Origin of the sequence: Streptomyces spirodelae, assembly GCF_017676385.1 — a bacterium.
GTDB classification, from domain to species: domain Bacteria; phylum Actinomycetota; class Actinomycetes; order Streptomycetales; family Streptomycetaceae; genus Streptomyces; species Streptomyces spirodelae.
In genome coordinates this window covers 1-56,109 of record NZ_JAFFZN010000015.1, presented here as the reverse complement: position 1 = coordinate 56,109, position 56,109 = coordinate 1, and the positions used below count along the sequence as shown (strand labels likewise).

The following is a 56,109-nucleotide window of genomic DNA, read 5'->3' as shown; positions in this document are numbered from 1 at the left end:
TCGATGTGGCCCGCGAGGGTCTGATGGGGCTGCTGACGATCGACGAGATCCAGGCCAACGCGATCCTGGAGATGCAGCTGCGCCGGCTGGCCGCGTTGGAGCGGCAGAAGATCACCGCCGAGCACGACGAGCTCCAGGCGAAGATCAACGAGTACAACACGATCCTCGCCTCGCCCGAGAAGCAGCGGCAGATCATCGGCGAGGAGCTGCGCGCGATCGTCGACAAGTTCGGCGACGACCGGCGTAGCAAGCTGATCCCCTTCGAGGGCGACATGTCCATCGAGGACCTGATCGCCGAGGAGGACATCGTCGTCACGATCACCCGTGGCGGCTACGTCAAGCGCACCAAGACGGACGACTACCGCGCCCAGAAGCGCGGCGGCAAGGGCGTGCGCGGGACGAAGCTGAAGGAAGACGACATCGTCGACCACTTCTTCGTCTCCACCACCCACCACTGGCTGCTGTTCTTCACCAACAAGGGCCGTGTCTACCGGGCCAAGGCATACGAACTGCCCGACGCGGGACGGGACGCGCGGGGCCAGCACGTGGCCAACCTGCTGGCCTTCCAGCCGGATGAGCAGATCGCCGAGATCCTCGCCATCCGGGACTACGAGGCGGTGCCCTACCTGGTGCTGGCCACCAAGTCGGGGCTGGTCAAGAAGACCCCCCTCAAGGACTACGACTCGCCCCGCTCCGGCGGCGTCATCGCGATCAACCTCCGCGAGATGGAGGACGGCCGCGACGACGAACTGATCGGCGCCGAGTTGGTCTCTCCCGACGACGACCTGCTGCTGGTCAGCAAGAAGGCCCAGTCGATCCGCTTCACCGCGACCGACGAGGCGCTGCGTCCCATGGGGCGGGCCACCTCCGGTGTCAAGGGGATGAGTTTCCGCGAGGACGACGAACTGCTCTCGATGAATGTCGTGCGGGCGGGTACGTTCGTGTTCACGGCGACCGATGGCGGGTACGCGAAGCGGACCAACGTGGACGACTACCGGGTCCAGGGCCGCGGCGGCCTCGGCATCAAGGCCGCCAAGATCGTGGAGGACCGGGGATCACTGGTCGGTGCGCTGGTGGTCGAGGAGACGGACGAGATCCTCGCCATCACGCTCAGCGGCGGTGTGATCCGTACGCGGGTCAACGAGGTGCGGGAGACCGGCCGTGACACCATGGGCGTCCAACTGATCAACCTGGGCAAGAAGGACGCGGTTGTCGGCGTGGCACGGAACGCCGAAGCCGGTCGGGAGGCCGAGGAAGTGGAGGCCGCGGCGGGTACCCCTGACGTGGGGGAGCAGGACGCGCCCGACCCGGACGACGACTAGGACAACTAGGAGCAGGGCGTGAGTGGTGCTCAGCCGCAGCCGAAGGCTCAGCCGCAGCCGCAGGCGAAGCCCCCGTCCCCGGCCCAGCCGCAGACCGAGCAGCAGCCGCACCGGCCGCCGCAGGCGTATCCGTCCCCGGACGGGGACCGGCAGGCGGCTGCTGGCGGCCGGCCGGAGCAGCCGGGAGCGGGCACCGTACGCAAGCCCCGTACCGGGGCCCGCACGGTGCCGCGGACCCGTAAGGCCCGGCTGCGGGTGGCGAAGGCCGACCCGTGGTCGGTGATGAAGGTCAGCTTCCTGCTGTCCGTGGCGCTGGGGCTGTGCACCATCGTGGCGGTCGCCGTGCTGTGGATGGTGATGGACGCGATGGGCGTCTTCTCCACCCTCGGCGGCACCGTCAGCGAGGCCACCAGCGCCGAGGGCAACGGCGGCTTCGACCTGGAGACGTTCCTCTCGCTGCCCCGCGTCCTGCTCTTCACCTCGCTCATCGCCGTGATCAACGTCGTCCTGGCCACCGCGCTGGCCACCCTGGGCGCCTTCATCTACAACCTCTCGGCGGGCTTCGTCGGCGGGGTGGAGCTGACCTTGGCCGAGGACGAGTAGCCCGGCCCCCGGCCCGTACGGAACCGATTTGGGACCACGGCTGAAGTGCGCTAACCTTTCTGTGCAGCGCGCGGCTATAGCTCAGACGGTTAGAGCGCTTCCCTGATAAGGAAGAGGCCCCAGGTTCAAGTCCTGGTAGCCGCACCAGCACAAAGGCCCCCGGCCATCGAACCGGGGGCCTTTGTCGTCGTGCTCCGAGAGGACCCGGGGCCGACGGAGGAGTCGAGCCCGTTCAGCGGCCCAGCGCGGTGCGCAGGGTGATCCCGTAGCGGCTGCGCAGGCGCCGTACCTCCCAGACCGACAGGGCGGTCACCGTCAGCGGGCCGCCGAGAAGGAACGTGTACAGCACCTCGGGGGGCGCCGCCACATCGGGACCGTCGATCAACTGGAAGACGAACAGCGACCACACCAGCAGAGGGGACAGCAACGCGGGGAGCAGTTCGTGGACCTCCGCGGCGCGGAAGCAGGAATTGACGCACACATAGGCCGCGACGATGGTGTAGATGAGCGAGACGACCAGAAGCACCAGGGCGACAAACGCCCCGAGGAGGAGAACCAGCAGGCTCAGGACACGACAGATGATGCCTGAGCCGACGATCGAGGAGAAGAAGGCGATCAGGCCCGGCCCGTCGACCAGGTCGCCCTTGACGGTGGTGACGGACAGCCAGGTGATCGCCGGGCCCGTTGCGAGCGCGAGGACGGAGCTGATGGGTCCGCCCAGGCGCCGGGTGAAGTCGCGGCGCCGGTCGGGGGTGCTCGCGATGAGGAAGACCGCGATGCCGACGAAGCTGCCGACCAGCAGGATGCCGCAGGCGATGACGAGTTCGACGAGTTTGCCCAGGGCGAACTCTTCGCGGCCCTCGCTCAGGGGGTAGGCCATGACCAGCCACCCGGCGGCGACCATGCCCAGCAGCGTCCGCGAGCGCCGCATCCGGGCGATGGTGCTGTCGTGGAGGCGTCCGCGGAGGTCCTGACGGGTGGTGCCCAAGCCGACGCGGAAGGCCCGGTTCAGCCTGCCGATGGGCCCTGGGCGGTGCGGAACGGGTCCTGTGGGACGGTTGCCGAATCCACGGCCGGCCCTGCTCATCCGGTACTCCCCCGAGTGCTGCGCGTGCTTTGAGCGATGTCCGGGCACCGCCGCGAATGCCGCACACCCTAGCGCTGCGGCGCCCCGGACCTCTCGGCGGGCCGCATGCTCAAGTCACGTACCGGCGGCGAGGGTTCGTCCGGCACGCCCCCGGGCCAGGCCGATCACCCAGCGGTTCCCGATCAGCGCGGACGGTGAGAGCGCCGGGGCCACCCCGTGAGCCGACCCTCGTACGGCCCGGTCCCGGCGCTCCACCCGGATCCCCCGTTCCCGCAGCGGTTCCCCTCAGTCCGGGGTCCGGCCACTGGCGCGGCATCGACCGCCGGGCCCATCCGCCTCCGCCGTCCGTCGGAGGCCGGGCTCCTCCTCGGCCCCTGTCGGCCTCGGCTCCTGTCGACGTTTGTGCCCCTACGGGCCCTGGTACCGGTAGCGCGTCCTGACCGTCGGCGCCGACGAGCGCCTCCTCGGCGAGCGGAGTGCTGTGATGACCAGTCCCGATCCCGGGTCGCGGCCCGAGAACGAGCCTGAGCACGGGCAGGAGCCCGGGCGCGCCTCCGAGCACGAACCGAAGCGCGGGCCCGAGGGGGAGCCAGAGCCCGCGGCCGTGCGGGATCCCGAGCGGGAGAAGACGTCCGGCCGGCGGCCCGAGGGGCCACCGCACGCGCGCAGCGGCACCCTCGGTCAGACGCTCAAGCGCACCCTGACCGAGTTCAAGGAGGACAATCTCTCGGACTCGGCCGCCGCGCTCACCTACTACTCGGTACTTTCGATCTTCCCGGCGCTGATCGCGCTGATCTCGCTGGTCAGCCTGGTGATGAGCCGTGAGAAGATCATCGACACACTCAACGACCTGGTCAGTTCGATCGGCCCGGCATCCGCCGTGGACACGTTCAAGAAGCCGATCGAGTCCATGGGGTCCGGCTCCGGAACCCCCACCGTGATGCTGATCGTCGGCGTGCTGGGCGCACTGTGGACGGCCTCGGGATACGTGGGCGCCTTCATCCGCGCCTCGAACGTCGTCTACGAGGTGGAGGAGGGCCGCTCCGTCTTCCAGCTGCGCCCCGTGCAGCTCCTGGTGACGCTGATCGCGGTGCTGCTCCAGGCGCTGGTGCTGGTCGGGCTGGTGGTCAGCGGTCCGCTGGCGAAGAAGGCCGGGAACGCGCTCGGTCTGGGGGACGCGGCGGTGACGGCGTGGAACTGGGCCAAATGGCCGGTGATGGTGCTGGTCGTCATCCTGATCATCGCGGTGCTGTACTACGCCTCGCCCAATGCGCGGCTGCGCGGCTTCGCCTCGGTTCTGCCGGGCGCCGTACTGGCGCTGGTGGTCTGGCTGATCGCTTCGGTGGGGTTCGCGTTCTACGCGGCGAACTTCGGGTCGTACAACAAGACCTACGGGACGCTGGGCGGCGTCGTGGTCTTCCTGGTGTGGCTGTGGCTCACCAATCTGGCCATAGCCCTGGGCGCCGAGTTCAACTCCGAGCGGGAGCGGGCCCGGGAGCTGGCGGAGGGCGTGCCGGGCGCCGAGCGGGAGATCCAGCTGGAGGAGCGCTCCAGGACGAAGCGGAAGAAGCGCTCCCGGACCGCGTGAGGAAGCGGGTGACCGGGGCCCCGGCGGCGCGTCGGGGCGCCGTCGGGCCGACCCGGCTGTTCGGGGAGGCCGTTGGGTATCATCGGCCGCCAGAGAGGTCCCAATGTCTAAGAAGGACGAGGTAGCGCGGTGAAGAAGCTTTTCCTGGTCGCACTGGCCGCCATCGGCGGTCTCCTCGTGTACCGCCAGATCCAGGCGGACCGCGCCGAGCAGGATCTGTGGACGGAGGCGACCGACTCCGTGCCCGCAGGTTCGGGTGTGTAACCCCAGCGAACAGTGAACGTGAGGCCCCTGCCGCTTCTGGCGGTCGGGGCCTCCGTCGTATCCGGCCTTCTGCGCAGGGAAATTTGAGGCTGCCAGCTGTTTCTGTACCGTGACACTCACCCTCTTGTCGCTTGCTCTTGCAAAGCAATACGGTGCTCTCGCAAAGCTGCGGGAGATCCGATGGGCAAGGGGGACGAAGGACATGCGACCAGAGCGAAGCCGGCTCGCCCGGGGAGTGACCGGAGGAGCGCTGCTGGCCTTCCTCGCCGGGCCGCTCACCGGGGCCGCGGCCACCACTGCGGCGGCCGCCCAGGCAGCGCGGGCCGCGCAACCCGCGCCGGTCGCAAAAGCCGCGCCAGCCGCCCCAGCCGTCCCCGGCACAGCGGCGCTCGTCCGGAACTCGCTGGAGATCGTGCTGGACTCCTCCGGCTCCATGGCCGACAAGGACGGCTCCGGAAGGACCCGGATGCAGTCCGCACGCAAGGCGGTCGGCACGCTCGTCGACAGCCTGCCCGACGCCTACCCGACCGGGCTGCGTGTCTACGGCGCCGACAAGGCCGACAGCTGCACCGACACCCGGCTCGTCCAACCGGTCGGCGCCCTGGACCGGGCCGGCATCAAGAAGGCGGTGGCCCAGGTGCGGCCCAGGGGCGAGACGCCCATCGGCCACGCGCTCGAGAAGGCCGCAGCGGACCTGCCACCCGCGTCGAAGAGCGCACCGGGCCGCCGCACCATCGTGCTGGTCTCCGACGGCGAGGACACCTGCGGGACGCCCGACCCTTGCGAGGTCGCCGAGGAACTGTCCAAAGACGGCCTCGACCTGCGTATCGACGCCATCGGCTTCCAGGTCGAGGGCAAGGCACGCAAGCAGTTGGAGTGCATCGCGCGGGCCGGGCACGGCGAGTACTACGACGCACCCGAGGCCGAGGACCTGGCCCGGGAACTGGAGCGCGCCGGACGGCAGTCCGCGGACGGCTACCGCCTCCGGGGCAAGCGGGTCACCGGTGCGCACTCCTCGGCCGATGCGCCGACGCTGCGCCTCGGTGGTCAGTACCTGGACACCATCGGGCCCGGCGAGACCCGCTGGTACGCCGCCCGGCTCGACGGCGGGTCCGGCGCGCGGACCGTGGACTTCGCCGCCACCGGCGTGCCGCAGCCGGGCGCGCGCGTGGCCGGTCTGGACGGGCTGAAGCTGACGGTGCGCAGCCCCGACGGCAGCAGGTGCGGCCACGACCGTGCCTGGTTCCAGCAGAGCGAGGGCGGCACCCCGGTCACTGCGGCCGTCAGCCGTGTCCCCAGCGAGGACGGCGGCCTCGACTGCGACAAGCCGGGGCTGTTCACCTTCGAGCTGAGCCGCGACTCCGACGACGACTCCGACCGGGCACGCTGGCCCGTGGAGCTGCGGCTGGGCGCCGAGCGTCCGCTGCCGCACGGCGCCGCCCCGGCCCGCGCCGAGACGGGGTACCGGGACGGTGGCAAGGATGCCACCCTGCCCACCGGAACGCCCAGGGACATCGAGGGCGGCACCGGTTTCAACGACGCGAGGAAGCTGCGGGAGGGCGTCTGGCGGGACACCCTGGTGCCCGCCCAGACCCGCTGGTACCGGGTGCCGGTGGGCTGGAACCAACAGCTCCGCTACGACGTGGAGTTCGCCAACGAGCCCAAACGGCAGCAGAGCGGCGTCCCCTTCTCCTACGTACGGACCCAGACGTACGCGCCCGGGCGGCTGCCGGTCACGGACGGGCTGGAGTTCTCCCCGCGGCGGCCCTACCGGGGTGACCCAGTCAAGGTTTCGCACGGTACGGTTCCCGTCTCCTGGAAGAACCGCGCGGAGCCGTCGGCAGCCGTGCGGCCCGTACGGCGCGCCGGCGACTACTACATCGCCGTCACGCTGGGCGCCGGAGCCGCCCGGATCGCCGAGAACGCCGCGGTCCGTGTCGTCCTGCGCGTCGACGTCAAGGGCCGGGCGAAGCAGGGGCCCGAGCACGACGCGCCGTTCGCCGACGCGGCCGGCGCGCGAGACGGTGGCGACGCGGCCGCCGGCGACGGCACGGGCACCGGCGGCGGTGACGGGAACGGGCAGCAGGCGGCGGGCACCGGCCCGCACCCGGCCGTACTGGCCGGCGGTGGGGCCGCCGCGGTGCTGCTGGTGGCAGGAGGGGCCTGGTACGCCGTGCGGCACCGTGCCAGGGTCCGGAGCGTGAACGCGACGAGGGGTGGCACGTGGTGACAGGGGTTACTGGGGATGCTGGTGCGGCTGAAGTGACCAGCCCGACCGGGGTGACCGGTCCGGCCGTTCCGACCGGCGCGACCGGGCTCGACCGCCGGTTCAGGAGGCGCGCCGGCGCGGTGGCGGCCGCCCTGTGCGCGACCGCCGTGGCGCTGGGCACCTGCGCACCGGGCGCCTGGGCGGCGAACGGCGGGCCGTCGGGCGACCCGCGCACCTACCGGACGGCAGAGGACGCCGAGAAGGTCACCGGCAGCTCCAGCAGCGCGGACGCACCCGAACTGACATCCGGGCTGTTCACCGACCGGATCAAGCCGGGTGAGGAGAAGTACTACGCGCTCGACCTGGACGCCAGGTCCGACGTACACATCACCGCGACCGGTGTCCCGGACCCCGGCACCAGGATCACCTACCAGGACGGCCTCCAGGTGACGCTGCAGAACACCGACGGCGACACCTGCGACCAGGGCGACACCAAGGGCAGCGGCGCCACCGCCTTCCCGCTCTCCGCCTACGCCTCCCGACTGATGGGCGATCCCGACGACGAGGCATGCCGCGTCAAGGGGCCCTACCTGGTGCACATCGTCCGCGAAGAGGGCGACAACTCCGACCCCAGCTCCTGGCCGCTGGAGCTGTCGGTGATGGAGGAGCCCGGTCTCAAGGGCGCCATACCCGCGCCCCGCCCGGGCGCCGAGGAGGAGACCGACGAGAACAACACCCGTCCTGCGCCGCCCTCGGGTCCGGCGAAGACCCGCAAGGGCGGCACCGGCTTCAACGACGCGCGAGCCGTGGGCGACGGCGTCTGGAAGGACCGCCTCCGGCCGGGCGAGACCCGCTATTTCCGGGTGCCGGTCGACTGGGGCCAGCGGCTGTACGCGCGCATGGAGGTGCCCAACGCGGCGCGCGAGGCCAAGGCCGGCAGCTCCTTCCTGCCGCACGGCTTCCGGATGAACGTCTACAACCCGGCGCGGGCGCCGCTCTACGACGAGCAGGTCAAGAGCTACAACGGGGACGGCGCCAAGTTCGACCACTACAGCAACCCCGTCCGCTACGAGAACCGCTTCCTCGACAGGGACTCGGTCTCCGGCACCCGCTTCGCCGGCTGGTACTACGTGGCCGTCACCGTCGGCCCCGACATGGTCCAGCAGTTCCCCGACGGCACGCCCGTCACGCTGCGGATCGGCGTCGAGGGCCACGCGAAGGCGTCACCCTCCTACGCCGGTGACGCCCGGACCGCCGGGTTCGGGGTCGACGACCAGGACCGCGAAATGGCGGAGAAGGGGCTGACCGAAGCCGAGGCCGACAGCAACGCGACCCTGCGGACATTCGGCTGGGCCGGAGTCGGTGCGGGGTCCGCGCTGTTGCTCGTCCTCGCGGTGTGGCTGCTCACGGCCCGCCGCAGGGCAGCTGCTGCCGCACCGCAGGGTTGGCCACCGCACCCTCCTTACACCCACGGCTAGGACCCGTTCCGTCAGGGGTGCCCGGGCTGCCACCCGCCGGGCAGCCCTGGTCGGCTAAGCCGTGACGGTGAGGGCCCAGATGCCGGCGGCGAGGCAGGCGAGGGCTACCAGCAGCATCGGTACGGCGACCTTCGCCGGGGGCCCGGGTTTGCGCGCCGGAGCCGGAACCGGAACCGGCGGCTCCGCCATGGGCTGGTACGCGGAGTACACCTGAGGCTGCACGGGCGTCGGCATCGGCGTCGGCATCGGCGTCGGTGCGGACACCGGGGGCTGAAGCGGGAAGGTCCCGGTGGACGCCTCCGGAGCCACAGCAGCCGCAGTCGCCACAGGAGCAGCCGCAGTCGCCACAGGAGCAGTGGTCGGGCTCACCTCAGCCGCGTCCGGGTCCGCAGGGGCCCCGCCGTCCAGTGGACCCTCGGGGCCGAACCCCTCCGGCAGCGGCCCCAGGTGGTCGAACACCTCGACCGTCTCCTGCTCCACGGTCGCGTCCTGGTCCAGCAACTCGACCGCACCGGCCAGCGCCTTGCGGGCACCCGTAGCGGTGCGGAACCGCAGGCCGGGATCGGGCTGCAGCAACTGCCCCAGCACCTGCCACAGCGGCTCGGGCACCCCCTCGGGGGCCGCGGGCATGCCGTGCTCGTACTGCTCGAACAGGTCCTGCGAGTCCGGCTTCCGCCCGGTGAGCAGATAGAGCGCCACCAGCCCGACCGCGTACAGGTCGGAGGGGAAGTCGGCCTCGGCCTCCAGCATCTGCTCGGGCGCGAAGTAGCCGGGCGTACCGACGACGTAGTTGGTCTCGGTCAGCCGGGGCTCGCCCTTGCGCATGGAGATGCCGAAGTCGGACAGCCGCAGGTGCGGCCGGCCGGTTCCGGTGGGCTCCAGCAGGATGTTCGCGGGTTTGATGTCCCGGTGCACCACGTCCTCGGCGTGCACCGCGGCCAGCCCGGAGAGCAGCTGGTCGAGCAAGGTGCACACGAAAGTGGGGGGCAAAGGCCCGTAGTCGCCCACGAGATGGGCCAGCGAGCCGCCCCTGACCAGGTCCATGGTGAACAGGACCTTCTCGTCGTCGGCGGCCCAGCTGGTGGGGGCCAGCACATGCGGGTGGTCGATGCGCAGGGACTGCTCGCGGACGAAGCGCAGCAGGGTGTGGGCGTCGGACTGCTGGAGCACCTTGGCGGCCACATACCGCTTGCGCCGGTGGTCCCAGGCGCGCCAGACCATGCCGACACCGCCGCGGCCGATCGGATCGACCAGCTCGTACCTGCCGGCGAAGACCTCTCCCATGGTGGTGCGCCTGCTTCCGTTCTCAGCTCTGATGCGCCTCGTAGTGCTTGACGGCGTCCGCGGTGCGGCCCGCCCCGTAGACCCGGAGGAACTCTGCCAGCTCCGGGTGCGAGGGGGCGAGCGCGTTCGACGCCTCGATGATGTCCGCGGCGTCCGAGACCGAGCGCAGCAGGGCCTGGATCTCCCGTACGACGCGCTTCACGGGGGTCTGGGAGGCGCCGGAGGAGGACGTCTGGGTGGTGTTGTGGAGCACGCTGCCGCCCGCTGTACGGCGGATCTCGTCCATCCGGCTGGTCGCGTCGGCCGCGCTGACGTCGCCGCGCGCCACCTCGGCCGCCAGCTCCTGGAGGGCCTGGACGCGCTGGACGACGGCCGGGTTCCCAATCTTTGCCCGCTGCCCGCTCATGAGCTGCGAAAGCATAGGGGCGGACAGTCCGAGCACCGTCGCGAGGCGCGCCTGGTTGAGTCCCAGGTCCTCGATCAGACGGCGGAAGAGAGTCCCCAACGGCTCGCCGTACCACTGACTCTGGAGCTCGCGCGCCTTCGCTGTCGGGTCCTGTGCTGCTGCGTCCATGGCGTCTCCCCTGGGCTGCCCTGTTTCACTTCGCTCGCGCGAACTTGCCGTGCATCCTACGGACGGTGACAGGGGCGGGGCGATACCCGGTCGGAATTCGCCCGCAGGAGCCGGTACCCTGGTGCGCGACGGGGCCATAGCTCAGTTGGTAGAGCGCTGTCTTTGCATGGCAGATGTCAGGGGTTCGACTCCCCTTGGCTCCACACCGGACGAGGCCGACGGGATCCGCGCAGAGGGGCGGGTCGCTTCGGCCTCGTCGTCGTTGCGGCCCGAGGCCGCCCGGTCCGTGCCCTTCTCGGGCAGGTTCACAGGCCGGGTTCCGGGTCCGGGTGGGTGGCCCAGGCCAGGACCTGGTCACGGTCGGCGTGCAGGGCTCTGCGGAAGAGGGCCTCGTACGCGGTGTCGCCGAGCTCGGTACGGGCCCTGGCCTGGCCCTCGTCGCGCAGGGGTGCCACCTCGGGGGTGCCGCGTTGCGGGTGCCCGACCATGTCCCAGTGCTGCGCTCCGGCGCCGTAGGCGAGCGCGGCGAGTTCGGGCCTGCCCTGCTGGGCCCAGGCGGTGGCCAGCAGCTCCAGGCCGAGCGCGATGCCGAAGCGGTCGCCGATGCGGCGCTTGGCGTCGAGCATGTCCCGTGCGTGGGAGCCGGCCGCGCCCGCGCGGTTCTCGAACAGCGCGATCAGAGCGAGCTGGTAGTCGGTGTAGGAGCGGGTCCAGAACTCGCCGAGGTGCACGCACTCCTCGCGCAGCGTCTCGGCCTCGCGGCGGGCTTCTTTGAGGCGGCCGGCGCCGGTGAGCGCGAAGACCCGCACGAGCCGGCACAGTGTGCTGCCGAAGGCCGGGCCGGGCGTCGCACGGGTGTCCCGCAGTGCCGCGTCGGCCGCGGCCAGCGCGGCCAGTGGGCGCCCGGTGAACAGCGCGGCGAGACCCTCCAGGTAGGCGGCCTGGCGCAGCCCTTCCTCGTCCCGGGTGGCGAGGGCCGCCTGCCGGGTCAGTTCGGCGAAGGTGTGGCCCGCTTCGTGGTCGCCCTGCAGCAGCCGGGCCAGCCCCAGCGTCCACAGGCCCTGGGTGCGCGCACCGCTCGGCCCGTCGGTGCAGGCCAGGGCCAGCTCCAGGTAGTGGTGGGTCTCGTAGAGGTGGCCGCAGCACACCCAGAAGAACGCCACGTTCCCGGCCAGCTCCAGGGCCGCGGCCGGGTCGGAGTCCAGCAGGAAGCGGAGCGCCTCGCGCACGTCGTGGTAGAGCTCCTCCATCCGCTCGTACCACGTCTGCTGGCGCGCGCCGAGCCATTCGGCGCGGGCCTTCCGGGAGAGTTCGACGACGGCTGCGGCGTGCCGTGCCGCGACCTGGTGGCTCTCGCCCAGCTCCCGCAGCCACATCCGGCCGTACTCGCGGATGGTGTCCAGCAGCCGGTAGCTCCCGTCCTCGGCCGTCACGACGGACTTGTGCACCAGTCCGGCGAGGGCGGAGCGCAGCTCGTCCCCGGTCAACGGACCACCTGTGCACACCTGTTCGGCCAGTGCGGCGTCGAAGGCGGCGGGGAAGACGGTCAGCCGGGCCCACAGCAGCCGTTCCGTGGGGCGGCACAGCTCGTGGCTCCAGCCCACCGCGGTGCGTACGGCGCTGTGCCGGGCGGGGCGGCGGGGGTTGTCGCAGGGGCCGAGGTGCCCGGGGTCGTCGGGCAGGTCCAGGCCGGAGCGGATGCGGTCGGCCGTCTCGGCCAGCGTGTGGTGGCGCAGCTGGGCGGCGGCCAGTTCCAGTGCGAGCGGGACCCCGTCCAGGCGGGTGCACAGCTGGGTGGCCAGCCGCCGGTCAGCGAGGGCGTGCAGCGGTCTGCCGACGGCTTCGGCGCGCTGACGGAAGAGGGTCACCCCCTCGGTGGCGGGCGCGAGCGGCGGTACGGGGAGCACGGCCTCGCGTACGGCGCCCAGCGGCTGTCTGCTGGTCGCCAGCACGGTGAGGTTGGGGCAGGCGGTCAGCAGCTCGCCGACGAGGTGACAGCAGTACGGCACGAGGTGTTCGCACGAGTCGAGCGCCAGGAGCACGGTGCGGTCCGCGACCCAGCCGCACAGGGCGTCCAGCGGTATGCGGGGGCTGTGGTCGAAGATCCCGAGGGCGTCGGCGACGGTGGCGGCGAGCAGTTCGTCAGTGCGCAGCGGCCACAGGTCGGCCCAGTAGAGGGTTCCGGTCTCCTCGCGGGGTGCCGCCCCGGGGCGGGGTTGCGGGACGTGCTTGCCGGGCGGTTTGTGCAGTGAGTGCAGTGTGTGCAGTGCGTGCAGGGCGAGTCTGGACTTCCCCACTCCGGCGCCGCCCACGAGGGTGATCAGCCGTTGCTCCCTGAGCGCGGCGGTCAGCTGTGCAAGCTCGGCCGCCCTGCCGACGAAGGAGGTTGTCTCCTCAGGGATGTTCTGCTGCTGCACAGGTTCAGTCTTCCTGCCCGAGTGCCCCGCAGTCCGCCACTTTCGGGTTTCTCCTGGATGAGCTTGGATGAGGCCCGATGGGGAGAACTCGTGAGAGTGAGGCGCCAACTCGCAAGCGGAGTTGGGGTTTTACACTCGTTCGAGTGACGATGCAGGGGTGGCGCAGCGCCACCCCCACAGGTCCTGCCTATGCTTACGGGCCGATTTCCCCGGACTCCTACGGTCACAAGGTCATACGTGAGGGCACCGATGGCACCGCACCCGGACGAGAGCGGCCGCAGGCTGTCCTCCACCGAACGAGAGGAGCCCCGCGCGATCGGGGAGGAGCCCTGGGCCGACGAGCAGGAGGGCTCTGCAGGGACCGAGCAGGAGGGCCCTGCGGGGACGGTGCTGACCCGCGCCGAGCCTGGCCGTACGGTCGTCGAACTGCACGGCGAGATCGACCTCGCGGTGGTGCTCGAAACCACGCCCCAGCTCTACGCGCTGACCACGGCGCCCGCCCCGCGACTGGTCGCCGACCTGCGGCCCGTCACCTTCATCGACTGCAGCGGGCTCGCACTCCTGGTCGACATCCGCTCCCGGGTGCTGGCCAGCGGTGGCAGTTTCACACTGGTGTGCGTAGACCACCGGGTGCTGCGCCTGCTGCGGATCACCGGGCTGGACGACGTACTCGTCGCTGTGCCGTCCCTGGAGGAGGGGGCGCATGAGCACACCGGGAGGGGGCGGGAGAGCTGAGTCTCCCGCCCCCTCCCGTCACCGGTGTGCGCCCCGCGCGCCCGCCCGGCGGTCACTTCTTGGGGCGGCCCCCGTTCCCGGAGGCCCCGGAATTCCCGGAGCTCTCGGCGCTACCGGAGCCGCCGGTGCCGCCGGACTCCGCGTCGTCCTGCTTGGCCCTCACCTCGGGGTCGAGCTCGGCGTCGAGCGCGGAGTCGCCGCCCTCGACGGGCGAGCCGTTCACGCTGGCGAGCGACCCCCGGTCGCCGACCTCCGTGGCGGCCGGCGGCTCGACCAGCCAGTCCGGGTTCGCCTGCCTGTCCCACCAGCGCCAGGCCGCGTAAGCGCCGCCGGCGACCAGCCCGACCAGGCCGGCCCGCCAGAGGAACCGGCCCGCGCGGGAGCGCCTGCGGCGGCGGCGCGAGAGCTTCTCGATCTCCTTGACGGACACCTGGCCGCGCAGCGCGGCCACGGCAGCGGCACCGCGCTGCGCCGCTTCCTCGCGGGCGGGCCCCGCGGCCGCGCGGGCCTCCGTCATGGCGCTCTCGATCCGCGGTCCCGCGTAGGCGGCGGCCTTCCGCGCGGCCTTGCGGGTCTGCTCGGCGGCACGTCCTGCGGCCACCTCGACCTCGGAAGGGAGGGTGTCGCGAGCCCGCGCGACCCGGGGGCCGACGTAGTGCTCGTATCCTTCGCGGGCGGAGTGGCGGGCCTGCTCGGCGGCCTTGGAGACCTTCGGCCCGAGCCGCGCACTCGCCTCATACGCGTAGCGCGCCGCGGTGTCCTTGGCCTGGCCCGCATGGGGCCTCACCACCTCCGCAGCGTGGCGCACGCTCTCCTTGGCGGTGCCGGTCGCAGCGCGCACGCTTTCCTTGGCGGTCACGGTTCCTCCTCCTCGGTGGCTCATGACTCAGGGCAGTCGCTCCGCCGGCCCTTTTCGACAGCGGAGGACAGGAAGTCGTTTTTCCACCTGTTTCGAAGATCATGCCTGCCCGTGCTCTGCCCGGCATCTCCCGGTCGGGCATCCGGGTCAGCCACTGCCCCCAGCGTCCGTGGGAGGATCGGGGCAGTCAATGCAGACAGATGGAAGGTAGATCGTGGCCGAGCAACTCCACGCCACCCTGAAGACCAACCACGGCGACATCCGCGTTCAGCTCTTCCCGAACCACGCGCCGAAGACGGTCAAGAACTTCGTCGAGCTCGCCGAGGGCTCCCGCGAATGGACGCACCCGGAGACGGGGCAGAAGACCACCGCGAAGCTGTACGACGGCACCGTCTTCCACCGGGTGATCAGTGGCTTCATGATCCAGGGCGGGGACCCGCTGGGCAACGGCACCGGCGGCCCCGGTTACGAGTTCGGTGACGAGATCCACCCCGACCTCGCTTTCACCAGGCCGTACCTGCTGGCCATGGCCAACGCGGGCCCCGGCACCAACGGCTCGCAGTTCTTCGTCACCGTCGGCGCCACCAACTGGCTGACGGGCAAGCACACCATCTTCGGCGAGGTCGCGGACAAGAGCAGTCAGGAGGTCGTCGACGCGATCAGCGGTACGCAGACCAACCCGCGCACCGACCGTCCGCTGCAGGACGTGGTGCTGGAGTCGGTTGTCATCGAGCGGCAGCAGGCATAGCCGACCGGCAGCGCGAGCGAGCCGAGGGGAGCGCCGGGCGGCCGCGGGCCGACGGCGGGAACCGCACGCCCCACCCGTCCGTATTCTCGGCGGGTGGGGCTGATGCGTACGGGACACTGGAGGGGTGAGCGTGGAGCAGGACGGACAACCCGGGGGCGGGGCCGAAGGGCGGGCGCCGAGACACTGCTACCGGCACCCCGACCGGGAGACGGGCATTTCGTGTACGCGTTGCGAGCGGCCCATCTGCCCTGAGTGCATGGTGCCGGCGTCCGTCGGATTCCAGTGCCCCGAGTGCGTACGGTCCGGATCGGGCACCGGACACCGGCCGGGTGCCAATCGGCCGAGGACGGTAGCGGGCGGGCGGGTCACCGCGGACCCGCGGCTCGTCACCAAGGCGCTGCTGGGTGTGAACGTCGCCGTCTTCATCGCGGTGCTCGCGGTCGGCGACCGGCTGCTGGACCAGCTGCTGCTGTTCGGGCAGGCGGTGACCGAGCCGTACGGTCCGCTGGAGGGCGTCGCGGAGGGGCAGTGGTACCGCCTGCTGACCTCGATGTTCCTGCACCAGGAGATCTGGCACATCGCGATGAACATGCTCGGCCTGTGGTTCCTGGGCCCGCCCCTTGAGGCGGCGCTGGGCCGGGTGCGGTTCCTGGGCCTGTATCTGGTCTCCGGGCTCGCCGGCGGCGCGCTCACCTTTCTGGTGGCGGCACCGCAGCAGGCGTCACTGGGCGCTTCGGGTGCGATCTTCGGCCTCTTCGGGGCGATGGCCGTGCTGATGCGGCGGCTGCGCTACGACATGCGGCCGATCCTGATCCTGCTGGCGATCAATCTGGTCTTCACCTTCACCTGGAAGAACATCGCCTGGGAGGCGCACGTCGGCGGGTTGGTGGCCGGCCTGCTGCTGGCCTGGGCCCTGGTGCACGCGCCCCGCGAGAGGCGGGCGCTGGTGCAGTACGGCGCCTTCGCACTGATGATCGCGGTGATCGTGGTGCTGCTGGTGGTGCGGACGCTCCAGCTCGGCTGACTGGGCCGGCTCGGCTGACTGGGCCGGCTCGGCTGAGACCGCCCGTGCCCGGTGGACAACCGGGCGCGGAGCCGCCCTTCTGGAGCTCGGAAGGGGGTCCGTCGCCGAGTTGTCCACAGCGGGTACGGAATCTTGTGCATGGCGTGGTCCGTCCGGGGGCACCTTCGCTCAGGTGTGCGTTTCCCTTGTGATTCCTCGCCCGACCAGGGCTCCCCGCACCGGCCGTGCGGTCACACCGGCGTCAACGCGCCGAAAGTTATCCACAGATCTTGTGAGTTTTCCAAGGCTGTGGATCAGCCTGTGGATAACTCTTATTTCCACTGGGTGGAGACGACGAAGCCGGTCGCGATGAAGCCGAACCCGACCACGATGTTCCAGTCGCCCAGCGACTCGACCGGAAGCGTCGTGTCTGTGACATAGAACACCACGATCCAGGCGAGACCGATGCCGAACATCGCCAGCATCAGGGGCGCCACCCAGCGGCGGCCACCGCCCCCGCGCAGATCGATCTGGGTGGCCTTCTTCTCCGGCGGGGGTGTGAAGTCCGCTTTCTTCCGGGTACGTGACTTCGGCACGAGAGTCTCTCCTGTCGATGCTCTGCTGACCGCCGTACGGCCCACTGGGACGGTGGTCCGTTAGCGTAGTGCTTTCCCAGGGCGGAGGGAGACAAGGGTACGGTGACCAGATCGTTGATCCGGCCTGCACGGCTGGCCGCCATAGGCGTCTTCGCCCTCGCGGGTCTCATCTTCTGGGTCAGCTTCAACACGGCGCAAGGGACGAACATCCGCAGCGACGGTTCCATGCTGCGGCTCTCCGACCTCATCCAGGAACGCAGCAGACAGAACGAAGAGCTCGACAGCCAGGCCGCGGCAATGCGCCGGCAGGTCGACAAGCTCGCCCGGCGGGACGACGGCAGCGGCCGCGACCAGGACCGCAGGCTCGGCAGCCTGGAGAAGCTGGCCGGCCTCAAGAAGCTCTCAGGGCAGGGCCTGACCGTCACCCTCGACGACGCCCCCAGCAACGCGACCGCCAAGGTCCCCGGGCTCCCCGACCCCGAACCCAACGACCTGGTCATCCACCAGCAGGACCTGCAAGCCGTCGTCAACGCGCTCTGGCGGGGCGGGGCCAAGGGCATCAAGGTGATGGACCAGCGGCTGATCTCCACCAGCGCCGTGCGCTGCGTGGGCAACACCCTCATCCTGCAGGGCCGCGTCTACTCACCGCCCTACAAGGTCACTGCCGTCGGTGACCGGGAGAAGCTGCGCACCGCGCTCGACAAGGCACCCGCCATCCAGAACTACCTGGAGTACGTGGACGCCTACGGCCTCGGCTGGAAAGTCGAGGAGCACGAGGCGCTGACTCTTCCCGGCTACTCCGGCACAGTGGATCTCCGGCAGGCCAAGCCCCTGGAGTGACCGTGACTGTGCGGGAGTGAGACGGCGTGGCGTTACGAGCGGTCGTACGAAGCCTCAGCGAGCTGTGCATCACCGTCGGCCTGATCATCGTCCTCTTCGTCGTCCACCTCCTCTACTGGACGGGGCTGCGCGCCGACAGCGCCGCCGACGACGAGATCGCCAGGCTCCAGAAGAAGTGGTCGTCCGGGCCGGTGCGCGGAGCCGGCGGGGAGTCCGCAGGAAAGGGCCCAGGCCGCGGCAGCGGCGACGACGGACGGCCCCGCGGCGGCGACGGCACGTCCGGTGGTGACCGCGCCAGGACCGGGAACCGGGCCGGAAAGGCGTCGCCGGGCGGCTACCGGGACGGCACCTCCTTCGCCGTGATGTACATCCCCCGCTTCGGCCGCGACTGGTCCCGGCCCGTGCTGGAGAACACCCGCGCAGAGACCCTGCGCAAGGGCCTCGGCCACTACACACGTACCGCGGCGCTCGGGCAGCGCGGCAACTTCGCCGTCGCGGGCCACCGCCGCACCTATGGCGACCCTTTCAAGGACTTCCCCCGGCTGCGCACCGGCGACCATGTGTACATCACGGACGGCGACACCTGGTACACCTACACACTCACGCGGCGGCCCTACCGCACGCTGCCCGGCGACACCGGAGTGCTGGACTCCGTTCCCGCGCCGCTGGACAAGTCCGCCGCTCCCTTCGACCGGCCCGGCCGGTACCTCACCCTGACGACCTGTGATCCGGAGTGGGGCAGCAGCCACCGGCTGATCGCCTGGGCGCGGCTGGACGCCACCCGCCCTGCGACCGCGGGAAAGCCGGCCGCGCTCACCCGCTGACGCCCCGCTCACCGGCTGACGCCGTACTCTGACGCCGTACTCTTGGGTGTGCCGAACGGCACGCGTGCCCGGTGTGGCGCAGGAGGAGAGAGGACGGCATCGCGGGATGTACGGCTGGATCTGGCGGCATCTGCCGGGCAACGTGTACGTACGTGCACTGATTTCGGTGGTGCTGGTGGTCGGGGTTGTCTTTCTGCTGTTCCAGTACGTCTTCCCGTGGGCGGAACCGCTGCTGCCGTTCAACGACGTGACGGTGGACGGCGCGGCCGGAAGCGCCGGTCCCGCGGGTTCCGCCGCTGAGATCGCCGGGGGTGTGGCGTGAGCGCCCGCATTCTGGTCGTGGACAACTACGACAGCTTCGTCTTCAACCTCGTCCAGTACCTCTACCAGCTCGGCGCCACCTGCGAGGTGGTACGCAACGACGAGGTCGAACCGCGCCACGCGGAGGAGAGCTTCGACGGCGTCCTCCTCTCCCCCGGCCCCGGGGCGCCCGAGGAAGCCGGGGTCTGCATCAGCATGGTGCGGCACTGCGCGGCCCGCGAGATCCCCGTCTTCGGCGTCTGTCTGGGCATGCAGTCGATGGCGGTCGCCTACGGCGGGGTCGTCGGCCGGGCCCCCGAGCTGCTGCACGGCAAGACCTCCGTCGTCTCGCACGAGGGCGCGGGTGTATTCGCCGGACTGCCCTCGCCGTTCACCGCCACGCGCTACCACTCGCTGGCCGTACGCGGCACGCTGCCCGACGAACTGGAGGTCACCGCCTGGACGGCGCCCGGCGGCGAATCAGTCGACGGCGCCGACCTGGTGATGGGGCTGCGCCACCGCGAGCTGCCCGTCGAGGGAGTCCAGTTCCACCCCGAGTCCGTACTCACCGAGGGCGGTCACCGGATGCTGGCCAACTGGCTGGTGCGGTGCGGGGACACCGGAGCCGTGGAGCGCTCCGCGGGGCTGGAGGTGCCGCGCGGCGCCGGGCTGGGGACGGTCACCGGGTGACCACGGGCCACGGTGACGGCAGGGGGGCGCAGGGCCACTCGTACGGCGCCGGGAACGACCCGGAATACGACCCCTACCGCGCGGCCGTCGACGCCCTCGCCGATCCGCTCAACGATCCGCTACCGGGCCAGCGCCCGCCCGAGCCCCCACCGCAGCCGGACCCTCCAGCGGCCGCTGAGGGGGCGTACGGGGCCGAGGGCGGCCAGGCGGCCGCCTGGTACGCGGCACAGCCGCAGCCGCGGCCTCAGCCGTCGGCAACGCCTCCGCCGACGGCGACCCGGGCGCCGACCCCGGCGCCGGGGCCGGCGCCGACACCGACACCGACACCGACGCCGTACGAGCCGCACGGTCGGTCGGCCGAGCCGCCCCAGCAGCCGGTGCGGCCGCAGCAGTTCGGGACGGGGCCGCAACAGGGGCGCGGACGGGCCGAGGCGGAGGACCGCAGCACGGTGGGGCTGCGGCGGCCGAGCCCGCAGGAGCTGTCGCTGGGCGGAGCGGTCGACGCTCCCGCGGGCCTTCCCCGGATCGAACGCCCGCCCGGCCCCTCGCGATTGGAAGCCCGCAGGGCGGCCCGGGCGCTGCGTCCGGGGCCCGGAATCATCGCCAGCCGCGCCATCGGTGAGGTGTTCATCACCTGTGGCGTACTGATGCTGCTCTTCGTCGCCTATCAGCTGTGGTGGACCAACGTGCTCGCCGACCAGCAGGCCGGCGGCGCCACCAACAGGCTGCAGAAGCAGTGGGACGAGCACAAGCCCGGCGACGGTGTCGACCCCGAACGCAAGGCGGGCGCCTTCAAGCCCGGCGAGGGGTTCGCGATCATCCACATCCCGAAGATCGACATCACCGCACCCATCGCCCAGGGCATCTCCAAGACGAAGGTGCTCGACAGGGGCATGGTCGGCCACTACGACGAGAAACCGCTGAAGACGGCGATGCCCTGGGACAAGAAGGGCAACTTCGCACTGGCCGGCCACCGCAACACCCACGGTGAACCGTTCCGCTACATCAACAGGCTGGAGGCGGGGGACGAGGTCGTGGTGGAGACGCAGTCGAAGTTCTACACGTACAAGGTGACGCGGCAGCTCCCCTCCACCTCGCCGTCCGATACGGGAGTGATCGACCCGGTTCCGCCCAAGTCCGGTTTCACGAAGCCCGGTCGCTATATCACACTGACCACCTGCACGCCGGAATTCACCTCGAAGTACCGTCTGATCGTCTGGGGCAAAATGGTGGACGAACGTCCGCGCAGCAAGGGCAAGCCGGACGCGCTCGTCGACTGACACCGGCGGGCGGAAGCCCGGCGTGGCGACCAGCGAGACAGCGGCGGAGGCGGCAACAAGTGAGCGAGGCCAAGCGGGACGCTTCCGCGAAGAAAGCCGCACGGGACGAGTCGGCCCCCGAGTCGGCCCCCGAGACGGATGCGGACGCCGCGTCGGACGAGGCCCCGGCAGCAGACGACGCCGCAGACGTTGCAGTCTCCGAAGACGCCGAAGACGCCGCAGCCGAGCCAGAGCCGGTGGCCCGGACCGAGGGCCGGGCCGAGGCGCGGCGGGGACCGATAGCCGTGGCTGTCGGTGTTCTCGGGGAACTCCTCATCACCGCCGGGCTGGTGCTCGCGCTGTTCGTCGTCTACTCGCTCTGGTGGACGAACGTCCTCGCCGACCGGCAGGCGAAGAAGGAGAGCGACAAGGTCCGCGAGCACTGGGCGGCTGACCGGGGCCCGGGGAACCTCGACACCCGGGACGGCCTCGGCTTCCTGCATGTGCCGTCGATGTCGTCCGACGACATACTGGTCAAGAAGGGCACCGATCCCAAGGAGTTGAACCAGGGGGTGGCGGGCTACTACACCGAGCCCGTCAAGTCGGCGCTGCCGTTCGACCAGTCGGGTAACTTCGCCCTCGCCGCGCACCGGGACGGGCACGGGGCGAAGTTCCACAACATCCACAAGATCGACGAGGGCGATCCGGTCGTCTTCGAGACCAAGAACACCTGGTACGTGTACAAGGTGTTCAAGACCCTGCCGCAGACGTCGAAGTACAACGTCGACGTGCTGGACCCGATCCCCAAGGGCACGGGCAAGAAGGAGCGGGGCCGCTACATCACCCTCACGACGTGCACGCCGGTCTACACCTCGAAGTACCGCTACATCGTCTGGGGCGAGCTCGTCCGCACTCAGGACGTCGACGAGGACCGCACACCCCCCGCGGAGCTCCGCTGATCCGCCCCTTCCTCTGCCTCTGCCCCTGCTGAGCCGAGGCCGAGACCAGCTCCGAGGCCGAGACGAACGCCGAGGCCGCCGGGCGCAGTGCCCGGCGGCCTCGGCTCACCGCTGTGTGTCCGTCAGTGGCGGAGGCCGCCGAAGAAGCCGCCGTCGTCGCCTCCGTCGCCTCCGTCACCCCCGTCGCCGCCGCCCGGACCGCCGGGGCGGGTGATGATGTCCACCTTGTCGCCCTTCTTGCCCTGGGTGTTGGGCGGGGGCGTGGTGGTGACCACCACCGCGTCGCCGCCCTGGGGGCCCTGGACGGTGCCGACGGTGAACCCGGCTTCCTGGAGGGCCTTCCTGGCGTCCTTGAGCTTCTGGTTGGTGACGTCGGGGACGGTGGCCGGCTGGTCGGCGGGTGCCTTGGCGACGGTCAGGGTGATGGTCGTGCCCTCGGGCTGCTTCCCCTGACCGGGGTCCTGTTTGAGCACCTCGCCCGCCGGCTTGGTCTCGTCGTCCTGTTCGGTCTTGGAGACCTTGAAGCCGAGCGCTTCGAGCTGGGTCTTGGCCTGGTCGAAGGGCTTGCCCACGACATTGGGCACGGTGGGCCGGGACTCGGTGGCCACGGTCACCGTCACCGTGGAGCCCTTCTTGGCCTTCTGGCCCTGGCCGGGGTCCTGGCTGAGGACCGTACCCGCCTGCTGGTCCTCGGACTCCTGCTGCTTCTTGGCGACCTTGAAGCCGGCCTCGTTGAGCTTCTGCTTGGCGTCCGCGTAGACGTCACCGATGACGCCGGGGACGCTGCGCGGCGCCTTGTCCCGCGGCCCCTTGGACATGACCAGCGTGACGGTGCTGTCGGGCTCGACGCTCTCCCCGACCCCCGGGTCCGTCTTGCAGACGGTGCCCTTCTTCTCGTCGCAGAAGACGCTGTCGCCCTTGTCGGCCTTCAGCCCTGAGTTGCCGAGCTGATCCTCGGCCTCCGAGGCCGACAGCCCCTTGACGTTGGGTACGTCGACGTTGTTGCTGGGCGAGTCGAGCAGCGCCTTGCCCACGAAGATCGCACCGACGAGCACCAGGATGACGGCGAGCGCCAGCAGGATCGTGGAGAGCGGGTTCTTGCTCTTGCGGCGGCTGCGCTGATCGTCGTAATAGCCGCCGTCCTCCGCGCGCATCGGGGGCAGCATGGAGGTCTGCGGTTCCTGGGCGCGCAGCGCGGTGGTGGGCTGGTCCTCGGGGTAGCCGCCGGCGCCCATGGGCGCCGCGACGGGCTGGCCGTCGAGGCACGCCTCGATGTCGGCGCGCATCTCGTCGGCGCTCTGGTACCGGTAGTCCGGGTCCTTGACGAGGGCCTTCATCACGATCGCGTCCATGGTGGGCGAGATCTCGGGGTCGAAGGCGCTGGGCGGCTGCGGCTCTTCCCGTACGTGCTGGTAGGCGACGGCGACCGGGGAGTCGCCGACGAACGGCGGGCGTACGGTCAGCAGTTCGTACAGCAGGCAGCCGGTGGAGTACAGGTCGGAGCGGGAGTCGACGGTCTCGCCCTTGGCCTGCTCGGGGGAGAGGTACTGGGCCGTGCCGATCACGGCGGCCGTCTGCGTCATCGTCATGCCGGAATCGCCCATGGCGCGCGCGATGCCGAAGTCCATGACCTTGACCTGGCCGGTGCGCGTGAGCATGACGTTGGCGGGCTTGATGTCCCGGTGGACGATGCCGTTGCGGTGGCTGTACTCCAGCGCCTGGAGGATGCCGACGCACATCTCCATGGCCCGCTCGGGCAGCAGCTTGCGCCCGGAGTGCAGCAGCTCACGCAGCGTGGAGCCGTCCACGTACTCCATGACGATGTACGGGATGGAGACACCGGAGCCCCCGGAGCCGCCGTCGTACACCAGGTCCTCGCCAGTGTCGTACACCGCGACGATCGCCGGGTGGTTGAGCGAGGCGGCCGACTGGGCTTCACGGCGGAAGCGGGCCTGGAACGACGGATCGCGGGCGAGGTCGACGCGGAGCGTCTTGACCGCGACCGTGCGGCCCAGCCGGGTGTCCTGGGCGAGGTATACCTCGGCCATGCCTCCGCGGCCGAGCACCGAGCCCAGCTCGTACCGGCCGCCTAGGCGACGCGGCTCTTCCATAGTCTCCAGCCCTCTCCGGTCTTCCGTGCTGCGGTGTCCGGAACTCCCCCGGCCTCCGGCCGGGTGGTGCCCCAAGGCTTGCGACACGGCGGTGTGCTGCTCGGCATACGGTACCCGCCACTGGGAGCGTGCCTGCTGTGGCCATGGTGACCGGGCTCACCTCACGCTGCGCCGGGGTGCGTCACTTCTTCCCGTCGAGGACGGCCTCCATCACGCTCTTCGCGATGGGGGCTGCCAGCCTGCCGCCCGCGATGTCGTCGCGGAGTGTGTCGGAACTCTCCACCACCACAGCGACGGCGACGGGAGATCCGTCACTCGTCTTCGCATACGAGATGAACCAAGCGTACGGATTGTCCTTGTTGTTCTCGCCGTGCTGGGCGGTACCGGTCTTGCCACCGACGGTGACGCCGGGGATCTGCCCGGACTTACCGGTGCCGTCCTTGACGACGGTCTCCATGGCCGCCTGGAGCTTCTGCGCGTTCTCCGCCGAGACGGGCTGGCTCAGCTCCTCCGGCTTGGTCTGCTCGACCACGTTCAGGTTCGGCGCGACGAGCTGGTCCACCATGTAGGGCTTCATCAGCTTGCCGTCGTTGGCCACGGCCGCGGCCACCATCGCCATCTGGAGCGGGGTGGCGCGGTTGGAAGCCTGGCCGATGCCCGCCATGGCGTTCTGCGGCCGGTTGTCCTCGGGGTAGATGCTCTTGGCCGGACGCACCGGGGTGTCCAGGTCCGGGTCCAGGGTGCCGCCCTTGACGTCCTTCTCGAAGCCGAACTTCTCGGCCATCTTGATCATCTCGTCGTTGCCGAGCTTGTCGCTCATCTTGGCGAAGACGGTGTTGCAGGACCACTGGAGCGCCACCCGGACCGAGGCGTTCTTGCAGGCCGGGTTGTTCCCCTCGTTGCCCAGGTCCTTGGTGGACTGCGGCAGCCGGTACGGGTCCTCGGAGTCGGTCTTGGAGTCGAGGTCGTACTTGCCGGACTCCAGCCCTGCCGCCGCGGTGACGACCTTGAACGTCGAACCGGGCGGGTAGGTCTGCCGCAGCGCCCGGTTGAGCATCGGCTGGTCCTCGTCGTCGTCCAGCTTCTTGAACCGCTTGCTGTCCTTGGAGCTGACGCCCGCGAAGGTGGACGGGTCGTAAGAGGGCTTGTTGGCCAGCGCGAGGATGGCGCCGGTCTTCGGGTTGATCGCGGCGACCGCGCCCTTCTTGTCACCGAGGCCGTCGTAGGCGGCCTTCTGCGCCTTGGCGTCGAGCGTCGTGACGACGTTGCCGCCCTTCTGCGGCTTGCCGGTGATCATGTCGATGGTGCGGTTGAAGAACAGCCGGTCGTCGTCGCCCGTCAGGAACGGGTCGTACAGCTTCTCCAACTGGTTGGCGCCGACCGCCTGGGAGGCGTATCCGGTGACCGGCGACCACAACTTGCCGTTCTTGTAGGTGCGCTTGTACTTGAAGTCGGTGCCATTGACGACCGTGGAGCCGGTGACCGCCTTGCCGTCGACGATGATGTTGCCGCGCGGCTGGGCGTAGCGCGCGATGTCGACGCGTCTGTTCTTCGGGTCGGTCTTGAGCTCATCGGCCTGGACGAACTGCAGCCAGTTGCTTCTGACGAGCAGGGCCAGGACGAGCAGACCACAGAAGATCGCGATTCGGCGCAGGGGCTTGTTCACGGTCGGACCACCTGGGTCATCTCGGCGTCGGGTGAGGGGGCGGGTGCGGGCGCCGGGCGGCGGGCGGTGTCGCTGATCCTGAGCAGAATGCCGATCAGGGCCCAGTTGGCGAGCACGGAGGAGCCACCGGAGGCCAGGAACGGCATCGTCATACCGGTCAGCGGAATCAGGCCCATCACACCGCCGGCGACGACGAACACCTGGAGTCCGAAGGCTCCGGAGAGGCCGACGGCCAGCAGCTTGCCGAACGGGTCACGCGCCGCGAGCGCCGTACGCACGCCGCGCTCGACGATCAGTCCGTAGAGGAGCAGGACCGCCATCACACCGGTCAGTCCGAGTTCCTCGCCGACCGTGGCGAGGATGAAGTCCGAGTTGGCGGCAAAGCCGATCAGGTCCGAATTGCCCTGCCCCCAGCCGGTACCGAGCACCCCGCCGGAGCCGAACGCCCACAGGGCTTCCATGGCCTGTTCCGAATTGCCGGCGATGCCCTGCCGGGCCTTGAGGTACGTGTCCATCGGGTCGAGCCATGCCTGGACGCGCTGTTGCACGTGCGGTTCGAAGGTGGCCACAGCCGTCGCGCCGCCGGCCGACAGGAGCAGACCGAAGACGATCCAGCTGGTGCGCTCGGTGGCGACATACAGCATGATCACGAAGAGGCCGAAGAAGAGCAGCGAGGTGCCCAGGTCGGTCTCGAAGACCAGGATCATCAGGCTCAGCGCCCAGATGACGAGGATCGGCCCCAGGTCACGGCCGCGCGGCAGATACATCCCCATGAAGCGCCGTGAGGCCAGCGCCAGCGCGTCCCGTTTCACCATCAGGTAGCCGGCGAAGAAGACCGCGAGGATGATCTTCACGAACTCGCCAGGCTGGAGGTTGATGAAGCCCAGGTCCACCCAGATCCTGGCGCCGTTGCGTGCCGGGAAGAACATGGGAAGGACCAGCAGCACCAGGCCGACAGCCATGGAGATGTAGGTGTAGCGCTGCAGCACCCGGTGGTCCTTGAGGAACATCAGGATCGCCACGAACAGCGCCAGCCCGATCGCCGAGTAGAGCAACTGCTTGGGGGCGTCCGGGCTGAACGCGCCGAACGCGGCCTTGGCGCGCTGCTGCAGCCGCTCCGACTGGTCCAGCCGCCAGATCAGTACCAGGCCCAAGCCGTTGAGCAGGGTGGCCAGCGGCAGCAGCAGCGGGTCGGCATACGGCGCGTACCGGCGTACCACCAGGTGGCCGACCCCCGCCAGCAGCAGCATCCCGCAGCCGTAACCGAGCATGCCCGAGGGCAGCTTGTCGTCGAGGGCCAGTCCCACGTTGGCGTACGCGAAGACCGGGACGAACACCGCGAAGGCGAGCAGCGCCAGCTCGGTGTTGCGGCGGCTCGGCAGTCCGCCCGAGGAGACGGTGGTGTTACTGCCCGTGGTGGTGGTGAGGTTGCTCATTGCCTTGTGCCGCCCCCTACGGCCCGGTGCACTGCTTGGCCAGCTCCTGCTGCTTCTCGGTGAGCTCGGGGCTCGGCGAGGGAGTGCTGGAGGCGGTGTCAGTGGTGTCGTTGGTGGAGCCGGAGGTGAAGGCGGTGTGGGTCACCGTGCCCACACCGGTGTTGGCCTCACCGACGCCGGCGGTACCCGTGCCCGTACCGGCGGTGCCGGTGCCGGTGCCGCCGCTGGTGGCCGTGTCGCCTGGCGTGTTCTGCTCGTCCTTGCGCTGCTTCTCGGAGTCCTTGTCCCCGCCCCCGGAGCCCTTGTCGCCCTTGCCGGAGTCCTTGGGCTTCTTCTTCTCCTCGGCGACGATCTTGCAGACCTCGGCCTGGTCGCTCAGCTCGTCCAGCTTGGCGCGGGCCTCGCTCCGGCTGCCCATCGCGATCGTGTCGCGCAGCTCCTTGCGCTGCCAGCCGGCGAGGTACTTGAGTTCGATCTCGGGGTGGTCCTGCTCGACCTTGTGCAGCTTGACGCCGGCCAGCTCCTGGTTGATGCCGCGGTAGAGGGCGACGTGGTCCTCGTTGGCGCCGACGTAGAACTGCGTCTGCGTCCACCGGTAGCCGCCGTACAGGCCGCCGCCGGCCACGGCCAGCGCGAGCGCGATCCACAGCGAGCGCTTGAGCCACCTGCCCTTGCCCTTGCGGGGCTTGCTGAAGTCCGTTTCGGCGTAGGGACCGAACGCTCCCGGGGGCGGGGCCGACGGGTCGGCGGTCGGCGGGCCGAACCCCTCGGGCGCTCCGGCCTGTCCCTGCTGCGGGACTCCGCCGCCGCGCCCCAGTTCGGCGGCGCGGGCCGCCGGGGTGCTGCGCGCCGCGCCGTCGCCGCCCAGCGGCTGCTGGCTCTCGGCGACCGCGCCGACGATGACGGGGGTGTCGTTGAGCTGGCCGTGCAGGGTGTCCTCGGGCCCGAGGGAGTCGACATCCAGCACATCGGCGACGATGCAGGTGATGTTGTCGGGGCCGCCGCCGCGCAGCGCGAGCTGGATCAGCTCCTGCACGGTGTCCTGCGGGCCGTGGTAGCCGGCCAGCGTCTCCTCGATCGTCTGGTGCGAGACGACCGCCGAGAGCCCGTCCGAGCACAGCAGGTAGCGGTCGCCTGCGCGCACCTCGCGGATCGACAGGTCCGGCTCCACATGGTCGCCGCTGCCCAGCGCCCGCATCAGCAGCGAGCGCTGCGGGTGTGTGGTGGCCTCTTCCTCGGTGATCCGGCCCTCGTCCACCAGCCGCTGCACCCAGGTGTGGTCCTGGGTGATCTGCGTGAGCTGGCCGTCCCGCAGCAGGTAGGCGCGCGAGTCGCCGACGTGGACGAGGCCGAGCCGCTGGCCCGTCCACAGCAGCGCGGTCAGGGTGGTACCCATGCCTTCCAGCTGCGGGTCCTCCTCGACCATGACGCGCAGCTGGTCGTTGGCGCGCTGCACCGTCGTACCGAGCGAGGTGAGGATGTCCGAGCCGGGGATGTCCTCGTCGAGCTGGACCATGGCGGAGATCACCTCGGAGGAGGCGACCTCGCCGGCGGCCTGGCCGCCCATGCCGTCGGCGACCGCGAGCAGCCGTGGACCGGCGTAACCGGAGTCCTCGTTGTGCTCGCGGATCATGCCGTCGTGTGATCCGGCGGCAAAGCGCAGTGACAGGCTCATGCGCACCTCGCCCGTCGGCTCCGGGTACATCCGCACGGTGCCCACCCTCCGGTCGTCATGTCGGTACTACTTCCGCAGCTCGATGACCGTCTTGCCGATACGGATCGGCGCTTCGAGCGGGATCGGCGTCGGTGTGGTGAGCCGGGTCCGATCGAGATAGGTGCCGTTGGTCGACCCGAGATCCTCGACGATCCACTTTCCGTCACGGTCCGGGTAGATCCTGGCATGCCGACTGGACGCGTAGTCGTCGTCCAGCACGATCGTGGAGTCGTGCGCGCGGCCCAGGGTGATGGTCTGGCCCTGGAGGGCCACGGTGGTGCCGGTGAGCGACCCCTCGGTGACGACCAGCTTGGTGGGTGCGTTCCGTCCGCGTCCGCGCCTGCCGCCGCCCTGCGGGGGCTGCTGGGGCTGGGCCCGCTGCTGCGGGGGGCGCTGCGCTTCGGCGCGCCGGGCGGTGCGCTGCGTCACCCTGGTGCCGAACAGGTCACTCCTGATGACCTGGATGGACACGATGACGAACAGCCACAGTACGGCCAGAAACCCCAACCGCATGACCGTGAGGGTCAGCTCTGACATTGCCCCCGCTTCACCCTTCGGCTTGCCGGTAAATGATCGTGGTACTGCCCACGACAACGCGTGAGCCGTCGCGGAGCGTAGCGCGCGTGGTGTGCTGTCCGTCTACCACGATCCCGTTTGTGGAGCCCAGATCCTGGATCGAGGAGGGGTTTCCCGCGCGGATCTCGCAGTGACGGCGCGAGACCCCGGGGTCGTCGATCCGCACATCGGCCTCCGTGCTGCGGCCGAGCACCAGGGTCGGGCCCGAGATCTGGTGGCGGTTGCCGTTGATCTCGACCCAGCGCCGGGTCTCGGTGCCCGGCAGCGGGCCCGCCGAGCCCGCGGGGCCCGGCGCGTAGGACGGCGGGGCCGTGGGGGCGGGCGGTGCGGTGGCGGGGCGCGGAGGGTATCCGGCGCCGCCGTGCCCGGCGCCGGCCTGGGCCGCGCCGCCGCGCTGCGGGGGCTGCTGCTGGGAGGTGCTGGAGGCCAGGGTGCGGCTGCGTACCCGGTAGAGGCCGGTGTCGAGGTCGTCGGCCTTCTCCAGATGGACCTTGATCGGGCCCATGAACGTGTAGCGCTGCTGCTTGGCGTAGTCCCGCACCATGCTGGCGAGTTCATCGCCGAGCTGACCCGAGTAGGGGCTGAGCCGCTCGTAGTCCGGCGGGCTGAGTTCGACGACGAAGTCGTTGGGGACGACCGTCCGCTCGCGGTTCCAGATCGTCGCGTTGTTGTCGCACTCCCGCTGGAGGGCGCCCGCGATCTCCACGGGTTGCACCTCGGACTTGAACACCTTCGCGAAGGTGCCGTTCACGAGTCCCTCGAGTCGCTGCTCGAACCGCTTCAGTACTCCCACGACGCACCTCCTTCCCAGATGTTCTCCGGCCTAGTGCCTGCTTCGTGCCTGGCGCCTTGCTGCGTATCCGCCTCGTACCTGCTTCCCAGTGTCCTCGGGATCAGGGCACGACGCTTCCGCGGTACTGCTTACTGATCGTATCCACGCGCGGGGAAATCGACTGGTTCCCCACCGGGGCCCGGTGCTCAAGTGTTGCCCCTCACAGTGGTCCGCGCGTGCCCCCGCCCACAGTCGCTCGTACCGCTCTACACCCTCGCATGGATAGTAGAGCGCGCGCGCTGGGTCTCGCACCGAGTGTCCTTCGGAGCCGGTCGCGGGGAGGGTCGGAATACGGATGTGAGTCCACCCCCGGCAGCGTGCTAATCTTCTGGATGTCGGCAGGCGCCCGCACCGGGCGAGGCGACAACACCCAATGCGCGGGTGGCGGAATAGGCAGACGCGCTGGATTCAGGTTCCAGTGTCCGAAAGGACGTGGGGGTTCAACTCCCCCCTCGCGCACAGAGAAGAAGGCCCTCACCGGAGTCCGGTGGGGGCCTTCTTCGTATCCGCTTCGTATCCGCTTCGGGGCCGCTTCGGGGCCGCTTCCGGGATTCTTCCGGGGTGGCGGCTCAGGCGGCGAGCCGGGCCGCCAGCGCCTTGCCGCAGGACTCGGCCGCCTCGTGGGCCTTGGCGCGGGAGTCCTTGGCCGCCTCGATCAGGTGCTCCATGCCGGGCGTCGACTCGGCCAGGGTGAGCTCCGGCACGATGAAATCGAGGTCCAGCCCGAAGCCGCCCTCGCCCAGCACCTTCTCCAGGTAGGGCAGGACGAACTCGAAGCTCTCGCGCGGCGTGCCCGGACCGTAGCCGCCGCCGCGGCTGGCGACCACCGTGGCCGGCTTTCCGGCCGCCGACGGGCTCTCCGTACCGCTGGTGCGACCCATGATGATCACGTGGTCGAGCCATGCCTTGAGGGTCGAGGGAATTGTGTAGTTGTACATCGGGGCGCCGATCAGCACGGCGTCCGCCTGCTCCAGCTCGGTGGCCAACTGGTCGCGCAGTGCGAAGGCCGCGGCCTGCTCGGGTGTGTGGTTCTGCGGCGGTATGAAGCCGGCCACCGCTCCCACGCTCTCCAGATGCGGAATCGGGTCGGCGTTCAGGTCGCGGTAGATGACCTTTCCGTCCGGGTGCTGGGCCTCCCAGGCCGCACGGAAGGAGGCGGTGACGGAACGGGAGACGGAGGCGCCGTCGGGGTGGACGGAGGTGTCGATGTGCAGAAGGGTGGCCATGGGGCTCCTAATGTTTCGTAAGGTGTCGATCTTTCCGACGGAACTAGTTGTACCACAGCTACTTACTTTTCTGCACCTACTTGCCCGATGGCAGTATCCTGGAGTCATGTCAGAGCTTGGAGAGAGGCGCGACCCACCGCCGGAGGGCGCCCCCGTGGCCGTTCCCGCCGCTTCGGCCTGCACCGAGCCGGAGAGCGCCATCACGCGCGTCTTCCACTTGCTCGGCAAGCGCTGGACGGGGCTGATCCTGGCCGCTCTGATGAGTGGGCCGGGTCACTTCGCCGAGCTGCGCCGCGCGGTTCCGGGCATCAGCGAGCGGATGCTCTCCGACCGGCTGACCGAGCTGGCCGCGATGGGCCTGGTCTCCCGGTCCGTCGAGGAGGGCCCGCCCCTGCGGGTCAGCTACCGCCTCACCGACTCGGGACACGCCCTGAGGCCCGCCATGATCGAGCTCACCCGCTGGGCGGACGGCCACCTTCCGGAGTCCGGCGCCCGGTGCCCGGAGGCGTTTCGGGAGTGACGGTGCCGCAGTGCCGGTGGCGGATCGATGTGCGGGCAGTGCCGTAGGTTTCGGGGCTCACCGTGGGTGCTCGGGGGGCGCCAGGAGGCGATCCGGGGCCGAGCCCGGGCGCGGCGGTCGTAGGGTGGTGGCGATGAACGCCAACTCCTCAGCCAAGGCGAGCGAAGAACCCGGTACCGAGCGCTTGGAGAAGGCGGTGCGGGCCGCCGAGACCGCGCTGATCGAGTACGAGATCGCGGTCGAGACCTTCCGGGTCGAGGTGGAGAACTTCTCCCGGCTGCACCACCAGCGGCTCGGCCCTGTCTACGCCCGGCTGGACGAGCTGGACGCACAGATCGCCGAGGCGATCGCGGCCCGCACCGGCGACCCCGAGGACATCCGCAAGGCCGACGCGGCGCGCGGTGCCGTGCTGCCGATGCCGAAGGTCGATGAGCTCTTCTTCGGCTGGATCGACTCGGACGGCATGCTCCCCGAGGCCCAGGCCATGCTCAACGAGCAGTCCGTCAGCCCGCCGAGCCGGGTACGGCCCAGCGAGGAGGCCCGCAAGGCTTACCGGGACCTGGTACGCAAGGCACACCCCGACCTCGCCCAGGACGACGCGGAACGCGAGCGTCGGGAGGCGTTCCTCGTGCGGGTGAACAAGGCGTACGCGGACGGTGACGCGCCCGCGCTCGCCGCGCTCGCCGAGGAGTGGGAAGCGGGCCCGCTGCCCGAACCCGTGGCCGAACTGCTGCGCAGCGAAGAGCTGTACGCGCGGCTGGAATGGCTGGCGCAGCGCAAGGAGATGCTCGCCGAGATGGCCGCTGAGCTGGAAGAGAGCGCGATCGGGGCCATGCTGAAACTGGCGCCCGACGACCCCGACGCACTGCTGGAAGAGATCGCCGAGCAACTGCTCGGGCAGGTGGCCGAGCGCGAGCGCGAGCTCGCCCGGCTGAGAGAGGGAGAGCAGGAATGAACGCCCTTCCCGGGCAGGTGCCGCAGACCGACGCCGCCTCCGTACCGGCCGACGCGCTGCTGTTGGACGTCCGCGAGGACGACGAATGGGCCGCCGGACGCGCCCCCGGCGCGCTGCACATCCCGATGAGCGACTTCGTCGCGCGCCAGGGCGAGCTGACCGAACGGCTGGGCGAGGGTGAGCGCGTCTACGTCGTCTGCCGGGTCGGCGGCCGCTCGGCACAGGTCGCCGCCTACCTCGCCCAGCAGGGCGTGGACGCGGTCAACGTCGACGGCGGCATGCTGGCCTGGCACGCCGCGGGGCGCCCCCTGGAGGGGGACGCGGACCCGGCCTTCGTGCACTAGGGCTTCTTGGTCCGGGCAGAGGGGGTGCCCCTGTCCCTGTCCCTGCCCCTGTCCCTGTCCCTGCCCGTGCCGTGGTCTGCGGGCTGCGGGCTGCGGGCCCATGGCGTGGCTTGTCGCGCTGTTCCCCGCGCCCCCGGGGCCAGGCTCTCAGCCGGTGGCGAGGAGGTCCGCGAGGGCTTCCTCCTGGGCCGCGGCCGATCCATGGGAGAGCTCCCACTGCTTGGCCCAGGCATGGAACCGGTGCAGCGGATAGTCGGTGTCGGCGCCCATCCCGCCGTGCAGATGCTGCGCTGTCTGCACCACCCGGCGCATCCCGTCGGCCGCCCACATCTTGGCGACCGCCACCTCGGCCGGCTCCAGCCGCCAGGCCGCCTTCCAGAGGGTGGCCTCCATCGCGCGCAGGTCGATGTAGCGGTCAGCGGCCTGGACCGCCACCGCCTGGAACGTGGCGAGAGGGAACCCGAACTGTTCCCGGCGGCTGACGTACTCGCCGGTCATCTCCAGCACCCGGCTGCCCAGGCCGAGCGCCAGCGCACAGGTGCCGGTCGCCAGCAGCCGGTGCAGCCTGCCCGGCGCCCCGGGGTGGTCGACGACGTCACGCGACCGTACGCGCACACTGGCCAGTTCCACCTCCGCATAGCGCTCGCCGTTGGTGGACGCCTGCTCGGCCGCCGAGACGCCCCCGGCGGCGGGTGCCACCAACGCCAGCAGCGGCCGGCCGTCGGCCGTGTGCGCCGGTACGACGACGAGGTCGGCCGTCGCAGCCCATGGAACGGCCGTCTGTACGCCGTCCAGCAGCCAGCCGTCCTCATCGGGCTCCGGGCTCGCTGTGACGGCACGCTCGGCAGGCTCATGGCCGGTGCGGCCCTGCCCGGCGACGGTGAGCGCCAGCTCGCCCGCCGCGACCCGTGGCAGCAGCGCGGCGCACAGCTCCTCGGTGCCGTGGGCGGCGAGGGTGAACGCCGCCGCGCTGGTCTCCAGCAGCGGCACGCGTGCCAGGGCACGGCCGGCCTCGCGCAGCACCAGACACAGCGCCACCGGGTCGAGACCTAGGCCGCCGTGGTGTGCGGGCACGGCGAGCCCGAGCAGGTCGGAGCGCGCCAGTTGCCGCCACAGCGCACGGTCGAAGTCGTCGGCGACGGTTCCCTGTGCCACCGCCGGACTCTCCACCGCGTCCGGTGCCACCTGTGAGAAGACGGCCCTGGCGGCCTCCTGGGCGGCCTGCTGCTCTTCGCTGAAGCTGAAATCCATGGCGCTCTCGCTCTCCCCGGTGTCCTGTGAGCGGTGCGGCTCGCTCGGTCTGGTTGGAGCTGACGTACCGTCAGATTAGGGCTGCAGCTCGAACTTCACCAGAGGCCGTAACGGGACACCGGGCCGCACCAGGGCGCTCCAGACCAGGGCGCTCCAGACCAGGGCGCTCCAGGGCTCCAGCCGCTCCAGGGCGTATCAGGGTGCGCTTTCAGGCGTCGAAGTCAATCTCCACCTTCTCGGTCAGCGGATGCGACTGGCACGCCAGCACATAACCCGCCTCCACCTCCTCCGGCTCCAAGGCGAAGTTGCGGTCCATATGGACCTCCCCGCCGAGCAGCCGGGCCCGGCAGGTGCCGCAGACCCCTCCCTTGCAGGCGTAGGGGGCGTCGGTCCTGTTCCGCAGCACCGTCTCCAGCAGCGTCTCCCCCTCCTGCGCGGGCCAACTGCCGCCGCGTCCGGCCAGGGTGGCGCTCACCGTCGCGGAGCCGGACAGCCCTCGGGTGGGCGGTGGCTGGGGCACTGTGCCCGCGCCCGCGTCCGCGTGGAAGATCTCCTGATGGACGCGGTCCCGGGGCACGTCCAGCGTCCGCAGCGCTCTGCTCGCACCCTCCACCAGTCCGAGCGGGCCGCACAGATACCAGCCGTCCATCTCCCGTACTCCGGAGGCGGTCAGCAGCGCGGGCAGCAGTGCCGTCAGCCGTTCCTCGTCCAGGCGGCCGGAGGGCAGGCCGCTGTGCTGCTCCTCCCGGGAGAGGGCCGTCACCAGGTGGAAGCGGTCGGGCCAGCGGTCCTTCAGGTCGGCGACCTCGTCCAGGAACATCGTCGAGGCAGCGGTGCGGTCGCTGCGTATCAGACAGAAGCGGGCCCCGGGCTCGTCGGCCAGCAGCGTTCCGGCCATGGACAGCACCGGCGTGATGCCGCTGCCGCCCACGACGGCGGCATACCGGCCCGGACGGGGCTCCAGCACGAAGCGGCCCATGGGCGGCAGCACATCGACCGTGCAGCCCTCGGTCAGCTCCTTGAGCGCGTAGGTGGAGAACTCGCCGCCCTCCACCAGCCTGATGCCCACCCGCAGCGTCGAAGGGCGGGGGCCGGCCGGGTCGCACAGCGAGTAGGTGCGGCGGATCTCCTCGCCTCGTTCGCCCGTCCGCCGCAGGGTGAGGTGCTGTCCTGGGGCGTAGCCGAAGGTCTCGCGCAGCTCGGGCGGGACGTCGAGGGTGAGCGCTGCCGAGTCGTCGGTCAGCCGGTCGAGGGACCTGACGCGCAGCGGGTGGAAGACAGGCACCCTCAGACCTCCTTGAAGTGGTCGAACGGCTCCCGGCAGGCCGTGCAGCGGCGCAGCGCCTTGCAGGCGGTGGAGGAGAACCGGCTGAGCAGCTCCGTCTCCGCCGCCCCGCAGTGCGGGCAGCGGACCGGCTCGGCCTCGCGCGTGGGTTCCGTCGCATGTCTGGTGGGGGAGAGGCCGACCTGGACGGGGGCGGATGCGCGGGCGCCGGGGCGTGGGGGTGCGATGCCGTACTCGGCGAGCTTGCGGCGGCCCTCCTCGCTGATGTCGTCGCTCGACCAGGGCGGCGAGAGCACCGTGTGGACCTCGACCTTCTCGGCGCCGGCCTCGGTGCGCAGCACCCGCTCGATGTCGGCCGCCATCGCCTCGACCGCCGGGCAGCCGGTGTAGGTGGGGGTCAGCTCGACCAGGACGTGGCCGGGCTCGGGCTCGGTGACCCTGCGCAGTACGCCCAGCTCCGCCAGGGTGATCACCGGGAGCTCCGGATCGGGCACCGACCCGGCCAGCTCCGCGAGGGACCTCGGCCGGGAGCTCTCCCCGACAGGGGCAGGGGCAGCGGCGGCCGTGTCCGAGGGAGAGCCGGAGGCGGCGGCAGCGGCGGAGCCTGAAGCGGTCACCATGTGGCCCCCGGGTGGCTGCGGTGCAGATGCTGCATCTCGGCGAGCAGCCGGCCGAACGGCTCGGTGTGCAGCCCCTGGCGGCCGGCCCCGGCGGCCCAGGCGTCCTTTCCGGGGCCCTGGGGGACGGTCAGGCCCGCGCGGCCGAACACCTCACGGATGTCCGCTTTCCACTCCTCGGCCAGCTCCTGCCACTCCACCTCCAGCCCTTCGATCGGCTCGAACAGCTCGTCTGTGTACCGCCAGAGCGCGTCGGCGGCGCGCTGGGTGCGGGCGTGGCTCTCCTCGGTGCCGTCACCCAGCCGCACCGTCCACTGCTCGGCGTGGTCGCGGTGGTAGGCCGTCTCGCGGACCGCCTTGGCCGCCAGCGGGAGCACCGGGGCCAGCCGGGCGTAGAGCGGCTGTTGGTAGGCGGAGAAGAACAGCTGCCGCACGATGGTGTGCGCGAAGTCGCCATTGGGCTGCTCGACCAACTGGCAGTTGCGGAAAGCGCGTTCTTCCCGCAGATAGGCGATCTCGTCCTCGCTGCCCAGCACATCGGAGAGCCCGGCGTAGAGCGCGCGGGCCTGGCCCAGCAGATCCAGGGCGATATTGGCCAGCGCCACCTCCTCCTCCAGGACGGGGGCATGCCCCGCCCATTCGCCCAGGCGCTGGGAGAGGATCAGCGCGTCGTCGCCGAGGGGGAGGGTGGCCAGGGACTGCGGTGCTGTGGCTGTCACAGGTTCCGCACCCCCTCCGGGACCTCGTAGAACGTCGGGTGGCGGTACGCCTTGTCGGCGGCGGGCTCGAAGAAGGGGTCCTTCTCGTCAGGTGAGGAAGCGGTGATCTCGCTGGAGGGAACCACCCACAGGGAGACGCCCTCGCTGCGGCGGGTGAACAGATCCCGGGCGTTACGGAGCGCCATCTGCGCGTCCGGGGCGTGCAGGCTTCCCGCGTGCGTGTGCGAGAGGCCGCGCCTGCTGCGTACGAAGACCTCCCACAGGGGCCAGTCGGCGCTCATGACGCACTCCTCGCTGCGTGTTTGGCGGCGTGGGCCGCGGCCGCCTCGCGGACCCAGGCGCCGTTCTCGTGTGCCGTACGGCGCCGGCGCAGCCGCTGCTCGTTGCAGGGGCCGTTGCCCTTGAGCACCTGGCGGAACTCCTCCCAGTCGATCGCGCCGAAGTCCCAGTGGCCCCGCTCCTCGTTCCAGCGCAGGTCGGGATCGGGCAGGGTGAGACCCAGCGCCTCAGCTTGGGGTACGCAGATGTCCACGAAGCGCTGGCGGAGCTCGTCGTTGGAGTGCCGCTTGATCTTCCACGCCATGGACTGGGCGCTGTGCGCCGACTCGTCGTCCGGCGGGCCGAACATCATCAGCGAGGGCCACCACCAGCGGTCCACCGCGTCCTGTGCCATCGCACACTGGGCCTCGGTGCCCCTGGCCAGGGCGAGCAGCAGCTCGTAGCCCTGGCGCTGGTGGAAGGACTCCTCCTTGCAGATCCTGACCATGGCGCGGGCGTAGGGGCCGTACGAGCAGCGGCACAGCGGGACCTGGTTGGTGATGGCGGCGCCGTCCACCAGCCAGCCGATCGCTCCGACGTCCGCCCAGGTCAGCGTGGGGTAGTTGAAGATCGACGAATACTTCTGGCGGCCGTCGTGCAGCTTGTCGAGCAGCTCCTCGCGGCTCGCGCCCAGCGTCTCGGCCGCGCCATAGAGATACAGGCCGTGGCCTGCCTCGTCCTGCACCTTGGCCATCAGGATCGCCTTGCGGCGCAGCGAGGGTGCGCGGGTGATCCAGTTGGCCTCCGGCTGCATGCCGATGATCTCGGAGTGCGCATGCTGGGCGATCTGGCGGATGAGGGTGGAGCGGTAGGCGTCCGGCATCCAGTCCCGCGGCTCGATGCGCTCGTCGGCGGCCACGGCCGCATCGAAGGCTTCCTGCAGGGCGCCTTCGGCCTCCGGGCCGCCGGGCTCGGCCGCGCCTGGCCCACCGTGCGCTTCCGCTCCCGCCGTGCCCCCGCGCGGCGGTGATGTCACCGATGTCATACAGCCCCCTGATCCCTCGGTGTCCAGCCGACCGACCGATCGTTCGGTTCAAGGATGGGCGCGGGTTCCGAGGCTGTCAAGGGCGAATGCCACCGACCGGCGGGGGCAGGCGCCCGGGCCCCAGTACCCTCTGAGAGTCTCTGAGGCGGACCGGCCCGGTCATGGGCATGGAGAACATGGGGAGCAGGGGTAGGGCATGGAGCCAGCGGCGCACCAGGCGCCCGGGGGGGAAGGCACGCGCGGGATCGCCGCGCTCTCGCTGCCCGCGCGGATCTTCGTGGCGATAGCCGTGGCCGTCGTCACGGTCGGAATCGCGTTCCACGTGGCGATGGTCTTTCTGCAGACGGCGCCGGACAACACCATCAGCAAACGGCACGGGGAACTCGTCGACTCGTACGTCTACCCGGAGTTCGAGCGCAACTGGAAGCTGTTCGCCCCCAATCCCCTCCAGCAGAACGTCGCCGTGCACGCCCGCGCGACCGTGACCAAGCGCGACGGCAGCACCGAGAACACCGGCTGGGTCAACCTCAGCGCCATGGACGGTGAGGCGATCCACGGCAATCCGGCCCCCAGCCACACCCAGCAGAACGAACTGCGCCGCGCCTGGGAGTTCTACGCCGACAACCACGACGAGAAGGGCAAGCCCATCGGGCTGCGCGGCCGACTCTCCGAGCAGTACATCAAGCGCATCGTGATGCGGCGCTTCGGGCCCGAGCTCAACGGCGGCAGCGTCGAGCGCATCCAGGTGCGCTCCGCCGTCACCCCGGTCGCCCCGCCCGAGTGGAGCGAGGAGAGGGCCCAGGTGAAGACCACGTACAGCACCCAGCCCTGGTGGCAGGTCACCAGCGCCGACCTTCCGGGAGGCGGCAAGTGACGGACGAGGGACGGTACAGGGGAGCCGAGGGACCCCGCGCCCGGCTCGAACGGTGGATCTCACGCGGCCTGACCCGGATCACCGCGCAGGCACTCGGCCCCTACCAGACGGCGATCGTGCGGATCGGGTTCGGCGCGGCGTGGTTCTTCTTCCTGCTGCGCGAGTGGCCGCACCGGCAGGAGCTGTACGGACCGGACAGCCCGTGGGCCTGGGGTCTGGCCCGGCAGCTGATCGAGACCAACGACGCCTTCACGGTGCTGATGTGGTCCAGCAGCGACAGCTGGTTCCAGCTCGTCTACGTCGTGGCCATGGCCGCCGCCGCGGCAGTGCTGCTGGGCTGGCACACCCGCGCGGCCACCGTGCTGTTCATGGTCGGGGTGCTCTCACTGCAGAACCGCAGCGTCTTCATGGGCGACGGCGGGGACAACATCATCCACCTGATGGCGATCTACCTCGTCTTCACCCGCTGCGCCCAGGTGTGGTCCCTGGACGCCCGGCGGGCCAGGCGCGCCCGGGAGCGCCACGCGTCCCCCGAAGGCCAGTGGGCCCCTGGCGAGCCGTCGGCCCCTGGCGAGCTGCAGCAGATCGCCGGAGGCCAGGAGACGGCGGCCGGCGTCGGGGGTGTGGTGCTGTGGAGCGCGTTCGGTGCCGTACTGCTGGGCAGTACCGTCGCGGGCGGGCTCAGCATCGGCTGGGCGGTCTTCTTCTGGGCGCTGTGGGCCGTGCACGGCCTGTGGTGGGCCGTCAACCGGGCCGCCGTACGAGGCGGCGCGGCGGTGCGCGAGATACGCGACGTGTGCGACATCCTCGCCAACCTCGTCCACAACGGCGTGCTGCTCGTCGTCATGATCGAGGTCTGTCTGGTCTACTCGACGGCCGGCTGGTACAAGATCCAGGGCACCCGCTGGCAGGACGGCACAGCTGTCTACTACCCGATGAACCTGGACTACTTCACGCCCTGGCCCGAGCTGAGCCACCTGCTCGCCGGCAACGGCGTCATGATCTTCCTGGTCACCTACGGCACCGTCGCCACCCAGGTCGCCTTCCCCTTCACCCTGCTCAACAGGCGGGCGAAGAACGTGCTGCTGACCTTCATGATCATGGAGCACCTCAGCATCGCCGTACTGCTCGGGCTGCCGTTCTTCTCGCTGGCGATGATCGCGGCCGACGCGGTCTTCCTCCCCACCGCCTTCCTGGTGTGGCTCGGCCGCCACACCGGAGCGCTGGGTGGCCGGGCGCGGGGTCTGCTGCCGGGCGGCGGCCCCAGGGCGCCCCAGCCGGTGCCCGAGCCGGTCGCCGAGACCCCCAAGGTGTCCGCGTACGGGCCGGGCGGGCAGCCGTAGGGTGGCCGGGTGACGGGTGAGACGGCCGAGACGGCCGAGAGCCGGTGGGCGCGGTACGCCGAGCAGGGCGTGCTGCTGGACGGTTTCCACGCGCTGAAGCACGCGCTGCGGTTCGGCGCGCGGGTCCCGGTCGCGCTCGCCACCGACCGCCGTGCGGCGCTGGCGCTCGCCGCCGAGCTCGCGCCCGACCTGACCGGAGTGCTCGACGGGCTGCTGCGCGAGGTGTCGGTTTCGACGCTGGGCGCCCTGGTGCCCCGCGCGCACCCCACCGGTGTGGCGGCGCTCGCGGTCCCGGAGACCACCGCGCTCCCGGCCGCACCAGAGCGGGAAGCTCCGCTCGTCGTCCTCGACAACCCGCGCAATCTGGGCAACGTGGGCGCCGTCGTACGGCTGGCGGCCGGCGCCGGCGCCGCCGGGGTGCTCACCACCGGGGACCTCGACCCCTGGCACCCCGCCGCGGTACGCGCCGGTGCCGGGCTGCACTTCGCCACTTCGGTGGAGCGGCGCCCGGTGGCCGGGCTGCCGGACGGCCCGCTACTGGCCTTCGACCCGGAAGGCGCGGACCTGCGCACCGTCGAAGTGCCCGCCGGAGCGCTGCTGGCCTTCGGTTCGGAGCGGCACGGCCTCTCACCGCAGATGCGCGCCCGCGCCGACAGCCTGGTGGCTCTTCCGATGCGCCCCCAGGTCTCCAGCTACAACCTGGCCACCAGCGTCGCGATGGCGCTGTACCACTGGCTGGCCAGGCCGAGCTGACGTACGCCCCTGCCCCTGCGGGGCGGGCCCTACAGACGGCTACAGGTAGGGGCCGCCCGTGCGGCGGTGTGCCTCGTTCGGCTGGCCGCCCTCGTCCGGCATGACGCCGGGCGGCAGGGCCCTGCGCATCTGCTCCAACTGGGCGCGGGCCGCCATCTGCTGGGCGAACAGCGCGGTCTGGATGCCGTGGAAGAGCCCCTCCAGCCAGCCGACCAACTGGGCCTGTGCGATGCGCAGCTCGGCGTCCGTGGGCGTCGACTCCTCGGTGAAGGGCAGGGACAGCCGCTCCAGCTCCTCGATCAGCTCGGGAGCGAGCCCGTCCTCCAGCTCCTTGATCGAGCTGGTGTGGATCTCCTTCAGCCGCGCCCTGCTGGCCTCGTCCAGCGGTGCCGCCTTCACTTCCTCGAGAAGCTGCTTGATCATGCTGCCGATCCGCATGACCTTCGCGGGCTGCTCCACCATCTCCGTAACAGGGACCTCAGCCTGCTCATCGCCCTCGCCGTCGCCGTTGCCCTTGGCGGCGGTGCTCCCGAGAGCCATCCCGTCCGGACCCACGACCAGAACCTGCGGGCTCTCCTGCGACTTCTCGTTGCTCGGCTGTGTCATGCCCCCATTCTGCATCCGTCGGACGACCGACGCCGAGCGAGGGCCGAACCTCAGCGCCGGCGCAGCCGCAGGGCCAGGAAAGCGAGCCCCAGCCCCATCAGTGTCAGCCCCGTGCCGAGCGGCAGTACGGGCAGGACCTGCCCGGACGGCTGCGCTGCGACACGGTCACCCTGTCCCTCCGCGCCGTCGCCATCCGGGCTGTCGGGCGCGTACAGGTCGTACTTGCCGATCGACTGGCCGGGCGGGCGCGGTGCGGCGGGGTTCCCGAACGAGGAAGGGGGACGCAGGCCGGACTGCTCGTTCGGGTGACGTACATGTTCCCGGCGCTCTTTCTCGCGCTGCCGCTGCTCCGCTTTCCGGCGTGCGCGCTCCTGACGCTCGCGCAACTGGCGCTCCGCGCGCCGGTGCCGCTCCTTCTGCCGCTCGCGCCGCTCCTGCTCCTCGGCGCGCTCCTTGCGTTCTTTGCGCTTGTCGCTCTCCTCGCGCTCTTCGCGCTCCTCCTGCCGTTCCTGCTTGTCGCGCTCTTCCCGCCGTTGCTGTGCCTTGCGCTGTTGCTGTGCCCTGCGCTGATGCTCCGCGCGCTGTTGCTCCGCGCGGCGCTGCTCCGCGCGGTGCTGTTCCCGCTGTGCCGTTCGCTCTTCCCGGTCCCCCTCCTCGCCTCTCTCCGCGCTTCTCTCCTCCCTGTCGTCCCGCTCCAGGAGCGCCTGGATGACCGGGCTGCCGGGCAGGCGGGCAAGGCCCTCGGAGACGCGCGGACCCGGGGCAGGGGCGCCGGACAGCGGTGACCGGGCGCCCGGCGGGGGCGAGGGAAGCTGCGGCAGTTCGGGCAGCCGGGGTGGCTCGGGCAGCCGGAGGGTTTCCGGCAGCCGGGGTGGCTCGGGCAGGTGAGGCGCTTCGGGCAACAGCGATGACGGGGTCGGCAGGGGCGACCGCAGCAGAGGCGACCGCAGCAGGGGTGAGTCCTGCTCTTCCGGCTCCTCGGGTGCCTCCGAGGCGCTGGAGGACCCGGAGGTGCTGGACGACTCGGAGGCGCTGGAAGACCCGGAGGTACTGGAAGACCCGGAGGCGCTGGACGACTCGGATGCCACGGGCACCTCCGGGAGGGGCGCCCAGGTGTGACCGGGCGCCGCCTGGCCCGTCGGGGGTTCCGTGTGGTCACCCGCGGTGGCGACAGGCGCGGGAAGCGCGAGAAAGGCGCAGGTCAACAAGGTGACCGCAGTGCTCCGTCGCTGAGTGTGCCGCACGACCGTGACCCTTCCGAGCTGGATGGTCCGCAGACCAGACCAGCGTCACACGAAGGGAAAAAATCGGCATTTCGGACAAGGGGATCGAGTGACGGAGGGCTCCGTACGGAGCTGCTCCGCCCCCGTCCCCGGCTCCCGCCCCCTCCCGGGGGCGGCCCTCAGCCCGCCGTGGTCAGCAGGATCTTGCCCACATGGGTGCTCTCGTCCAGCGTGCGGTGCGCACGGGCCGCCTCGCGCATCGGGACGGTGCTGTCGATCACCGGCCGCACCCGGCCGTCGGAGAGCAGCGGCCAGACATGCTCGCGTACGGCCGCCACGATCGCCGCCTTCTCGGTCGGCGGGCGGGCCCGCAGCGAGGTGGCCGTCACCGCACCGCGCTTGGCCAGCAGCGCGCCCAGGTTGAGCTCGCCCTTGGTGCCGCCCTGCATACCGATGACCGCCAGCCGGCCGTTGACCGCGAGGGCCTTGACGTTCCGCTCCAGGTACTTGGCGCCCATGTTGTCGAGGATCACGTCGGCGCCCGCGCCGTCGGTCGCCGTGCGCAGCTCCTCGACGAAGTCCTGTTCGCGGTAGTTGATCAGGATGTCGGCGCCGAGCTCGGCGCACCGCTGGAGCTTCTGAGCAGTGCCCGCCGTCACCGCCACCCGGGCGCCGACCGACTTGGCGAGCTGGATGGCCATGGTGCCGATGCCGCTGGAGCCGCCGTGCACCAGCAGCGTCTCCCCCGGGCGCAGATGCGCCACCATGAAGACGTTCGACCAGACGGTGCAGGTGACCTCGGGGAGACCGGCGGCGGTCCTGATGTCCATGCCGTCGGGGACGGGCAGCAACTGCCCGGACGGTACCGCGACCTTCTCCGCGTAGCCGCCGCCACCGAGCAGCGCGCACACCTTGTCGCCGACCGCCCAGCCGGACACGCCGGGGCCGACTGCGGAGACCCGGCCTGCGCACTCCAGGCCCGGGTAGGGGCTCGTGCCCGGCGGCGGATCGTAGAAGCCCTGGCGCTGCAGAACGTCCGCCCGGTTGACGGCGCTCGCCGCGACGTCGACGAGGACTTCGCCCTCCCCGACTTCCGGGTCCGGGACCTCGGCCCAGACCAGCGCCTCGGGGCCGCCGGGTTCGGGAATCGTGATCGCATGCATGCGGCCGACGCTACCCGCCCCCGCTCGGTGGGCCACGGGGCGGGCGGTGGGCCGGTCAGGCGGCGTAGGTGAAGCGGAGCTTCTGGTCCGGGGTCGGTACATACGCCTGGTGGCAACCGGTGCAGTACCAGAACCAGGAGTCCTCCTTGCCGGGTCCCGTCTCGCGCGTGTCCTTCCACAGCAGGCGTGCCGGGCAGTTGGGGCAGGTGGGCGGCGGGTCCATCGCGTCATCGTCACGCGTGGGCCGCGCTGCGGGCCGCCAGGCGCAACCACAGTCACCTGAAGGGATGAGAGGGGTGGCTGCCCGGCCCCCCGCGCTTGGTCCTGCCGTATACCGCCTACCGCGAGTCGCCCCGTCGCTCGCCGGGTTCCGGGCGTGTCTGCGAGGCGCGGTGGATGACGACCAGCCGGTCGGTGAGCTCCAGGGCGGCCGCGTCCGGGTCGTCGAAGGCGAGGATGCGATGGCCGCGTACGACGGAGACGACCAGGTCGGCGCAGTCCCGTGGGGAGCCTCCCGCCTCGGCCTTGGTGACGGGGCGTTCCTTCAGATCGAGCCCGGTGCCCTGCTGGATGAGATCCTCTATCACCGAGCTGGCGTTCGGGCTGAGCATCGCGAGACCGAGCAGCCGGCCCGCCGCACTGGCGCTGGTGATGACCTGGTCGGCGCCCGACTGCCGCAGCAGCGGCGCGTTCTCCTCCTCACGCACCGCCGCGACGATGCTGATGCGCGGGTTCAGCTGCCGTGCCGTCAGCGTCACCAGCACGGAGGTGTCGTCACGCTGGGGCGCGATCACGATCTGCTTGGCCCGCTGCACCTCTGCCCGTATCAGCACCTCGCTGCGGGTGGCGTCGCCCTCCACCCCGGCGAAGCCTTCCGCGTTGGCGGTCCTGACGGCCTGTGGAAGCGGGTCGATGACGACGATCCGGTCGCGGCGCTGCCCGGTCGAGAGCAGGGTCTGGACGGCCGATCGGCCCTTGGTGCCGAATCCGACGACGACGGTGTGGTCGCGCAACGCGGACCTCCAGCGGTTCAGGCGCCACTGCTGGCGGGTGCGGTCCGTCAGCGCCTCGAGCGTGGTGCCGATGAGAATGATCAGGAACAGCACGCGCAGCGGCGTGACGACGAGCGTGTTGACCAGCCGTGCGCTGTCGGACGCGGGGGTGATGTCGCCGTAGCCGGTCGTGGAGAGCGTGACAGTGGTGTAGTACAGGCAGTCCAGAAACGACACGCCGGCGTCGCTGTTGTCCACATAGCCGTCCCGGTCCAGATAGACCAGCAGCACCGTCACCCACAAGACGACGAGCGCGGTCAGCAGCCGCCGGAGGACCTGCCGCTGCGGACTGATGTCCGGGCGCGGCAGCAGTACCGAGCCCTGCGGCCGCGCCGCACCGCCCGCCCCCGTGTCGCCGGGCCGCTTCACCACGGCACCTCCAGTACGGGCACGTCCGTGCCGGGTGCGCCGCCGCCGGGCGGCACCACGGCCAGCGCGTCGCAGGAGGCCACCCCGCGCAGCATGGCGGGGCCGGAGTACCGCAGGGGCCGGATACGCGCCCGGATGCCGGAACCCTCGTACCGTACGGGCACCAGACGCGTGTCGCGCGGGTGGCCGGAAACCTCGGCGCCCAAGGTGGCCGCGCGCGCCTCCGGTTCGGTCCGGCCAGCGAGAGCGCGCAGCAGCGGTGCCGCCAGGGTGACGAGTCCGGAGAGCGCCGCCAGCGGATTGCCCGGCAGTCCGACCAGATACCTGTCGCGCGGTTGCTTTCCCGCCCCTCGCGGCGCTGTCGCCGGCCCCAGCGCGGCCAGCAGCATGGGGTGCCCGGGACGGACGCGTACTCCGTGCACCAGCAGTTGCGCTTCCAGGCGGCGCAGCGTCGGCTGGAGGTGGTCGACGGGGCCGCTCGCCGTGCCGCCCGTGGTGACGACGACATCGGCCGTCGTGGTGGCCACCGCCTCGTGCAGCGCCTCCGCGTCGTCCCCCAGCAGCCGGGTGACGGTCACCTCGGCGCCCAGGGCCGTCAGCCACGGCTCGACCATCGGCCCGAGCGCGTCCCTGATGCGACCGTCGCGCGGCAGTCCGCGGTGCAGCAGTTCATCCCCCAGGACGAGCACTTCGGCTCGCGGGCGCGGCACGGCCGACAGCTCGTCGTAACCGGCAGCCGCCGCCAGCCCGAGCACGGCGGGGGTGACGGTCAGCCCGGCGGGCAGCAGTTCGTCGCCCTTGCGGCACTCCTGTCCGCGCGGACGGATGTCGGTCCCGGGCTGCGGGGGAGTGGCCGTGCGCAGCCGCGCGCCGGTCCGCTGGGCCGCCTCCGAACGCAGTACGGCGCTGGTGCCGGGCGGGATACGGGCACCGGTCGCGATGCGCACCGCCTCACCGTCGGCGAGCTGCGGCGGCTCGGAGCGGTCACCGGCCAGGACGCCGGGGCGCTCGGTGCCGTCCGCCGCGCGGGCCGGCTCCCAGGGGCCCGGCCCCGACACCGCCCAGCCGTCCATCGCCGAGGTGTCGAACGACGGCAGATCTGTGAGGGCACGCAGCGGCGTGGCGAGGGTGCGGCCCAGAGCGTGCGCCAGTGGCACGGTTTCCGCGGGCAGCACGGTTGCCGCCGAGGCCGCCAGCGCGACGGCCTCGCACCAACTGGGCGGCGGCTTGCGCGCGCTGTTCCCGGTCCCTTCCGCGTTCCTGGACCCTTCGGTGTTCCCGGGGCCCTCCGCGGGGTGGTGAACGCCGCCTCGCAGGGCGTCCGGGGCGTGCTGCGGCGGGCCGTTCCGGTGCCGTCCTGGGCGCTCTCCGGGGTGGCCCGGCGGGACGGGGCCGGTGCCGCCCGCACCGCCGCGACCGCCACTGGTGCGTTCGGCACCGTCCCGCTTGTCGCCGTGTCGGCCGTATTCGCCGTGCCGGCCGCGTTCCCCGCCTGCGTCCCGGCCTCCCCGGCCGGTGGCCTCGTCGGGGCGGCCGTGGTCCTGGGGCTCTCCCATGGGGTCCATCGCGCTCCCGGCGCTCTCGGCGTTCTCGCCCCACTCGATACGGCGGATGCGCTTCAGACGTGGTGCGGGTGGCGGCTCCGGGCGGGTCCGGCCGCTGTTGGCGAGGGCGATGGCCTCGTCGAGTTCGTCGGCGCCGCTCATCGGCCGTCGCTGCCCTCGGAGTTGTCGGGGTTCTCGGGGTTGTCGGAGCTGTCGGCGTTGTCGGGGATCTCGGAGCTGTCGGCGTTGTCGCGGGCTCCGGGGGCCTCGTCGGCCCAGCGCCGGGCCAGCCGCGCCGCCGCCTCGGCCGCCCGTTCGACGTCCCGCGCCGAACCGCCCGCGCGCGCCGCCGCATAGCCCACCAGGAACGTGGTGAGCGGCGCCGCCGGGCGCGCGACACCGTGTGCGGCGTCCCTGGCGAGGTCGAGCAGCGCGGCGGTGTCGACGTCGAGCTCGATGCCGAGTTCGGCCTTGACCGCGGAGATCCATTCTTCCAGCACGGTTTCATGCTCCCTGATGCGGGCCCTCGCTGTGGCGATGTCTTCCCAGGTGTCGCAGTCGAGTGCGGCGGCGGTGACGGAGGAGGTGGTCACCCGGTGCAGCATCAGCCCTTGGAGCACCATGCGCAACGGCAGGCCCACGAGTGTGCCGTACTCGGTACGCAGCAGCGCGAGTTCGCGGCGCAGCGGCTCCATCCGGTAGGCGGCGAGCAGCGGTTGGTCGCGCCCGTCGTACGCGACCGCCGCCTCGCACCCGTCGGGTACGGCGACCAGCGCGCGCACCGCCCGCTCGGAGAGGAACGGCAGGTCGGCCGAGACGACCAGCACGGTGCCGACCGGGCCGTCCGCTGCGGCGGGGCGGTGCCGTGCCGGGCCCTCCAGCGCGTCCAGGCCCGCTTGCAGCCCCGCGAGGGGGCCGCCGCCGGGCGGCTCCTCGCGGGCCCACAGCACCGGCCGGTACGTCGGCCGGCGCGGACCCACCGCCACCGTGGCGGCCGCGTCGGCGCACGCCGCGAGGACGCGGTCGAGCAGCGGCCTGCCGCCCACGGTCACGGCGGGCTTGTCGGCGCCGCCCAGCCGCCTCGCGCCGCCACCGGCGAGGACGAGCGCGGCGTACGGGCGCACGGCGGCACCCGGTGAGGTGCCCGGCGCCGCACGCGGCCGTCCGGCGGCCTCCCGCGCGGTCTGCGGGCGGTCGGGCGGTCCGGCGGCTGAGGGTGGTCCTGGAGCCTGCGTCACGCCTCAGAGCGTACGGAAGTCAGAGCGTGCGCAGCAGTCTCGCCGGATGCTCGACGCAGTCCGCCACATGGCGCAGGAAGCCGCCTGCCGTGCCGCCGTCGCACACCCGGTGGTCGAAGGTGAGCGACAGCTGTACCACGCTGCGGACGGCCAGCTCGTCGTCGACCACCCACGGCTTGCGGGCGATACGGCCGACGCCCAGCATCGCGGCCTCCGGATGGTTGATGATCGGGGTGGAGCCGTCCACACCGAAGACGCCGTAGTTGTTCAGCGTGAACGTGCCGCCCGTCAGCTCGGCCGGGGTGAGCGTGCCCGCGCGGGCGGCCTCGGTGAGCCGGGCCGTCTCGGCGGTGAGCTCTTCGGCGCTCAGCGTGTGCGCGTCCCGTACGACCGGTACGACGAGCCCTCTGTCGGTCTGTGCGGCGAACCCCAGATGCACCTCGGGCAGTACGACGATCTCGCGTGCCTCGGTGTCCACCGTGGAATTGAGCTCGGGGAACCGTGCGAGTGCAGCCGTGCACACCCGCCCCAGCAGCGCGAGCAGCGATATGGGCGCGGGGGAGCTGCCCTGTGCGGTGGCGGTGTTCATCTCCTTGCGCGCGGCGAGGAGTTCGGTGGCGTCCGCGTCCACCCAGCAGCTGGCGTCCGGGATCTCGGCGCGACTGCGCGCGAGCCGTTCGGCAGCCGTTCCGCGCATGCCGCGCAGCGGGATACGGCGCTCCCGCGACGCCTTCTCCGGCGCGCGACTGTGCTGAGCGGCACTGTGCCGGGTGCTGCTCTCCTGTGCGGTGCTTACGGCACGCTCCACATCGGCCCGCAGGATGAGACCGTCCGGGCCGCTGCCCGTCATCGTGCGCAGATCCAGACCGTGCTCGCGGGCCAGGCGGCGCACCAGCGGAGAGATCACCGGGACGGGGGCGCCCCGGTCGGCGCCGGACCGGAGCTCCTCCCCTGCCCCCGTCCCCGCTCCGGGCGCGGCGAAGCCGGGCGGGCGCAGGGCGGCACGGGACCGTCGCCCGGTGGGCTCCGCTGTCCCATAGCCGACCAGCACATTGCCCGAGCCGCCCACATGTTCCGGCTCAGGAGCGGCAGCCGCCTCGCCGCCGGGGCTCACCGCGACGGTGACCAGCGGCGCGCCCACGGCGACCTCGGCGCCCTCCCCGGCGGCGTGCGAGGTGACCACTCCGGCGTACGGGCAGGGGACCTCGACCAGCGCCTTGGCCGTCTCCACCTCGACGACGGGCTCGTCCACCCGCACCGTCTCGCCGACGGCGACCAGCCACCGTACGATCGTCGCCTCTGTCAGCCCCTCCCCCAGGTCCGGCAGCGTGAACTCGCGTACCTCGCCCATCAGACGGCACCTCCGCCCCGGCCTTGACCGAAGCCGCCGCTCTCGGTGAAGCCGCTCTCCCACTGGAGCCGTGCGACGGCGTCCAGAATCCGGTCGACACCCGGCAGGTGGTGCCGCTCCAGCATCGGCGGCGGGTAGGGGATGTCGAACCCGGCGACGCGCAGCACGGGCGCCTCCAGATAGTGGAAGCAGCGCTCGGTGATCCGGGCCGCGATCTCCCCGCCGGGCCCCGCGAAACCGGGCGACTCGTGCACCACCACGGCCCGGCCGGTGCGCCGTACGGAGGCGGCGACCGTCTCCTCGTCGAACGGCACCAGGGAGCGCAGATCGATCACTTCCAGGTCCCAGCCCTCGGCTCCGTCTCCGTGCTCCTCGCGCGCGGCCTCGGCGGCCTCCAGGCAGACCGGCACGGACGGGCCGTAGGTGATCAGCGTCGCGGAGCTGCCCCGCCGCCGTACGACGGCCCGGCCGATACCCGGCACCGCCTCCGGTTCCTGTGGGTCCCAGTCGGCCTTCGACCAGTAGAGCCGCTTGGGTTCGAGGAAGACCACGGGGTCGTCGGATGCGATGGAGGCGCGCAGCAGCCCGTAGGCGTCGGCGACCGTGGCCGGGGTGACGACGTGCAGCCCCGGAGTGGCCATGTAGTACGCCTCCGAGGAGTCGCTGTGGTGCTCCACGCCGCCGATGCCGCCGCCGTAGGGGATGCGCACCGTCAGCGGCATGGGCAGCTTTCCGCGGGTGCGGTTGCGCATCCGGGAGATGTGCGAGACCAGTTGCTCGAACCCGGGGTAGGCGAACGCGTCGAACTGCATCTCCACGACCGGCCGCAGCCCGTACATCGCCATGCCGGCCGCTGTGCCGAGGATGCCCGCCTCCGCCAGGGGTGTGTCGGTGCACCTGTCGGGGCCGAACTCGGCGGTGAGCCCGTCCGTCACCCGGAAGACGCCGCCCAGGGAGCCCACGTCCTCACCGAAGACGTGCACATCGGGGTCGTCGGCCATGGCGTCCCGCAGGGCGTGGCGCAGGGCCTGGCCCATGGTGGCGGGCTTGCGGTCCGCCGCTGCCGCCGCGGGCTGTCGCACCGCTGTGCTCATCGGGTCTCCTCCCCCGCAGTCGTGCTGCCGGCGGACTGTGCGGCGGCGGCCGAGCGCTGCTCCGCCTCCAGCTCGGCCCGCAGCTGGTCCGCCTGGTCGCGCAGCTGGCGCGTCGGCTGCGCGTAGACGTGCGCGAACAGCTCCGCCGGGTCCAGCGGCGGGTCCTGGTGCATCCGCTCGCGCAGCTCGGCGGCCTGCCGCTCGGCCGCCTCCTCGGCCTCCCGCACGGTCGCCTCGTCGAGCAGCCCGCGGTCGCGCAGCTCGCGCTCCAGCAGGGTGACCGGATCGTGCTCCCGCCAGACCTCGACCTCCTGGTCGGTGCGGTAGCGGGTCGCGTCGTCGGCGTTCGTATGGGCCTCGAGCCGGTAGGTGACCGCTTCCACCAGGGTGGGGCCGCCGCCGGCGCGGGCCCGGTCCAGCGCCTCGCACAGCACCTCGTGCACGGCCACCGCGTCGTTGCCGTCCACCAGCCGTCCGGGGATGCCGTAGCCGACCGCCTTGTGCGCCAGGGAGGGCGCCGCGGTCTGCTTGGCCAGCGGTACGGAGATCGCGAAGCCGTTGTTCTGCACCAGGAAGACGGCCGGTGTCTGCCATACGGCGGCGAAATTCAGCGCCTCGTGGAAGTCGCCCTCGCTGGTGCCGCCGTCGCCGACCAGCGCAAGCGCGGCCACCTCGTCGCCCTTCAGCCGCGCGGCGTGTGCCAGCCCGACCGCGTGGGGCAGCTGGGTGGCCAGCGGGGTGCACAGCGGCGCGACCCGGGTGCCGGGTGAGTCGTAGCCGTGGTGCCAGTCGCCGCGCAGCAAGGACAGCACCTCCACCGGGTCCAGGCCGCGCGCCACGGCCGCGAGCGTGTCGCGGTAGCTGGGGAAGAGCCAGTCGCGCTCACCCAGTGCGAGCGCGGCGGCGACCTGGCATGCCTCCTGGCCCCGCGACGACGGGTAGACCGCCAGCCGGCCCTGGCGGGTCAGCGCTGTGGCCTGCTCGTTGAACCGCCTGCCGTGCACCACGGCCGCGTACAGCCGGCGCAGCAGCCCAGCGTCCGGACCCGGTGCCCCGTCCTGGGCCGTACGGGTCCCACGGGTCCCCAGGACGCGGTAGGGCTCGGCGTCGGGGAGGAGCGGTGCGGCGTCCGTGCGGGGGCGCCACGAGGGGGGAGGCGCGGGGGCGTAGGCTCCTGGCTGCTCTAGGACCGTCATGACGAGCACCTCCTCGTGGGCGGGCTGCGGCGCGGGCAGGCGGGGTACGCCTGACACATCGGCGTGCTGGCGCGCCGGCCTGCCGATGGCCGTACCACCGGCAGGCCGGGCCGGTGACCGAGTGGGCCACCCCTACCGATTGTTCGGTCGCCGGCACATTTTGGCTACGGGTGGCCCCGGCCTGTGGACAACTGGCCCGCAAAACCGTTCGATGACCGCAGAGTGTCCATTCAGGGGAGGCGAGGGACCGTGCGGGGTGAACAGATGGCCAACGGCCCCGAGGAGGCGGGACCGCACGCCGGGCACCGGTTTCCCGCCCGGCCGCTGGACGCGATAGACCGCGACATCCTGCGTCTGCTGCGCGCTGACGGGCGGGCTTCCATCCGTTCGGTGGCCGAGCGTGTGCACGTCTCCCGTGCCAACGCCTACGCCCGCATCAACCGGCTCATCGACGACGGGGTGATCCGGGGCTTCAGCGCCCGTATCGACCAGGAGCGCGCGGGCCACGGCGCCTCCGCCTACATCACCCTCAAGATCGTCCAGGATTCGTGGCGCAGCGTCCGCGAGAAGCTCCAAGAGCTGCCGGGCGCCGCCCACATGGCGCTGGTCAGCGGAGACTTCGACGTACTGCTGCTGGTGCACACGCCGGACAACAGGGCGCTGCGCGACCTCGTCCTGACGCGTATCCAGTCGATGCCGGAGGTGCTGAGCACCCGCACCCTGCTGGTGTTCGAGGAGACCGACCTGGAGCCGGGGCCCTGACGGACCTGGAGCCGGGGGCCTGACGGACTTGGGGCCCGGAGGCTTGCCGGATCTGGAGCCCGGGGCGGTGCCGGATCTGGAGCCTTGGCCTCAGGGACGGTCAGCTCGTGCGCAGGCCCGCGAAGGCGGTGCGGACGACGGCCTCGGCGACCTCCGCGCTGGTGTTCGAGCCACCGGATGCGGAGGAGTCGCCACCGGCGGCGCCGTTGTGCGCGACGCGGTCCGGGCGGTACCACTCGGCGATCGAGTTGATCATGCCGAACAGCAGCCGGGTCGCCAGCCGCGCGTCCACATCGGAGCGCAGGTCCCCCTCGGCCGCCGCCTGCTTGACCAGCTCGGCCACCCGCTGGTCGAACTCACGCCGCCGGGACATCGCCCACAGCTCGGTCTCGGTGTTGCCGCGCACCCGCAGCAGCAGCGTCACATAGGGCAGCTCGGCCATCAGGACCTCGACCGTGCGGCGCGTGACGTGCTCCAGCCGCTCCACGGCCCGCCCCTCACGCGCCGGGACCTCCTCCAGCACCGCGAACAGCCCGTCCAGCGCACGGCTTATCCCCCGGCGCAGCAGCTCCTCCTTGCCGCGCACATGGTGGTAGATCGACGACTTGGAGATACCGGCGGCCTTCGAGAGGTGCTCCATCGAGGTGCCGTCGTAGCCCCGCTCGTTGAACACCCGCACGGCGACGGAGAGCAGCGAGTCGGGCGTGTAGGTGTCGCGCTTGACCGTGGGCATGCGGCCGATGCTAGCCGGGCGGCCCGCGGGGCCTTCCGGGCGCTGGGCGAAGTTTTCCACAGGTCTCCGGGCCCCCTTGCACCGACCGATCGTTCGGTAGCAGTATCTACCAGGTGAGCGGCCGCGGCAAAGGCGTCGCCACCCGCATTCCGTCCCAGCTCAGCGAGGAGTTGGTCCCGCGTGACCACCGGTATCGGAACGACCACTGCCCAGCTCATCGACAAGCACCGCCCCACCCTGGACCGCGCGCTGGAAGCGATCCGCAGCAGGGAGTTCTGGACCCCGCATCCCGAGCACCCCAAGGCGTACGGCGAGGGCGCGGCCGAGGAGGGCAAGGCGGCCTTCGACGCGCTGCGCGGCAGCCGCTTCGAGCTGCCGGGCCAACCGGTCTCCGGCGAATGGGTGGCCTCCGAGGTGTCGCCGTACGGACTGGAGCTGGGCATCTCCTACCCCCGCGCGGACGAGGGGGCGATCGACGCGCTGCTGTCGGTGATGCGCGGGGGCCTGCCCGCCTGGCGGAAGGCCGGACCGCAGGCGCGCGCGGCGGTGTGCCTGGAGATCCTGGCCCGGATCAGCGCCCGCACCCACGAGTTCGCCCAGGCCGTGATGCACACCAGCGGCCAGGCGTTCATGATGGCCTTCCAGGCGGGCGGCCCGCACGCGCAGGACCGCGGTATGGAGGCGGTGGCCTACGCCTACGCCGAGCAGGTGCGCACCCCCGAGCGTGCCGCCTGGGAGAAGCCGCAGGGCAAGCGGGAACCGCTGCGGGTCACCAAGGAGTTCACCCCGGTCGGACGCGGTGTCGCGCTGCTGATCGGCTGCAACACCTTCCCCACCTGGAACGGCTTCCCCGGCTTCTTCGCCTCGCTCGCGACCGGCAACGCCGTGCTGGTCAAGCCGCACCCGCGGGCCGTGCTGCCGCTCGCCCTGACGGTGCGGATCGCCCGCGAGGTGCTGGCGGAGGCGGGGTTCGACGCCGATCTGGTGGCGCTGGCAGCCGAGGCGGAGGGCGACGGCATCGCCAAGGACCTGGCCACCCGTCCCGAGATCCGGGTGATCGACTACACCGGGGGCTCGGCGTTCGGCGAGTGGCTGGAGGCCAACGCCCGGCAGGCCCGGGTCTACACCGAGAAGTCGGGCGTGAACACGGTCGTCATCGACTCCACCGACGACTACCAGGGCATGCTCGCCAACCTCGCCTTCTCCCTTTCCCTCTACAGCGGCCAGATGTGCACGACGCCGCAGAACCTGCTGATCCCGGCCGGCGGCATCACCACCGAGTCCGGCCCCAAGTCCTACGACGAGGTGGTGGCCGACCTCGCCGGAGCCGTCGGCAAACTGCTCGGCGACGACGCGCGGGCCAACGCGCTGCTGGGCGCCCTCGTCAACGACCGGGTGCGGGAGCGCCTGGAGGCGGCACCCTCGCTGGGCGAGGTGGCGCTGCCCTCCCGCGCCGTGGCCAACCCGGAGTTCCCCCAGGCCACGGTGCGCACCCCCGCCATCGTCAAGCTGGACGCCACCAAGCCGGAGGCCGAGGCGGCGTATCAGCAGGAGTGCTTCGGCCCTGTCGCCTTCGCCGTGGCCGTCGGCTCCACGGAGGACGCGCTGGAGTTGCTGCGCAACACCTTGCAGGCCAAGGGCGCCATGACGGTCTCCGCCTACACCACCTCGGCACAGGTGGCCCGCCAGGTGGAGGAGGTGTGCTTCGACGAGCCCGCGCAGCTCTCGCTCAATCTGACAGGCGGTGTCTACGTCAACCAGACGGCCGCCTTCAGTGATTTCCACGGCTCGGGCGGCAACCCCGCGGCCAACTGCGCACTGTGCGACGGGGACTTCGTCTCCGGCCGGTTCCGAGTGGTGGAGGTGCGCCGGATGACACAGGAGTGAGCCGGGCGGCCCGCACAGCACGGTGCCCCCGGGCGGGACACCCGGGGGCACTCAGCGGCACTCGACAGCTCTCAGTGACTCTCAGCCTTACTGGCTCTCGGCGGCTCAGTGACTCTCAGCGTCACTGGCTCTCGGCGGGCTGCCCGTCTCAGTCGGCCGGCTGGCCGGTGGAGACCGTCAGGTCGATCTTGTCCTTCTTCGGGTCGAAGTCGTCCAGGGAGTCAGGGCTCTGCTCCAGGACGGTGTTCTTGCCCCAGACGTTCTCGTCCTCCTTGGTCACCTCACCGAGCTTCCAGCCGGCGGCGCGCAGGCATGCCTTGACGGAGGTGAGGTCCTTGATCGTCATGTCGGGGACCATGACCTTGCTCTTGTCGCTGTAGGACTCAGTGGCGTCGGTGCACTTCGAGGAGTCGATGGTGCGGCTCTTGTCGGGTCCCTTGAAGCCGCCGGAGTCCGAGCCGCCGTCGTTGGTGGTGGAGTCCCCGTCGTCGCCGGTGCTGGCGGTCGGGGAGGGCTTGGGCTTGGCGGTGGGCTTGGGGTCGGGGTCGTCCCCGCCGCTGGTGAGCCCGATGATCACAAAGACCAGGGCGACGATGACGGCCACGGCTGCCAGGCCGTAGCCGGCCATGGCGCCGGGTGAGGGCTTCTTGCCGCCCGAGCCTCCGTTGCCGCCCGGCGCGGAGCCGTGCGCACCGATCGTGTAGGGCGGCGGCGTGGAGGGGCCGCC

Annotated in this window: 54 protein-coding genes and 3 tRNA genes (1 of these 57 only partly in view); 26 read left to right on the top strand and 31 right to left on the bottom strand. The window is 71.3% G+C overall.

Annotated elements, in window-relative coordinates:
- From gyrA to JW592_RS17395, 3 genes are all read left to right on the top strand, one after another.
- On the top strand, positions 1-1,322 hold the 3' portion of the coding sequence (gene gyrA, locus JW592_RS17405) for a DNA gyrase subunit A (RefSeq protein ID WP_209266043.1). Its footprint begins 1,288 nt before the window's first position; 1,322 of the gene's 2,610 nt are visible here — the last part of the coding sequence; its start codon lies beyond the left edge, outside the window; it ends in the stop codon at positions 1,320-1,322.
- 18 nt (positions 1,323-1,340) lie between these two features.
- Positions 1,341-1,925: a DUF3566 domain-containing protein gene (locus JW592_RS17400; RefSeq protein ID WP_209266042.1), complete on the top strand. Its 585-nt coding sequence runs from the start codon at positions 1,341-1,343 to the stop codon at positions 1,923-1,925.
- Positions 1,926-1,995: 70 nt separating this feature from the next.
- Positions 1,996-2,072 (top strand) — tRNA-Ile (locus JW592_RS17395).
- Positions 2,073-2,157: 85 nt separating this feature from the next.
- Here JW592_RS17395 and JW592_RS17390 read toward each other — a convergent pair.
- The gene (locus JW592_RS17390) at positions 2,158-3,012 is read right to left on the bottom strand and encodes a hypothetical protein (RefSeq protein ID WP_209266041.1); all 855 of its coding nucleotides are present in this window, start codon (positions 3,010-3,012) and stop codon (positions 2,158-2,160) included.
- A gap of 484 nt (positions 3,013-3,496) precedes the next feature.
- Between JW592_RS17390 and JW592_RS17385 the strand changes: the two genes are divergently transcribed.
- From JW592_RS17385 to JW592_RS17370, 4 genes are all read left to right on the top strand, one after another.
- Positions 3,497-4,600: a YhjD/YihY/BrkB family envelope integrity protein gene (locus JW592_RS17385; protein WP_209266040.1), complete on the top strand. Its 1,104-nt coding sequence runs from the start codon at positions 3,497-3,499 to the stop codon at positions 4,598-4,600.
- A gap of 129 nt (positions 4,601-4,729) precedes the next feature.
- Positions 4,730-4,864, top strand: coding sequence for a DLW-39 family protein (locus JW592_RS17380; RefSeq protein ID WP_019356762.1), 135 nt, complete (start codon positions 4,730-4,732; stop codon positions 4,862-4,864).
- 202 nt (positions 4,865-5,066) lie between these two features.
- Positions 5,067-7,094 (top strand): vWA domain-containing protein, encoded by a 2,028-nt coding sequence (locus JW592_RS17375; protein ID WP_209266039.1) that lies wholly within the window; start codon positions 5,067-5,069, stop codon positions 7,092-7,094.
- Between the two features lie 32 nt (positions 7,095-7,126).
- Positions 7,127-8,551, top strand: coding sequence for a hypothetical protein (locus JW592_RS17370; RefSeq protein WP_209266038.1), 1,425 nt, complete (start codon positions 7,127-7,129; stop codon positions 8,549-8,551).
- 54 nt (positions 8,552-8,605) lie between these two features.
- Here the strand turns inward: JW592_RS17370 and JW592_RS17365 are convergent, their stop codons facing one another.
- Together JW592_RS17365 and JW592_RS17360 are read right to left on the bottom strand one after the other, a co-directional pair.
- On the bottom strand, positions 8,606-9,835 hold the full coding sequence (locus JW592_RS17365; protein ID WP_209266037.1) for a serine/threonine protein kinase: 1,230 nt from the start codon (positions 9,833-9,835) through the stop codon (positions 8,606-8,608).
- A 22-nt stretch (positions 9,836-9,857) separates the two neighbouring features.
- Complete coding sequence (locus tag JW592_RS17360; protein WP_209266036.1) at positions 9,858-10,409, bottom strand: helix-turn-helix domain-containing protein; 552 nt, start codon at positions 10,407-10,409, stop codon at positions 9,858-9,860.
- Positions 10,410-10,539: 130 nt separating this feature from the next.
- Here JW592_RS17360 and JW592_RS17355 point away from each other — a divergent pair.
- Positions 10,540-10,612, top strand: a tRNA-Ala gene (locus tag JW592_RS17355).
- A gap of 102 nt (positions 10,613-10,714) precedes the next feature.
- Here the strand turns inward: JW592_RS17355 and JW592_RS17350 are convergent.
- A complete protein-coding gene (locus JW592_RS17350) occupies positions 10,715-12,826 on the bottom strand; it encodes an ATP-binding protein (protein ID WP_209266035.1) in 2,112 nt (703 codons plus the stop codon).
- 249 nt (positions 12,827-13,075) lie between these two features.
- Here JW592_RS17350 and JW592_RS17345 point away from each other — a divergent pair, with 249 nt between their 5' ends.
- The gene (locus JW592_RS17345; RefSeq protein WP_209266034.1) at positions 13,076-13,561 is read left to right on the top strand and encodes an STAS domain-containing protein; all 486 of its coding nucleotides are present in this window, start codon (positions 13,076-13,078) and stop codon (positions 13,559-13,561) included.
- Positions 13,562-13,613: 52 nt separating this feature from the next.
- Here the strand turns inward: JW592_RS17345 and JW592_RS17340 are convergent, their stop codons facing one another.
- Positions 13,614-14,420 (bottom strand): DUF5324 family protein, encoded by an 807-nt coding sequence (locus JW592_RS17340; RefSeq protein ID WP_209266033.1) that lies wholly within the window; start codon positions 14,418-14,420, stop codon positions 13,614-13,616.
- Between the two features lie 214 nt (positions 14,421-14,634).
- Between JW592_RS17340 and JW592_RS17335 the strand changes: the two genes are divergently transcribed.
- A complete protein-coding gene (locus JW592_RS17335; RefSeq protein WP_209266032.1) occupies positions 14,635-15,168 on the top strand; it encodes a peptidylprolyl isomerase in 534 nt (177 codons plus the stop codon).
- A gap of 130 nt (positions 15,169-15,298) precedes the next feature.
- A complete protein-coding gene (locus JW592_RS17330) occupies positions 15,299-16,192 on the top strand; it encodes a rhomboid family intramembrane serine protease (protein ID WP_372446530.1) in 894 nt (297 codons plus the stop codon).
- Positions 16,193-16,503: 311 nt separating this feature from the next.
- Here JW592_RS17330 and crgA read toward each other — a convergent pair whose 3' ends face one another.
- Positions 16,504-16,767, bottom strand: coding sequence for a cell division protein CrgA (gene crgA, locus JW592_RS17325; protein ID WP_209266030.1), 264 nt, complete (start codon positions 16,765-16,767; stop codon positions 16,504-16,506).
- Positions 16,768-16,869: 102 nt separating this feature from the next.
- Here crgA and JW592_RS17320 point away from each other — a divergent pair, with 102 nt between their 5' ends.
- The 6 genes from JW592_RS17320 to JW592_RS17295 all read left to right on the top strand — a co-directional run bounded on the left by JW592_RS17320 (position 16,870) and on the right by JW592_RS17295 (position 21,639).
- Positions 16,870-17,607, top strand: a complete 738-nt coding sequence (locus tag JW592_RS17320) for a DUF881 domain-containing protein (protein ID WP_209266029.1) — start codon at positions 16,870-16,872, stop codon at positions 17,605-17,607.
- A gap of 26 nt (positions 17,608-17,633) precedes the next feature.
- Positions 17,634-18,431 (top strand): class E sortase, encoded by a 798-nt coding sequence (locus JW592_RS17315; protein ID WP_209266028.1) that lies wholly within the window; start codon positions 17,634-17,636, stop codon positions 18,429-18,431.
- Between the two features lie 106 nt (positions 18,432-18,537).
- Positions 18,538-18,753, top strand: a complete 216-nt coding sequence (locus tag JW592_RS17310) for a hypothetical protein (protein WP_209266027.1) — start codon at positions 18,538-18,540, stop codon at positions 18,751-18,753.
- Positions 18,750-19,421 (top strand): aminodeoxychorismate/anthranilate synthase component II, encoded by a 672-nt coding sequence (locus tag JW592_RS17305; RefSeq protein WP_209266026.1) that lies wholly within the window; start codon positions 18,750-18,752, stop codon positions 19,419-19,421. Before JW592_RS17310 ends, JW592_RS17305 begins: the two co-directional genes overlap by 4 nt.
- A complete protein-coding gene (locus JW592_RS17300; protein WP_209266025.1) occupies positions 19,418-20,701 on the top strand; it encodes a class E sortase in 1,284 nt (427 codons plus the stop codon). The genes JW592_RS17305 and JW592_RS17300 overlap by 4 nt, the downstream gene beginning before the upstream one ends.
- A gap of 236 nt (positions 20,702-20,937) precedes the next feature.
- Complete coding sequence (locus JW592_RS17295) at positions 20,938-21,639, top strand: class E sortase (RefSeq protein WP_209266144.1); 702 nt, start codon at positions 20,938-20,940, stop codon at positions 21,637-21,639.
- A 122-nt stretch (positions 21,640-21,761) separates the two neighbouring features.
- Here JW592_RS17295 and pknB read toward each other — a convergent pair whose 3' ends face one another.
- From pknB to JW592_RS17265, 6 genes are all read right to left on the bottom strand, one after another.
- Positions 21,762-23,750: a Stk1 family PASTA domain-containing Ser/Thr kinase gene (pknB, locus tag JW592_RS17290; RefSeq protein ID WP_209266024.1), complete on the bottom strand. Its 1,989-nt coding sequence runs from the start codon at positions 23,748-23,750 to the stop codon at positions 21,762-21,764.
- 181 nt (positions 23,751-23,931) lie between these two features.
- Positions 23,932-25,416, bottom strand: a complete 1,485-nt coding sequence (locus JW592_RS17285; RefSeq protein WP_209266023.1) for a peptidoglycan D,D-transpeptidase FtsI family protein — start codon at positions 25,414-25,416, stop codon at positions 23,932-23,934.
- Positions 25,413-26,852, bottom strand: a complete 1,440-nt coding sequence (locus tag JW592_RS17280) for an FtsW/RodA/SpoVE family cell cycle protein (protein ID WP_209266022.1) — start codon at positions 26,850-26,852, stop codon at positions 25,413-25,415. The genes JW592_RS17285 and JW592_RS17280 overlap by 4 nt, the downstream gene beginning before the upstream one ends.
- Before the next feature lie 16 nt (positions 26,853-26,868).
- A complete protein-coding gene (locus JW592_RS17275) occupies positions 26,869-28,572 on the bottom strand; it encodes a Stp1/IreP family PP2C-type Ser/Thr phosphatase (RefSeq protein ID WP_209266021.1) in 1,704 nt (567 codons plus the stop codon).
- Between the two features lie 21 nt (positions 28,573-28,593).
- A complete protein-coding gene (locus tag JW592_RS17270) occupies positions 28,594-29,103 on the bottom strand; it encodes an FHA domain-containing protein FhaB/FipA (protein ID WP_209266020.1) in 510 nt (169 codons plus the stop codon).
- Between the two features lie 10 nt (positions 29,104-29,113).
- A complete protein-coding gene (locus tag JW592_RS17265) occupies positions 29,114-29,935 on the bottom strand; it encodes an FHA domain-containing protein (RefSeq protein ID WP_209266019.1) in 822 nt (273 codons plus the stop codon).
- A gap of 414 nt (positions 29,936-30,349) precedes the next feature.
- Here JW592_RS17265 and JW592_RS17260 point away from each other — a divergent pair.
- Positions 30,350-30,433, top strand: a tRNA-Leu gene (locus tag JW592_RS17260).
- A gap of 110 nt (positions 30,434-30,543) precedes the next feature.
- Here JW592_RS17260 and JW592_RS17255 read toward each other — a convergent pair.
- Positions 30,544-31,200, bottom strand: a complete 657-nt coding sequence (locus JW592_RS17255) for an FMN-dependent NADH-azoreductase (RefSeq protein ID WP_209266018.1) — start codon at positions 31,198-31,200, stop codon at positions 30,544-30,546.
- A gap of 106 nt (positions 31,201-31,306) precedes the next feature.
- On the opposite strand from JW592_RS17255, the gene JW592_RS17250 reads away from it, so the two are divergent.
- From JW592_RS17250 to JW592_RS17240, 3 genes are all read left to right on the top strand, one after another.
- Positions 31,307-31,720, top strand: a complete 414-nt coding sequence (locus JW592_RS17250) for a winged helix-turn-helix transcriptional regulator (RefSeq protein ID WP_229376250.1) — start codon at positions 31,307-31,309, stop codon at positions 31,718-31,720.
- A 133-nt stretch (positions 31,721-31,853) separates the two neighbouring features.
- A complete protein-coding gene (locus JW592_RS17245; RefSeq protein ID WP_209266017.1) occupies positions 31,854-32,675 on the top strand; it encodes a J domain-containing protein in 822 nt (273 codons plus the stop codon).
- Positions 32,672-33,019, top strand: coding sequence for a rhodanese-like domain-containing protein (locus tag JW592_RS17240; RefSeq protein ID WP_209266016.1), 348 nt, complete (start codon positions 32,672-32,674; stop codon positions 33,017-33,019). The genes JW592_RS17245 and JW592_RS17240 overlap by 4 nt, the downstream gene beginning before the upstream one ends.
- 147 nt (positions 33,020-33,166) lie before the next feature.
- On the opposite strand, the gene JW592_RS17235 is transcribed toward JW592_RS17240, so the two are convergent.
- The 6 genes from JW592_RS17235 to paaA form a co-directional block, all read right to left on the bottom strand.
- Positions 33,167-34,270, bottom strand: coding sequence for an acyl-CoA dehydrogenase family protein (locus JW592_RS17235; RefSeq protein ID WP_209266015.1), 1,104 nt, complete (start codon positions 34,268-34,270; stop codon positions 33,167-33,169).
- A gap of 208 nt (positions 34,271-34,478) precedes the next feature.
- Positions 34,479-35,555: a 2Fe-2S iron-sulfur cluster-binding protein gene (locus tag JW592_RS17230; RefSeq protein WP_209266014.1), complete on the bottom strand. Its 1,077-nt coding sequence runs from the start codon at positions 35,553-35,555 to the stop codon at positions 34,479-34,481.
- Between the two features lie 2 nt (positions 35,556-35,557).
- A complete protein-coding gene (gene paaD / locus JW592_RS17225) occupies positions 35,558-36,175 on the bottom strand; it encodes a 1,2-phenylacetyl-CoA epoxidase subunit PaaD (protein WP_209266013.1) in 618 nt (205 codons plus the stop codon).
- A complete protein-coding gene (gene paaC / locus JW592_RS17220; protein ID WP_209266012.1) occupies positions 36,169-36,891 on the bottom strand; it encodes a 1,2-phenylacetyl-CoA epoxidase subunit PaaC in 723 nt (240 codons plus the stop codon). The genes paaD and paaC overlap by 7 nt, the downstream gene beginning before the upstream one ends.
- The gene (paaB, locus tag JW592_RS17215; protein ID WP_209266011.1) at positions 36,888-37,172 is read right to left on the bottom strand and encodes a 1,2-phenylacetyl-CoA epoxidase subunit PaaB; all 285 of its coding nucleotides are present in this window, start codon (positions 37,170-37,172) and stop codon (positions 36,888-36,890) included. The genes paaC and paaB overlap by 4 nt, the downstream gene beginning before the upstream one ends.
- Positions 37,169-38,194 (bottom strand): 1,2-phenylacetyl-CoA epoxidase subunit PaaA, encoded by a 1,026-nt coding sequence (gene paaA / locus JW592_RS17210; RefSeq protein WP_209266010.1) that lies wholly within the window; start codon positions 38,192-38,194, stop codon positions 37,169-37,171. The genes paaB and paaA overlap by 4 nt, the downstream gene beginning before the upstream one ends.
- Positions 38,195-38,390: 196 nt before the next feature.
- On the opposite strand from paaA, the gene JW592_RS17205 reads away from it, so the two are divergent.
- Genes JW592_RS17205 through JW592_RS17195 form a run of 3 tightly spaced genes read left to right on the top strand, consistent with a single transcriptional unit; the run spans position 38,391 to position 41,164 of the window.
- Positions 38,391-39,068, top strand: a complete 678-nt coding sequence (locus JW592_RS17205) for a DUF5819 family protein (protein ID WP_209266009.1) — start codon at positions 38,391-38,393, stop codon at positions 39,066-39,068.
- Positions 39,065-40,411: an HTTM domain-containing protein gene (locus JW592_RS17200; protein ID WP_209266008.1), complete on the top strand. Its 1,347-nt coding sequence runs from the start codon at positions 39,065-39,067 to the stop codon at positions 40,409-40,411. The genes JW592_RS17205 and JW592_RS17200 overlap by 4 nt, the downstream gene beginning before the upstream one ends.
- 9 nt (positions 40,412-40,420) lie before the next feature.
- A complete protein-coding gene (locus JW592_RS17195; protein ID WP_209266007.1) occupies positions 40,421-41,164 on the top strand; it encodes a TrmH family RNA methyltransferase in 744 nt (247 codons plus the stop codon).
- A 39-nt stretch (positions 41,165-41,203) separates the two neighbouring features.
- On the opposite strand, the gene JW592_RS17190 is transcribed toward JW592_RS17195, so the two are convergent.
- The 10 genes from JW592_RS17190 to pdhA form a co-directional block, all read right to left on the bottom strand.
- A complete protein-coding gene (locus JW592_RS17190; RefSeq protein WP_209266006.1) occupies positions 41,204-41,770 on the bottom strand; it encodes a bacterial proteasome activator family protein in 567 nt (188 codons plus the stop codon).
- A 50-nt stretch (positions 41,771-41,820) separates the two neighbouring features.
- A complete protein-coding gene (locus JW592_RS17185) occupies positions 41,821-42,672 on the bottom strand; it encodes a hypothetical protein (RefSeq protein WP_209266005.1) in 852 nt (283 codons plus the stop codon).
- Between the two features lie 500 nt (positions 42,673-43,172).
- Positions 43,173-44,156: an NAD(P)H-quinone oxidoreductase gene (locus tag JW592_RS17180; RefSeq protein WP_209266004.1), complete on the bottom strand. Its 984-nt coding sequence runs from the start codon at positions 44,154-44,156 to the stop codon at positions 43,173-43,175.
- 55 nt (positions 44,157-44,211) lie between these two features.
- Positions 44,212-44,379, bottom strand: a complete 168-nt coding sequence (locus tag JW592_RS17175) for a hypothetical protein (protein ID WP_209266003.1) — start codon at positions 44,377-44,379, stop codon at positions 44,212-44,214.
- A gap of 115 nt (positions 44,380-44,494) precedes the next feature.
- Positions 44,495-45,580: a potassium channel family protein gene (locus JW592_RS17170; RefSeq protein WP_307805444.1), complete on the bottom strand. Its 1,086-nt coding sequence runs from the start codon at positions 45,578-45,580 to the stop codon at positions 44,495-44,497.
- On the bottom strand, positions 45,574-47,283 hold the full coding sequence (locus tag JW592_RS17165; RefSeq protein ID WP_209266002.1) for a molybdopterin molybdotransferase MoeA: 1,710 nt from the start codon (positions 47,281-47,283) through the stop codon (positions 45,574-45,576). Before JW592_RS17165 ends, JW592_RS17170 begins: the two co-directional genes overlap by 7 nt.
- Positions 47,280-48,245 carry a DUF6457 domain-containing protein gene (locus tag JW592_RS17160; RefSeq protein WP_307805448.1) on the bottom strand — a complete coding sequence of 322 codons (966 nt, stop codon included), beginning with the start codon at positions 48,243-48,245 and terminating at the stop codon, positions 47,280-47,282. The genes JW592_RS17165 and JW592_RS17160 overlap by 4 nt, the downstream gene beginning before the upstream one ends.
- 133 nt (positions 48,246-48,378) lie before the next feature.
- Positions 48,379-49,710 (bottom strand): dihydrolipoamide acetyltransferase family protein, encoded by a 1,332-nt coding sequence (locus JW592_RS17155; RefSeq protein WP_209266000.1) that lies wholly within the window; start codon positions 49,708-49,710, stop codon positions 48,379-48,381.
- Positions 49,710-50,804 carry an alpha-ketoacid dehydrogenase subunit beta gene (locus JW592_RS17150; RefSeq protein WP_209265999.1) on the bottom strand — a complete coding sequence of 365 codons (1,095 nt, stop codon included), beginning with the start codon at positions 50,802-50,804 and terminating at the stop codon, positions 49,710-49,712. Before JW592_RS17150 ends, JW592_RS17155 begins: the two co-directional genes overlap by 1 nt.
- Complete coding sequence (gene pdhA, locus JW592_RS17145; protein WP_209265998.1) at positions 50,801-52,000, bottom strand: pyruvate dehydrogenase (acetyl-transferring) E1 component subunit alpha; 1,200 nt, start codon at positions 51,998-52,000, stop codon at positions 50,801-50,803. The genes JW592_RS17150 and pdhA overlap by 4 nt, the downstream gene beginning before the upstream one ends.
- A gap of 264 nt (positions 52,001-52,264) precedes the next feature.
- Between pdhA and JW592_RS17140 the strand changes: the two genes are divergently transcribed.
- Positions 52,265-52,762: an Lrp/AsnC family transcriptional regulator gene (locus JW592_RS17140; RefSeq protein WP_209266141.1), complete on the top strand. Its 498-nt coding sequence runs from the start codon at positions 52,265-52,267 to the stop codon at positions 52,760-52,762.
- Between the two features lie 100 nt (positions 52,763-52,862).
- Here JW592_RS17140 and JW592_RS17135 read toward each other — a convergent pair whose 3' ends face one another.
- Positions 52,863-53,495, bottom strand: a complete 633-nt coding sequence (locus JW592_RS17135; RefSeq protein WP_209265997.1) for a TetR/AcrR family transcriptional regulator — start codon at positions 53,493-53,495, stop codon at positions 52,863-52,865.
- 180 nt (positions 53,496-53,675) lie between these two features.
- Here JW592_RS17135 and paaN point away from each other — a divergent pair, with 180 nt between their 5' ends.
- Positions 53,676-55,382, top strand: coding sequence for a phenylacetic acid degradation protein PaaN (gene paaN, locus JW592_RS17130; protein ID WP_209265996.1), 1,707 nt, complete (start codon positions 53,676-53,678; stop codon positions 55,380-55,382).
- Positions 55,383-55,530: 148 nt separating this feature from the next.
- Here paaN and JW592_RS17125 read toward each other — a convergent pair.
- Positions 55,531-56,109: PASTA domain-containing protein (locus tag JW592_RS17125; protein WP_209265995.1), on the bottom strand; the 579-nt coding region annotated here is incomplete at its 5' end.

Bases quoted from the DNA above. Each gene is read 5' to 3' on its own strand.
- JW592_RS17390 (WP_209266041.1), bottom strand. From the start codon at position 3,012: ATGAGCAGGGCCGGCCGTGGATTCGGCAACCGTCCCACAGGACCCGTT.
- JW592_RS17385 (WP_209266040.1), top strand. From the start codon at position 3,497: ATGACCAGTCCCGATCCCGGGTCGCGGCCCGAGAACGAGCCTGAGCAC.
- JW592_RS17375 (WP_209266039.1), top strand. From the start codon at position 5,067: ATGCGACCAGAGCGAAGCCGGCTCGCCCGGGGAGTGACCGGAGGAGCG.
- JW592_RS17365 (WP_209266037.1), bottom strand. From the start codon at position 9,835: ATGGGAGAGGTCTTCGCCGGCAGGTACGAGCTGGTCGATCCGATCGGC.
- JW592_RS17360 (WP_209266036.1), bottom strand. From the start codon at position 10,409: ATGGACGCAGCAGCACAGGACCCGACAGCGAAGGCGCGCGAGCTCCAG.
- JW592_RS17345 (WP_209266034.1), top strand. From the start codon at position 13,076: ATGGCACCGCACCCGGACGAGAGCGGCCGCAGGCTGTCCTCCACCGAA.
- JW592_RS17310 (WP_209266027.1), top strand. From the start codon at position 18,538: ATGTACGGCTGGATCTGGCGGCATCTGCCGGGCAACGTGTACGTACGT.
- pknB (WP_209266024.1), bottom strand. From the start codon at position 23,750: ATGGAAGAGCCGCGTCGCCTAGGCGGCCGGTACGAGCTGGGCTCGGTG.
- JW592_RS17280 (WP_209266022.1), bottom strand. From the start codon at position 26,852: ATGAGCAACCTCACCACCACCACGGGCAGTAACACCACCGTCTCCTCG.
- JW592_RS17270 (WP_209266020.1), bottom strand. From the start codon at position 29,103: ATGTCAGAGCTGACCCTCACGGTCATGCGGTTGGGGTTTCTGGCCGTA.
- JW592_RS17255 (WP_209266018.1), bottom strand. From the start codon at position 31,200: ATGGCCACCCTTCTGCACATCGACACCTCCGTCCACCCCGACGGCGCC.
- JW592_RS17250 (WP_229376250.1), top strand. From the start codon at position 31,307: ATGTCAGAGCTTGGAGAGAGGCGCGACCCACCGCCGGAGGGCGCCCCC.
- JW592_RS17245 (WP_209266017.1), top strand. From the start codon at position 31,854: ATGAACGCCAACTCCTCAGCCAAGGCGAGCGAAGAACCCGGTACCGAG.
- JW592_RS17240 (WP_209266016.1), top strand. From the start codon at position 32,672: ATGAACGCCCTTCCCGGGCAGGTGCCGCAGACCGACGCCGCCTCCGTA.
- JW592_RS17235 (WP_209266015.1), bottom strand. From the start codon at position 34,270: ATGGATTTCAGCTTCAGCGAAGAGCAGCAGGCCGCCCAGGAGGCCGCC.
- paaD (WP_209266013.1), bottom strand. From the start codon at position 36,175: ATGGTGACCGCTTCAGGCTCCGCCGCTGCCGCCGCCTCCGGCTCTCCC.
- paaB (WP_209266011.1), bottom strand. From the start codon at position 37,172: ATGAGCGCCGACTGGCCCCTGTGGGAGGTCTTCGTACGCAGCAGGCGC.
- paaA (WP_209266010.1), bottom strand. From the start codon at position 38,194: ATGACATCGGTGACATCACCGCCGCGCGGGGGCACGGCGGGAGCGGAA.
- JW592_RS17205 (WP_209266009.1), top strand. From the start codon at position 38,391: ATGGAGCCAGCGGCGCACCAGGCGCCCGGGGGGGAAGGCACGCGCGGG.
- JW592_RS17190 (WP_209266006.1), bottom strand. From the start codon at position 41,770: ATGACACAGCCGAGCAACGAGAAGTCGCAGGAGAGCCCGCAGGTTCTG.
- JW592_RS17180 (WP_209266004.1), bottom strand. From the start codon at position 44,156: ATGCATGCGATCACGATTCCCGAACCCGGCGGCCCCGAGGCGCTGGTC.
- JW592_RS17175 (WP_209266003.1), bottom strand. From the start codon at position 44,379: ATGGACCCGCCGCCCACCTGCCCCAACTGCCCGGCACGCCTGCTGTGG.
- JW592_RS17165 (WP_209266002.1), bottom strand. From the start codon at position 47,283: ATGAGCGGCGCCGACGAACTCGACGAGGCCATCGCCCTCGCCAACAGC.
- JW592_RS17155 (WP_209266000.1), bottom strand. From the start codon at position 49,710: ATGGGCGAGGTACGCGAGTTCACGCTGCCGGACCTGGGGGAGGGGCTG.
- JW592_RS17150 (WP_209265999.1), bottom strand. From the start codon at position 50,804: ATGAGCACAGCGGTGCGACAGCCCGCGGCGGCAGCGGCGGACCGCAAG.
- pdhA (WP_209265998.1), bottom strand. From the start codon at position 52,000: ATGACGGTCCTAGAGCAGCCAGGAGCCTACGCCCCCGCGCCTCCCCCC.
- JW592_RS17140 (WP_209266141.1), top strand. From the start codon at position 52,265: ATGGCCAACGGCCCCGAGGAGGCGGGACCGCACGCCGGGCACCGGTTT.
- JW592_RS17135 (WP_209265997.1), bottom strand. From the start codon at position 53,495: ATGCCCACGGTCAAGCGCGACACCTACACGCCCGACTCGCTGCTCTCC.